Annotated in this window: 59 protein-coding genes (2 of these 59 cut by a window edge); 36 read left to right on the forward strand and 23 right to left on the reverse strand. The window is 64.1% G+C overall.

Features of this window, described 5'->3' with window-relative positions:
• The 12 genes from C7451_RS01745 to C7451_RS01795 form a co-directional block, all read left to right on the forward strand.
• A protein-coding gene (locus C7451_RS01745) for a heme o synthase (RefSeq protein ID WP_167398403.1) crosses the window boundary here: on the forward strand, positions 1 to 77 show its 3' end. Its footprint begins 814 nt before the window's first position; only the last 77 of its 891 coding nucleotides appear in the window; its start codon lies beyond the left edge, outside the window; its stop codon occupies positions 75 to 77.
• Positions 74 to 232 (forward strand): hypothetical protein, encoded by a 159-nt coding sequence (locus C7451_RS19890; protein WP_167398392.1) that lies wholly within the window; start codon positions 74 to 76, stop codon positions 230 to 232. Before C7451_RS01745 ends, C7451_RS19890 begins: the two co-directional genes overlap by 4 nt.
• The gene (locus C7451_RS01750; protein WP_110297238.1) at positions 229 to 804 is read left to right on the forward strand and encodes a cytochrome c oxidase assembly protein; all 576 of its coding nucleotides are present in this window, start codon (positions 229 to 231) and stop codon (positions 802 to 804) included. The genes C7451_RS19890 and C7451_RS01750 overlap by 4 nt, the downstream gene beginning before the upstream one ends.
• Positions 805 to 846: 42 nt before the next feature.
• The gene (locus tag C7451_RS01755) at positions 847 to 1,662 is read left to right on the forward strand and encodes a cytochrome c oxidase subunit 3 (protein WP_110297239.1); all 816 of its coding nucleotides are present in this window, start codon (positions 847 to 849) and stop codon (positions 1,660 to 1,662) included.
• Positions 1,663 to 1,692: 30 nt separating this feature from the next.
• Positions 1,693 to 2,091 carry a DUF983 domain-containing protein gene (locus C7451_RS01760; protein WP_110297240.1) on the forward strand — a complete coding sequence of 133 codons (399 nt, stop codon included), beginning with the start codon at positions 1,693 to 1,695 and terminating at the stop codon, positions 2,089 to 2,091.
• Entirely contained in the window at positions 2,088 to 2,675 is a 588-nt protein-coding gene (locus tag C7451_RS01765) for an SURF1 family protein (RefSeq protein ID WP_110297241.1), read from the forward strand. Before C7451_RS01760 ends, C7451_RS01765 begins: the two co-directional genes overlap by 4 nt.
• An 18-nt stretch (positions 2,676 to 2,693) precedes the next feature.
• Complete coding sequence (locus C7451_RS01770) at positions 2,694 to 3,200, forward strand: GNAT family N-acetyltransferase (RefSeq protein WP_060980150.1); 507 nt, start codon at positions 2,694 to 2,696, stop codon at positions 3,198 to 3,200.
• 66 nt (positions 3,201 to 3,266) lie between these two features.
• Complete coding sequence (gene thrC / locus C7451_RS01775; RefSeq protein WP_110297242.1) at positions 3,267 to 4,682, forward strand: threonine synthase; 1,416 nt, start codon at positions 3,267 to 3,269, stop codon at positions 4,680 to 4,682.
• 9 nt (positions 4,683 to 4,691) lie between these two features.
• On the forward strand, positions 4,692 to 5,588 hold the full coding sequence (locus tag C7451_RS01780) for a class I SAM-dependent methyltransferase (RefSeq protein ID WP_110297243.1): 897 nt from the start codon (positions 4,692 to 4,694) through the stop codon (positions 5,586 to 5,588).
• 167 nt (positions 5,589 to 5,755) lie between these two features.
• A complete protein-coding gene (locus C7451_RS01785) occupies positions 5,756 to 6,139 on the forward strand; it encodes a dihydroneopterin aldolase (RefSeq protein ID WP_110297244.1) in 384 nt (127 codons plus the stop codon).
• Entirely contained in the window at positions 6,136 to 6,918 is a 783-nt protein-coding gene (locus tag C7451_RS01790; protein WP_110297245.1) for an SDR family oxidoreductase, read from the forward strand. Before C7451_RS01785 ends, C7451_RS01790 begins: the two co-directional genes overlap by 4 nt.
• 26 nt (positions 6,919 to 6,944) lie before the next feature.
• Entirely contained in the window at positions 6,945 to 7,541 is a 597-nt protein-coding gene (locus C7451_RS01795; protein WP_110297246.1) for a fasciclin domain-containing protein, read from the forward strand.
• 132 nt (positions 7,542 to 7,673) lie between these two features.
• On the opposite strand, the gene C7451_RS01800 is transcribed toward C7451_RS01795, so the two are convergent.
• On the reverse strand, positions 7,674 to 8,351 hold the full coding sequence (locus tag C7451_RS01800; RefSeq protein WP_167398393.1) for a Crp/Fnr family transcriptional regulator: 678 nt from the start codon (positions 8,349 to 8,351) through the stop codon (positions 7,674 to 7,676).
• Positions 8,352 to 8,612: 261 nt separating this feature from the next.
• Between C7451_RS01800 and C7451_RS01805 the strand changes: the two genes are divergently transcribed.
• From C7451_RS01805 to C7451_RS01820, 4 genes are all read left to right on the forward strand, one after another.
• Positions 8,613 to 9,995: a multiheme c-type cytochrome gene (locus tag C7451_RS01805; RefSeq protein ID WP_110297248.1), complete on the forward strand. Its 1,383-nt coding sequence runs from the start codon at positions 8,613 to 8,615 to the stop codon at positions 9,993 to 9,995.
• Positions 9,996 to 10,093: 98 nt separating this feature from the next.
• Positions 10,094 to 12,073 (forward strand): heme-binding protein, encoded by a 1,980-nt coding sequence (locus C7451_RS01810; RefSeq protein WP_167398404.1) that lies wholly within the window; start codon positions 10,094 to 10,096, stop codon positions 12,071 to 12,073.
• A 345-nt stretch (positions 12,074 to 12,418) separates the two neighbouring features.
• On the forward strand, positions 12,419 to 14,242 hold the full coding sequence (locus tag C7451_RS01815; RefSeq protein WP_244181510.1) for a hypothetical protein: 1,824 nt from the start codon (positions 12,419 to 12,421) through the stop codon (positions 14,240 to 14,242).
• A gap of 16 nt (positions 14,243 to 14,258) precedes the next feature.
• On the forward strand, positions 14,259 to 18,527 hold the full coding sequence (locus tag C7451_RS01820) for an LVIVD repeat-containing protein (RefSeq protein WP_110297251.1): 4,269 nt from the start codon (positions 14,259 to 14,261) through the stop codon (positions 18,525 to 18,527).
• Between the two features lie 45 nt (positions 18,528 to 18,572).
• Here the strand turns inward: C7451_RS01820 and C7451_RS01825 are convergent, their stop codons facing one another.
• Positions 18,573 to 18,905: a hypothetical protein gene (locus tag C7451_RS01825; RefSeq protein WP_110297252.1), complete on the reverse strand. Its 333-nt coding sequence runs from the start codon at positions 18,903 to 18,905 to the stop codon at positions 18,573 to 18,575.
• Positions 18,902 to 19,087 carry a hypothetical protein gene (locus tag C7451_RS01830; RefSeq protein WP_110297253.1) on the reverse strand — a complete coding sequence of 62 codons (186 nt, stop codon included), beginning with the start codon at positions 19,085 to 19,087 and terminating at the stop codon, positions 18,902 to 18,904. The genes C7451_RS01825 and C7451_RS01830 overlap by 4 nt, the downstream gene beginning before the upstream one ends.
• Before the next feature lie 126 nt (positions 19,088 to 19,213).
• Between C7451_RS01830 and C7451_RS01835 the strand changes: the two genes are divergently transcribed.
• Genes C7451_RS01835 through C7451_RS01850 form a run of 4 tightly spaced genes read left to right on the forward strand, consistent with a single transcriptional unit; the run spans position 19,214 to position 21,320 of the window.
• Positions 19,214 to 19,912 (forward strand): S24 family peptidase, encoded by a 699-nt coding sequence (locus C7451_RS01835; protein WP_110297254.1) that lies wholly within the window; start codon positions 19,214 to 19,216, stop codon positions 19,910 to 19,912.
• A gap of 58 nt (positions 19,913 to 19,970) precedes the next feature.
• On the forward strand, positions 19,971 to 20,213 hold the full coding sequence (locus C7451_RS01840; protein WP_279629483.1) for a type II toxin-antitoxin system RelE family toxin: 243 nt from the start codon (positions 19,971 to 19,973) through the stop codon (positions 20,211 to 20,213).
• 9 nt (positions 20,214 to 20,222) lie between these two features.
• On the forward strand, positions 20,223 to 20,606 hold the full coding sequence (locus C7451_RS01845) for a helix-turn-helix domain-containing protein (RefSeq protein ID WP_110297256.1): 384 nt from the start codon (positions 20,223 to 20,225) through the stop codon (positions 20,604 to 20,606).
• Between the two features lie 36 nt (positions 20,607 to 20,642).
• On the forward strand, positions 20,643 to 21,320 hold the full coding sequence (locus C7451_RS01850) for an MBL fold metallo-hydrolase (RefSeq protein WP_110297257.1): 678 nt from the start codon (positions 20,643 to 20,645) through the stop codon (positions 21,318 to 21,320).
• A 52-nt stretch (positions 21,321 to 21,372) separates the two neighbouring features.
• On the opposite strand, the gene C7451_RS01855 is transcribed toward C7451_RS01850, so the two are convergent.
• Complete coding sequence (locus C7451_RS01855) at positions 21,373 to 21,771, reverse strand: MAPEG family protein (RefSeq protein ID WP_110297258.1); 399 nt, start codon at positions 21,769 to 21,771, stop codon at positions 21,373 to 21,375.
• A 218-nt stretch (positions 21,772 to 21,989) separates the two neighbouring features.
• Here C7451_RS01855 and rpmF point away from each other — a divergent pair, with 218 nt between their 5' ends.
• The 5 genes from rpmF (at position 21,990) to C7451_RS01880 (ending at position 25,084) form a co-directional block, all read left to right on the forward strand.
• Positions 21,990 to 22,166 (forward strand): 50S ribosomal protein L32, encoded by a 177-nt coding sequence (gene rpmF, locus C7451_RS01860; protein ID WP_023837736.1) that lies wholly within the window; start codon positions 21,990 to 21,992, stop codon positions 22,164 to 22,166.
• A 49-nt stretch (positions 22,167 to 22,215) separates the two neighbouring features.
• Positions 22,216 to 23,301, forward strand: coding sequence for a phosphate acyltransferase PlsX (plsX, locus tag C7451_RS01865; protein ID WP_110297259.1), 1,086 nt, complete (start codon positions 22,216 to 22,218; stop codon positions 23,299 to 23,301).
• On the forward strand, positions 23,298 to 24,290 hold the full coding sequence (locus C7451_RS01870) for a beta-ketoacyl-ACP synthase III (protein WP_110297260.1): 993 nt from the start codon (positions 23,298 to 23,300) through the stop codon (positions 24,288 to 24,290). The genes plsX and C7451_RS01870 overlap by 4 nt, the downstream gene beginning before the upstream one ends.
• Before the next feature lie 118 nt (positions 24,291 to 24,408).
• Positions 24,409 to 24,708, forward strand: a complete 300-nt coding sequence (locus tag C7451_RS01875; protein WP_110297261.1) for an integration host factor subunit alpha — start codon at positions 24,409 to 24,411, stop codon at positions 24,706 to 24,708.
• The gene (locus C7451_RS01880) at positions 24,701 to 25,084 is read left to right on the forward strand and encodes a MerR family transcriptional regulator (RefSeq protein ID WP_244181484.1); all 384 of its coding nucleotides are present in this window, start codon (positions 24,701 to 24,703) and stop codon (positions 25,082 to 25,084) included. Before C7451_RS01875 ends, C7451_RS01880 begins: the two co-directional genes overlap by 8 nt.
• Before the next feature lie 9 nt (positions 25,085 to 25,093).
• On the opposite strand, the gene C7451_RS01885 is transcribed toward C7451_RS01880, so the two are convergent.
• From C7451_RS01885 to C7451_RS01895, 3 genes are read right to left on the reverse strand one after another with little or no spacing between them, the layout of a single operon-like run.
• Positions 25,094 to 25,624, reverse strand: coding sequence for a GNAT family N-acetyltransferase (locus C7451_RS01885; protein WP_110297262.1), 531 nt, complete (start codon positions 25,622 to 25,624; stop codon positions 25,094 to 25,096).
• 4 nt (positions 25,625 to 25,628) lie between these two features.
• Positions 25,629 to 26,174, reverse strand: a complete 546-nt coding sequence (locus C7451_RS01890; protein ID WP_110297263.1) for a SixA phosphatase family protein — start codon at positions 26,172 to 26,174, stop codon at positions 25,629 to 25,631.
• Complete coding sequence (locus C7451_RS01895; protein ID WP_110297264.1) at positions 26,171 to 29,026, reverse strand: ATP-dependent DNA helicase; 2,856 nt, start codon at positions 29,024 to 29,026, stop codon at positions 26,171 to 26,173. The genes C7451_RS01890 and C7451_RS01895 overlap by 4 nt, the downstream gene beginning before the upstream one ends.
• A gap of 66 nt (positions 29,027 to 29,092) precedes the next feature.
• Between C7451_RS01895 and C7451_RS01900 the strand changes: the two genes are divergently transcribed.
• From C7451_RS01900 to C7451_RS01910, 3 genes are read left to right on the forward strand one after another with little or no spacing between them, the layout of a single operon-like run.
• Positions 29,093 to 30,661, forward strand: a complete 1,569-nt coding sequence (locus C7451_RS01900) for a lysine--tRNA ligase (protein WP_244181514.1) — start codon at positions 29,093 to 29,095, stop codon at positions 30,659 to 30,661.
• Entirely contained in the window at positions 30,658 to 31,638 is a 981-nt protein-coding gene (locus tag C7451_RS01905) for a magnesium and cobalt transport protein CorA (RefSeq protein ID WP_110297266.1), read from the forward strand. Before C7451_RS01900 ends, C7451_RS01905 begins: the two co-directional genes overlap by 4 nt.
• Before the next feature lie 60 nt (positions 31,639 to 31,698).
• Positions 31,699 to 32,268 (forward strand): type 1 glutamine amidotransferase domain-containing protein, encoded by a 570-nt coding sequence (locus C7451_RS01910; protein WP_110297267.1) that lies wholly within the window; start codon positions 31,699 to 31,701, stop codon positions 32,266 to 32,268.
• 9 nt (positions 32,269 to 32,277) lie between these two features.
• Here the strand turns inward: C7451_RS01910 and C7451_RS01915 are convergent, their stop codons facing one another.
• The 3 genes from C7451_RS01915 to C7451_RS20160 all read right to left on the reverse strand — a co-directional run bounded on the left by C7451_RS01915 (position 32,278) and on the right by C7451_RS20160 (position 35,196).
• Positions 32,278 to 33,219: a fatty acid desaturase family protein gene (locus tag C7451_RS01915; RefSeq protein ID WP_110297268.1), complete on the reverse strand. Its 942-nt coding sequence runs from the start codon at positions 33,217 to 33,219 to the stop codon at positions 32,278 to 32,280.
• Between the two features lie 136 nt (positions 33,220 to 33,355).
• Complete coding sequence (locus C7451_RS01920; protein ID WP_110297269.1) at positions 33,356 to 34,951, reverse strand: sensor histidine kinase; 1,596 nt, start codon at positions 34,949 to 34,951, stop codon at positions 33,356 to 33,358.
• Positions 34,951 to 35,196 carry a NepR family anti-sigma factor gene (locus C7451_RS20160; protein ID WP_110297270.1) on the reverse strand — a complete coding sequence of 82 codons (246 nt, stop codon included), beginning with the start codon at positions 35,194 to 35,196 and terminating at the stop codon, positions 34,951 to 34,953. The genes C7451_RS01920 and C7451_RS20160 overlap by 1 nt, the downstream gene beginning before the upstream one ends.
• Positions 35,197 to 35,446: 250 nt before the next feature.
• Between C7451_RS20160 and C7451_RS01930 the strand changes: the two genes are divergently transcribed.
• The gene (locus C7451_RS01930) at positions 35,447 to 36,259 is read left to right on the forward strand and encodes a response regulator (RefSeq protein ID WP_110297271.1); all 813 of its coding nucleotides are present in this window, start codon (positions 35,447 to 35,449) and stop codon (positions 36,257 to 36,259) included.
• A gap of 270 nt (positions 36,260 to 36,529) precedes the next feature.
• A complete protein-coding gene (locus C7451_RS01935; protein WP_167398394.1) occupies positions 36,530 to 38,446 on the forward strand; it encodes an alpha/beta hydrolase family protein in 1,917 nt (638 codons plus the stop codon).
• 60 nt (positions 38,447 to 38,506) lie between these two features.
• Here the strand turns inward: C7451_RS01935 and rpsD are convergent, their stop codons facing one another.
• The gene (gene rpsD, locus C7451_RS01940) at positions 38,507 to 39,121 is read right to left on the reverse strand and encodes a 30S ribosomal protein S4 (RefSeq protein ID WP_023836510.1); all 615 of its coding nucleotides are present in this window, start codon (positions 39,119 to 39,121) and stop codon (positions 38,507 to 38,509) included.
• Positions 39,122 to 39,346: 225 nt separating this feature from the next.
• Here rpsD and C7451_RS01945 point away from each other — a divergent pair, with 225 nt between their 5' ends.
• Positions 39,347 to 39,658: a chorismate mutase gene (locus tag C7451_RS01945; RefSeq protein ID WP_110297427.1), complete on the forward strand. Its 312-nt coding sequence runs from the start codon at positions 39,347 to 39,349 to the stop codon at positions 39,656 to 39,658.
• 169 nt (positions 39,659 to 39,827) lie between these two features.
• On the opposite strand, the gene C7451_RS01950 is transcribed toward C7451_RS01945, so the two are convergent.
• The 8 genes from C7451_RS01950 to C7451_RS01985 form a co-directional block, all read right to left on the reverse strand.
• Positions 39,828 to 40,580: an RNA methyltransferase gene (locus C7451_RS01950; RefSeq protein ID WP_110297273.1), complete on the reverse strand. Its 753-nt coding sequence runs from the start codon at positions 40,578 to 40,580 to the stop codon at positions 39,828 to 39,830.
• On the reverse strand, positions 40,564 to 41,025 hold the full coding sequence (gene nrdR, locus C7451_RS01955) for a transcriptional regulator NrdR (RefSeq protein WP_110297274.1): 462 nt from the start codon (positions 41,023 to 41,025) through the stop codon (positions 40,564 to 40,566). The genes C7451_RS01950 and nrdR overlap by 17 nt, the downstream gene beginning before the upstream one ends.
• A 16-nt stretch (positions 41,026 to 41,041) precedes the next feature.
• Positions 41,042 to 41,266, reverse strand: coding sequence for a hypothetical protein (locus tag C7451_RS01960; protein ID WP_110297275.1), 225 nt, complete (start codon positions 41,264 to 41,266; stop codon positions 41,042 to 41,044).
• 3 nt (positions 41,267 to 41,269) lie between these two features.
• Positions 41,270 to 42,580 (reverse strand): serine hydroxymethyltransferase, encoded by a 1,311-nt coding sequence (glyA, locus tag C7451_RS01965; protein WP_110297428.1) that lies wholly within the window; start codon positions 42,578 to 42,580, stop codon positions 41,270 to 41,272.
• Positions 42,581 to 42,631: 51 nt separating this feature from the next.
• Positions 42,632 to 43,078, reverse strand: coding sequence for a ribose 5-phosphate isomerase B (gene rpiB, locus C7451_RS01970; protein ID WP_110297276.1), 447 nt, complete (start codon positions 43,076 to 43,078; stop codon positions 42,632 to 42,634).
• Positions 43,079 to 43,387: 309 nt separating this feature from the next.
• Entirely contained in the window at positions 43,388 to 44,851 is a 1,464-nt protein-coding gene (locus C7451_RS01975; protein ID WP_110297277.1) for a S41 family peptidase, read from the reverse strand.
• Between the two features lie 56 nt (positions 44,852 to 44,907).
• On the reverse strand, positions 44,908 to 45,462 hold the full coding sequence (locus tag C7451_RS01980) for an isoprenylcysteine carboxyl methyltransferase family protein (protein ID WP_110297278.1): 555 nt from the start codon (positions 45,460 to 45,462) through the stop codon (positions 44,908 to 44,910).
• Complete coding sequence (locus C7451_RS01985; protein ID WP_110297279.1) at positions 45,462 to 46,499, reverse strand: type III polyketide synthase; 1,038 nt, start codon at positions 46,497 to 46,499, stop codon at positions 45,462 to 45,464. Before C7451_RS01985 ends, C7451_RS01980 begins: the two co-directional genes overlap by 1 nt.
• Positions 46,500 to 46,687: 188 nt before the next feature.
• On the opposite strand from C7451_RS01985, the gene trxB reads away from it, so the two are divergent.
• From trxB to C7451_RS02000, 3 genes are all read left to right on the forward strand, one after another.
• The gene (gene trxB, locus C7451_RS01990; protein ID WP_110297280.1) at positions 46,688 to 47,653 is read left to right on the forward strand and encodes a thioredoxin-disulfide reductase; all 966 of its coding nucleotides are present in this window, start codon (positions 46,688 to 46,690) and stop codon (positions 47,651 to 47,653) included.
• Positions 47,654 to 47,677: 24 nt separating this feature from the next.
• Positions 47,678 to 48,766, forward strand: a complete 1,089-nt coding sequence (locus C7451_RS01995; RefSeq protein WP_244181486.1) for an AraC family transcriptional regulator — start codon at positions 47,678 to 47,680, stop codon at positions 48,764 to 48,766.
• 82 nt (positions 48,767 to 48,848) lie between these two features.
• On the forward strand, positions 48,849 to 49,562 hold the full coding sequence (locus C7451_RS02000) for a CPBP family intramembrane glutamic endopeptidase, BDIM_20840 family (RefSeq protein ID WP_110297281.1): 714 nt from the start codon (positions 48,849 to 48,851) through the stop codon (positions 49,560 to 49,562).
• Between the two features lie 177 nt (positions 49,563 to 49,739).
• Here the strand turns inward: C7451_RS02000 and C7451_RS02005 are convergent, their stop codons facing one another.
• The 4 genes from C7451_RS02005 to C7451_RS02020 are packed head-to-tail and all read right to left on the reverse strand — an operon-like array spanning position 49,740 to position 52,634.
• Positions 49,740 to 50,567, reverse strand: a complete 828-nt coding sequence (locus C7451_RS02005; RefSeq protein WP_110297430.1) for a hydrolase 1, exosortase A system-associated — start codon at positions 50,565 to 50,567, stop codon at positions 49,740 to 49,742.
• The gene (locus C7451_RS02010) at positions 50,567 to 51,259 is read right to left on the reverse strand and encodes an alpha/beta hydrolase family protein (RefSeq protein ID WP_110297282.1); all 693 of its coding nucleotides are present in this window, start codon (positions 51,257 to 51,259) and stop codon (positions 50,567 to 50,569) included. The genes C7451_RS02005 and C7451_RS02010 overlap by 1 nt, the downstream gene beginning before the upstream one ends.
• Positions 51,256 to 51,540 carry an acyl carrier protein gene (locus tag C7451_RS02015; RefSeq protein WP_110297283.1) on the reverse strand — a complete coding sequence of 95 codons (285 nt, stop codon included), beginning with the start codon at positions 51,538 to 51,540 and terminating at the stop codon, positions 51,256 to 51,258. Before C7451_RS02015 ends, C7451_RS02010 begins: the two co-directional genes overlap by 4 nt.
• A 59-nt stretch (positions 51,541 to 51,599) precedes the next feature.
• Positions 51,600 to 52,634: a GNAT family N-acetyltransferase gene (locus tag C7451_RS02020; protein ID WP_167398395.1), complete on the reverse strand. Its 1,035-nt coding sequence runs from the start codon at positions 52,632 to 52,634 to the stop codon at positions 51,600 to 51,602.
• 45 nt (positions 52,635 to 52,679) lie between these two features.
• On the opposite strand from C7451_RS02020, the gene C7451_RS02025 reads away from it, so the two are divergent.
• Both C7451_RS02025 and C7451_RS02030 read left to right on the forward strand, forming a co-directional pair.
• On the forward strand, positions 52,680 to 54,215 hold the full coding sequence (locus tag C7451_RS02025) for an acyl-CoA ligase (AMP-forming), exosortase A system-associated (RefSeq protein ID WP_110297285.1): 1,536 nt from the start codon (positions 52,680 to 52,682) through the stop codon (positions 54,213 to 54,215).
• Positions 54,212 to 54,664, forward strand: partial view of a pyridoxal-dependent decarboxylase, exosortase A system-associated gene (locus tag C7451_RS02030; RefSeq protein WP_110297286.1) — the start only. It continues 774 nt past the right edge of the window; 453 of the gene's 1,227 nt are visible here — the first part of the coding sequence; it begins with the start codon at positions 54,212 to 54,214; its stop codon lies beyond the right edge, outside the window. Before C7451_RS02025 ends, C7451_RS02030 begins: the two co-directional genes overlap by 4 nt.

Below are 54,664 nucleotides of genomic sequence, written 5' to 3' on the forward strand. Positions count from 1 at the left end.
ATTCGATCGTCTATCTGTTCCTGATCTTTGCCGCCGTCGTCGTCGATCGGGCGGTGGTTCCGGTGATCGGCGCATGACCGAAAGGCCCGCTCCCGACTTCAACGATCCGCAAGTGCTGGCGCAGCTTCGGGCGCGCCAGCGCAGCCGCGCCCTGTTCATGGCAGGGATCCTCATTGCGCTGTGCGTGCTGTTCTATGTCATCACCATCGTGAAGATCGGGGTGTGGGGATGAGCGCAGCGACCATCAGTCCCGAAATCGCCCGCCGCAACCGGCGCGCTGGTGTCATTGCGCTGTGCCTTGCCCTTGGCATGCTCGGCCTCGGCTATGCCGCCGTTCCGCTCTACCGCATCTTCTGCGAGGCGACCGGCTTTGGCGGCACCACGATGAAGGTCAGCGAAGCTGCGGCGGACCGCGTCGCAGTGACCGACAAGTCCATCGTCGTGCGATTCGATTCGAACGTTTCCTCGGCGCTGCCCTGGCGCTTCAAGCCGGAAAACCCGACCGAGAAGATCACCATCGGTGCGCGCGACATGGCCGCTTTCACGGCGACCAACCTGTCGAGCAAGCCTGTCACCGGGACCGCGACGTTCAATGTCACGCCGACCCAGGCCGGGCGCTATTTCGCCAAGGTGCAGTGCTTCTGCTTTACCGAGCAGACACTGGAGCCGGGCCAGACGGTGCGGATGCCGGTGATCTATTATGTGGATCCTGCGATCCTGACCGATCCGGATACCAAGGATATCGAAGAGATTACCCTCAGCTACACCTTTTACCCGCTGGACCGGGCGAATAAGGGCAGTTAAGGGCTTAGTTCAAGACGTTAAGGGACGACGGGGACCAGAGAGATGGCCGGAACAAAGAACCACGATTATCACATTCTTCCCCCCAGCATCTGGCCGTTTGCCGGATCGATGGCGGCACTCGTCATGGCGGTTGGCGCCATTCTGTGGATGCACAGCATGGATCCCTCCGGCATCGTTTTCTACGCAGGTACTGCCGGCGTGGTCGGCACGATGTATGGCTGGTGGGCACAGGTGGTGAAGGAAGCCCATGCGGGCGACCACACCCCGGTGGTGCAGTTGCACCTGCGCTACGGCATGATCCTGTTCATTGCTTCCGAAGTCATGTTCTTCGTCGGCTGGTTCTGGGCCTGGTTCGATTTCTCGCTCTTCCCCTCGACCGCAGACGTGATCGGCGGAACCTGGCCCCCCAAGGGTGTCGAAGTGCTCAACGCCTTCGAACTGCCGCTCCTCAACACCCTGATCCTGCTCTGCTCGGGCACCACGGTAACCTGGGCGCATCACTCGCTGATCAACGGCGATCGCGATGGCCTGATCAAGGGCCTGTGGCTCACGATCATCCTGGGTGTCGTGTTCAGCTGCGTGCAGGCCTATGAATATTCGGTCGCGCCGTTCCCGTTCAAGGACCTGAACTATGGTTCGTCCTTCTACATGGCGACCGGCTTCCACGGCTTCCACGTGCTGGTCGGCACGATCTTCCTGATCGTGTGCCTGGTGCGCGCCTATAAGGGCCATTTCACCCCCAAGCAGCATTTCGGTTTCGAAGCGGCTGCCTGGTACTGGCACTTTGTCGATGTGGTGTGGCTGTTCCTCTTCCTGGTCATCTATGTCTGGGGTGGCTGGGGCGCCGCAACGCACTGATGGTTGTCATCATCACGGCTGACGGTCATCATGGATGAGCCGCGGTCATCAAAAGGGCAGTCTGGTCTTGTCCAGGCTGCCCTTTTTGGCGAATGCCCGGCATGCGGTGCGCGCACATTGTTTGCCGGATGGGTACGCTTTGCGCCGCGCTGCCGCGCCTGCGGGCACGATTTTGCGGCGTATAATGTCGGCGATGGCCCAGCCGCATTTCTGATCCTCGTCATCGGCGCCTTGGTCTCCGCCTTTGCCGTGGTTCTGCAGGTCCAGGCGAGCCCGCCTTTCTGGGTGCATATCCTGCTCTGGGTGCCGCTTACCTTCGCGTTCGTGATCCTGAGCTTGCGCGTCTCGAAAGCGGCCATGCTGATCCATGAGGCCCGCGCCGAAGTGCGCGAAGGACGCCTGGACGGCGATGAGAAAGGCTCCAGATGAAGAAAATGCCGTTCTGGCCGACGCTGATCGTCGGCATCGCGATTGCGATCATGATCGGGCTCGGTGTCTGGCAGCTGCAGCGCATGGCCTGGAAGGAGGCGCTGCTGGCGGAATACAAGGCGGCTGGCGATCAACCCCCACTCGCATGGCCCAGCGTGCCGGATCCTGAAGCGCTGCCGCTCTATCGCAATTCCAGCGTCAACTGCCTCGAAGTCACTGGCTGGCGATCGGCCAGCGGGCGCAGCGCGACAGGCGCTTCGGGCTGGGTGCACATCGCATCGTGTCGCACCGGTGCGGAAGGTCCGGGAGCACAAGTGGTGGCAGGATGGTCGCAGCGGCCCGATGATCCCGCATGGACCGGCGGCAAGGTCACCGGCGTGATCGCGCCCGACAGTGCAGCGTTGATCCGGCTGGTCGCCGCGCCGCCCGTCACGGGCTTGCAGGCCGTGCAGAGACCTTCGCCGGAAGATATTCCGAACAACCACTGGGCCTATGCGGTACAATGGTTTTTATTCGCGGCCATTGCTGCCGTTATATATGGTCTGGCAGTCGCAAGGCGGACGCGATCCCCTTCGTCCGTGTGATGCCTTGAAGGAGAGACCATGCAGGGCGGACATTATTACGGCTTTCACCGGGTCACCCATTCGGACCTGCCGCTGATCGAGCAATGGCTGAAGACTCCCGAGGTCGAACAATGGTGGGGCGATCCCAAGCACGAGCTCGCGCTGATCATGGAGGATATGGACAATCCCGACATGGTGCAGCTGATCGGTATGCTCGATGGCCATCCGATCGCCTATATCCAGCATTTCGAAGTGCACGCCTGGCCGCAAAAGCACCTCCAGGACCTGCCGCAAGGCGCGCGCGCGGTCGATTGCTTCATCGGGGTGCCGTCGCTGATCGGCAAGGGGCACGGGGCAAAGCTGCTGGCGATGCTGGCGAAGCAACTCAATGCGCAAGGGGTGCGCGTGCTGTGCATCGACCCTGATCCGGAAAACCAGCGCGCCCGCAACGCCTATGTCAACGCCGGGTTTGTCGAGCACGGCCTGATCGAAACGCCCGAGGGCCCGGCGGTGCTGATGTTCTACGAAAGCCCCGAAGAGGATTGATCCGCGCGTTCGGCGTTCAACGCGCCGGTTGCATGGGAGGGGCAGGACCGCTAACGGGTCCACCCCATGGACTATATCAGCACCAGGGGGGAAGCCGCGGCGCTCGATTTCGAGGGCGTGACGCTGGCAGGTTTGGCAAGCGATGGCGGGCTGTACGTTCCGCGTTCCTGGCCGAAATTCACGCAAGCCGAGATCGCGGGGATGGCGGGCCTGTCCTATGTTGAGCTGGCCGTGCGGATCATGTCCCCTTTCGTGGCGGGCAGCCTGAGCGATGACGAGCTGCGCGGCCTGTGCGAGGCAGCCTATGGGCGCTTCTCGCACAAAGCTATAACCCCGCTGGCGCAGATCGACGAGAGCAACTGGCTGCTCGAGCTGTTTCACGGTCCCACGCTGGCGTTCAAGGACGTTGCGCTGCAGCTGCTCGGCCATCTGTTCGAGCGCTTCCTGTCGAACCGCGACGCGCATCTCACGATCGTCGGCGCGACCTCGGGCGATACGGGCTCTGCAGCGATCGATGCGGTGGCAGGGCGCGAGAAGGTCGACATCTTCATGCTCCACCCAGATGGCCGCGTCTCCGACGTGCAGCGGCGGCAGATGACCACTGTGCTGGCACCGAACGTGCACAATATCGCGATCGATGGCAGCTTCGACGATGCCCAGGCGATGGTAAAGCGCATGTTCGGCGACCCTGATTTTGCCGGACGGTTCACGCTGTCGGCGGTCAATTCGATCAACTGGGCGCGGCTGATGGCGCAGATCGTCTATTATTTCGCCGCCGCGCTGCAACTCGGCGCGCCGTACCGCCCGGTCGCCTTTTCGGTGCCGACGGGCAATTTCGGCGACGTGTTCGCCGGCTATGTCGCGGCGCAGATGGGTCTGCCGGTCGCGCGGCTGATCGTTGCGACCAATGTCAACGACATCCTCCACCGCGCGATCAGCGCGGGCGATTATTCCGCCGGCAGCGTCACGCCGACCGCCGCCCCTTCGATGGACATCCAGGTCAGCTCGAATTTCGAGCGGCTGCTGTTCGATCTGGAAGGGCGTGATGGTGCGCTGACGGCGGCGCGGATGAGAGGCTTCGAGGCAAGCAAGGCGATGCAGCTCTCTCCCGAGATGCGCGCCGGTGCCGAGTCGCTGTTCTCTAGCGCGCGGATCGACCCCGAGGAAATGGGCATCGCCATGCGCCGCGCCTGGGACGATGCCGGACAGATGATCGACCCGCATACCGCGATCGGCCTTGGCGCCGCACAGCGCCTGCAGGAGGCGGGTAAGCTCGACCGTTCGGTGCCCTGCGTGACGCTCGCGACCGCGCATCCCAGCAAGTTCCGCGATGCCGTGGAACGCGCCACCGGTCTGCGTCCACGCCTGCCTGCGCGGGTCGGCGATCTGTTCGAGCGTGCCGAGAAATTCGACAAGCTGCCTGGCGACTACACCACGGTGCGCGACTATATCGCCGAGCGCGCGGTCCCGGCGAAGGGCTGACGCGCGCGCATGGCCGAGCTTGACCCGCAACCGCTGCTGATGATCGGCGAACCGCGCGCCGATTACACGCTGATCGACAGTGGTGGCGGGCGCAAGTTCGAGACTTACGGGCCGTACCGGTTCATCCGCCCCGAGCCGCAGGCGATGTGGCCGACCAGCCTTGCCGATTGGGACGCCGATGGCGCGTTCATCCCCGGATCGGACGAGGACGGCGGCGGGCGCTGGCAGCTGGAAGCCAATGTGCCGCGCGAAGGCTGGCCGCTTGCCTGGGAAGAGGTGCGGCTGACGGCACTCAACACCCCGTTCCGGCATCTCGGCTTCTTCCCGGACATGGACCCGGTATGGCGCTGGCTGCGCGGGCATATCGCCGCGCATCGGGGCGAGGAGCGGGCAAGGGCGCTCAACCTGTTCGGCTATACCGGGGTGGGCACGCTGGCGATGGCCGCCGCCGGGGCCGAACTGACCCATGTCGATGCCTCGAAGAAATCTGTCGCGGCGGCGCGCGCCAATGCCGCGCTGTCGGGCATGGAAGATCTGCCGGTGCGCTGGCTGGTCGATGATTGCGTCAAATTCGCCGCGCGCGAGGTGCGCCGCGGCAGGCGCTATGACGCGATCCTGCTCGATCCGCCCAAGTTCGGCCGCGGGCCCGAAGGCGAGGTGTGGAAGCTCGAGGAGCATCTGCCTGCGCTGATCGCCGATTGCCGCAAGCTGCTCGATGAGCGCTCGTCGTGCCTGTTCTTGACGGTCTATGCCGTGCGCATGTCGGCGCTGGCGCTGGGCGAGCTGCTGGCTGCGCATTTCGCCGACCTGCCGGGCAGGATCGAGATCGGCGAACTGGCGGTGCGCGAGCAATCGGGCGGGCGATTGCTGCCGACGGCCATTTTCGCGCGCTGGTCGAACGGGTGAAACACTTGCGCTTTGGCAAGCAATTTGCCAACGCGCGGGAAAGGTGGAATTCCCTTCGTCATTCCCGCGAATGCGGGAATCCCGCTTCTGCTGCGACGGTAAGAGATAAGCGGGACCCCCGCGTTCGCTGGGGTGACGATGAAGATATACTAGAACAGGCCCAGCATTTGACCGACACCCAACCCGATAGCCTGATCCTCGAGGTCGCCGATTTCGACGTCAACGTCCTGACCGGCATCTATTCGGAAGAGACCAAGCTGCCCCAGCCGTTGCGCTTCACCATAGCGGCGGAGATGCTGGCAGAGGACCATTATGCGCCCGATACGCCGCTGAGCGCCTCCAAGAATTACATGGACCTGAAGCATGCGGCCTCCACCGCGCTGCCCGAAGGTGTGCATTTCACGCTGATCGAGGCGGTGGCCGACCATGTTATCGAGACGCTGTTCCTGCAGGATCCGCGCATCCGCCGGCTCAAGGTCAAGATCATCAAGCTGGCGATCGCCGAAGCTGGCGAATCGATCGGCATCACGCTGACCCGGACCCGCCGATGAGCGGCAACCCGGCCCCGCTCGCCCTGATTACCGGCGGGTTCCGCCGGGTGGGTGCCGCGATCGCGATCGAACTCGCCCGCGCGGGCTATGCGCTGGCGCTGCATGGGCGCAGTGATCTGACGCCCGAACCTGCGTTGGCCGATGTGCTGGCCGCCCAGAGGACCAACTGGCACGGCTTTGCGGCCGATCTGGCGGATGCAGATGCACCTCAGGCCCTGGTTGATTCGGTGACCGCACATTTCGGTCGTGCGCCGGACCTGCTGGTCAACAACGCCTCCTTGTTCGACTATGACGACTGGCAGACAATGTCGGCCGACATGCTGCACCAGCATTTTGCGGTGAATCTCTTTGCCCCGATGCTGCTCACGCGCGCCATCGTCGCCGGGGCAGGCGCGGGCGCGACGCCGGCGATCGTCCAGATCATCGACCAGCGGGTGCGCAACCCCAATGGCGATCAACTGAGCTATACCTTGTCCAAGCAGGCACTGGCCGAATCGATCCGCACGCTGGCACGGGCCTTCGGGGCAAGGGCACGGGTGAACGGTGTGGCACCGGGCCTGACGCTGGCGACCAGCGACTATGACGGGGCGCAAATGGCACGGCTTGCGGCGCGGATGCCTCTCAACAGATTGTCGGACCCGGGAGACATTGCGCGCGCGGTGCGTTATCTCGCCCAGGAGCCTGCGATCACCGGCCAGTTGCTTTTCGTGGATGGCGGTGCCCATATGCTCAGCCTGGAGCGGGACTTTGTCTTCATGGACAAGCAGGATCAAGCCTGACCGCTCGCCGACTGTTGGAGACACCCATGCGTTTGACTGCCACCGCTTCTGTTTTTGCGCTCAGCCTGATGCTGGCCGCCTGTGGCAGCCATGACGGCGGTGGAGATCCGGTGAAGCGCATCGATCCGGCCTCGCTCGAGGTCAAGGATCAGGAAGCGCAAGAGCCCGACGCCATATTGCGGGTTGACGAGGTGGTGCTTCGCAACCCTGATCTGTCGACGCTCGCGCGGGCGATCAAGGCGGCGGAACTGGGCGCGGCGCTGGCTGCAGACAAGCCGATGACCGTGTTCGCTCCCGATAACAGCGCGTTCGACAAGCTTGGCGTCGATGCGCTCGCGGATCTGCTGCTGCCCGAAAACAAGGCGAGGCTGGCGGCTGTGCTCAGCTATCACATCATTCCCGGCCGTCTGACCGCGGCCGAACTGCGCAAGCAGATTGGCGACAAGGGCGGCAGCATCGAGCTCACGACGTTGCAGGGCGAGAAGATCAACGCCTCGATCGAACTTGACCAGGTGAGATTGTCCGACGCCGGCGGTGATGTCGGCTCGATCCAGCAGGCCGACCTCGCGGCAAGCAACGGCATGGTCCATGTCATCGGTCAGGTGCTCGAACCGCAGCAATAGGGGCCAGCTTCTACTCCCAATCCCCGTCATTCCCGCGAAAGCGGGAATCCTGGTCCTGTCGCAGCCTGGCGATATAGCGGGACCGCCGCCTTGACGGGGGCCACGAACAATCCTTTCGATTTCGAAGTCAGCTCAACCCCCGGCCAGGGCGGTGTTGGCCGCGCGCAGCTTGCGATCGAGCGCATGGTTGATCTGGCGCTCGATCACGGTGCGGGCATCGGGGTGGAGTTCGAGATACTGGCGCAGCTTCGGCGCCGAAACGCACCAGAAACGGCTGTCGCTAGCAAGCCGTACGGTCCCGGTTGCCGGTTCGCCGCTCAAGGCGGTGGCATCGCCGATCAGGTCGCCGCTGGTCACTCCGCCGACATGCGCACCGTGCAGGGTGATTTCCGCCTCGCCGTCGTGCAGATAGAACAGATGGCTGATTGCTTCTCCCTCGTTGATCAGCACTTCGCCCTTGCGACCCGTGATCCAGTTGCCCTGATCCATCAGATGCCGCGCGCCGGCGCGGGTCATGTCGCCCATGAAGCTGGCGCGCAGAGCCTCCTCCTCGGCAGAGAAGCGCGAGTTGCGCTCGGCCATCAGATAGCGGGACAGCATCGACGCGCTGATCACCAGCAGGACGAAGAACCACAGCGCCAGACCGAGATCATTGGCAAAGCCGAGGGCATAGCTGAGGCCCGCGAGCGAGGAGAGGACAATGCCGAGTCGCATCCAGGGCATGGGCGGAGCGATCAGGGAAATGGCAAGGATCATGAACGCCAGATGCCCCAGCCAAGCACCGTTCGCGAATCCCAACCCCAGCGACATCCGATCCCTCCCCAATGCACGACGCAACATGGCAAAAGCGCCGCCTTGCAGCAAGCGGCACGGCAGTCCGCCGCCTGGATCGGGCTGGCGCTTTTTCCGCATGGTTAGAAAGGATTGCCTTGAAACTGGGGGGAGAAGCGGCGATAAGAGTTAGCAAGACAAGACTAAGGGGTCGCATCGTTAGTCTATCGGGGGCCGGTTCCGTGCGGAGCCGGGGGTAAAGCGACGATGCACAATTCAGGGCTTTTGGCCGTTCACAGCTTGGGTGGAATCCGTGCCGCATTTGCGGGTGCGGCATGTCTCGCCCTGGCCATCGGCGCTTTCTTCATTGCCAATTTCGCTGCGGCCGATCGGCTCGAAGCGCAAGCCGGCGCGGCTGCGCGCGGAACGCACATGGGTGTCGGGAGCTGTGCTGGATCGACCTGCCATGGCCGCAACGAGGCCGATGGCGAGGTGGTGCGGCAGGACGAATTGTGGCGCTGGCAGGAAGAGTCGACCCCCGGCGGCGCGCATGCCCGCGCCTTTCGCGTGCTTGGCGAGCCGCGCAGTCTGGCGATCGGCAAGAAGCTGGGTATTGGCGATCCGCGATCGGCAGCGATGTGCCTGGGTTGTCATTCCACTCCGGCTGCAGCCAGGGGGCCGCGCTATCAGGTCAGTGACGGGGTCAGCTGCGAAGCCTGTCACGGTGCCGCTTCGGGATGGCTGTCCAGCCATTACGCTACCGGTACCAGCCATGCGCGCAATGTCTCGCAAGGGTTGATCCCGCTGGAAAATGCGCAGGCGCGCGCTGGTGTCTGCCTCGACTGCCATCTCGGCAATGACGCGCCCGGCCAGTTCGTCAACCATCGCATCATGGCTGCAGGCCATCCGCGCATCTCGTTCGAGCTCGACCTGTTCTCGACGCTGACCCAGCATCATGACGAGGACGTCGATTATCGCCAGCGCAAGGGCAGGACCAACAACATGCGCATGTGGGCGGTGGGTCAGGCGATCGCGCTGGAGCGCTCGCTCAGCCTCTTCGGCAAGCCCGGTATCGGCCAGGAAGGCGCATTTCCCGAATTCTATTTCTTCGACTGTCACAGCTGCCATCGCCGCATCTACGATGAAGAAGATGCGCGTCCGGCCAAGCTTGCCAATCCTGGCCGTCCGATCCCGACTGGCATGCCGCCCTATAATGACGAGAACATGATCATGCTCTCGGCCGCGGTGCGCGTCGCGGCCCCTGGCATGGCCCAGCAATATGAGGCGCAGACCCGTGCATTCCATGCTGCGATGGCGCAAGGGCGGGGGCCAGCGGTGGAGGCGGCCAATCGCCTGCGCCAGACGGCGATGGCGCTGGCCGATCAGTTCAGCCGCACAGATTTTACCCGCGCGCAGACCTTTTCGATCATGGAAACAATCGCCAGCGAAGCGATCGCCCCTCGCTTTACCGATTACGAAGGCAGCGTGCAGGCGGTGATGGCCGTGGACACGCTGCTCAGCGGCCTCGTCACCCAGGGTCAGGTTTCGGGAGGGGCCGCAACCTCGCTCAGGGCACAGATCAACCAGGCTTACGCCGCGGTGGCCGAGCCCAATGCCTATCAGCCACTGGAATTCCGCCGCGCGCTTGGCGGCGCGGTGCGGACCATCCGGTCGCTGCAATAATACCGGCCGGGCAGGGAGATGACCAAGGTGGGACGTTTTGGTGAGGTCAGTTCTGGAATTTCCGGCCGGGTCGCATCGGTGCGGAGTGCGCGCGCATGATGCGGATGGGCAAGGTTACGGCATCGCTCGCGGCGATGGCGCTGGTTCTCACGTCTTGCGGCGGCGGCAATAGCAGCGGCACCACGCCCGCGCCCAGCCCCACGCCGACCCCCAACCCCGCGCCGCCGCCGGCAGGGGGCAATTTCACCGCACCTGCGCAGGAAGCGCTGACCGTGGGCGAGGTGCAGCAGGTGATCGCACAAGCGGTCAGCGAAGCGCAACGCCGCAACCTGCCGTCGGTGATCGCGGTGGTCGACCGTGTCGGCAATGTCCTCGGCGTGTTCCGGATGAACGGCGCGCGGACCATGGCGCGGACCAGTGCGATGACCGAGGCCGGGTTGAACAGCCCCACCATCGACGCGCAGGGCCTGGATGTGCCGGCCGAAATGGCGGCCATCTCGAAGGCGGTTACCGGCGCTTACCTCTCGAGCAGCGGCAATGCGTTTTCCAGCCGCACGGCCAGCCAGATCGTCCAGCAGCATTTTCCGCCAGCGCCATCGACGCGCGGACTTGAAAGCGGGCCGCTGTTCGGAGTGCAGTTCAGCCAGCTGCCGTGTTCGGACCTCAACGCGCGCTTCCAGACAGCAGGCGGTGCCAATGCGCTGATCGGCCCCAAGCGGTCACCGCTGGGGCTGGCGGCGGATCCCGGTGGTCTGCCGCTCTACAAGAACGGCGTGGTGGTGGGCGCGATCGGCGTGATGGGCGATGGCGACTACGGCTTCGATCCCAACATTCTTGACCGCGATATCGACCCGGAAGAAGCAATCGCCTTTGCCGGAACCCAGGGCTTTGTCGCGCCCGAGGCAATCCGCGCCGACCGGATCACCGTCGATGGCACCAGCTTGCGGTTCAGCGATATCCTTGCCAGCGACATCGGTACGCTCTCGACCAATTTCGCGGCGATCAACGGCAGCGCGGGCAGCATCATCGCGGTGCGCGGCTATGCCAATGCGACGATCATTGCCGGCACGCCTTATGGCACCGAAGCCTCGGGCATCCGTGCCGCGCGCGCCGCCGAATTCGCCAATAGCGATGCGTTCATCCTGACCGACGGATCGGGCAACAACCGCTATCCGATCCGTGCCGGGACCGATGCAACATCGGTCAGCCAGCCGCTGAGCGCGGCCGAGGTGCGGGCGATCCTGGAAGAGGCGTTTACCGTGCTGACCCGCGCGCGTGCGCAGATCCGCCGTCCGCTCGACAGCCGCATGCAGGCGACCATCTCGGTCGTCGATACCCATGGTCAGATCCTCGGTATCGTCCGTTCGCCCGATGCGCCGATCTTCGGCACCGACGTTTCGCTGCAAAAGGCGCGCACCGCGGCCTTTTTCTCGAACGCGGTGGCAGCCTCCAACCTGATGTCGGCCGGCGGCGGCGTCGCGCCGTTCGTCCAGGCGGTGCGGACCTTCCTCAACGATCCGCAGGCGCTGACCGGCAAGGTCGCGTTTTCGGACCGCGCTGGCGGCAACCTCTCGCGCCCCTATTTCCCCGATGGCGAGCTGGGCCGTCCGCCGGGGCCGTTCTCGCGCCCGATCGAGGACTTCAATCCGTTCGCAGTCGGTCTGCAGGTACAGCTGGTCGCGGCGAACATCATCCAGCATGCGCAGTTCGTGTCGGGCGCATCGCCCACCGATACCGCGCAGCGCTGCACCGCCTTGCCCGATACCGTCCAGGGCCAGAACCGCCTGCAGAACGGCATCCAGATATTTCCCGGATCGGTGCCGATCTATCGCGGCAACACGCTGGTCGGCGGTATCGGCGTTTCGGGTGACGGGATCGATCAGGACGACATGGTCAGCTTTCTTGGCCTGAACAATGGCGGTGCGCGCGTGGGCAGCGTGGGCAATGCGCCCAAGGACATCCGGGCCGACATGGTAGTGGTGAATGTGGGCAATGCGCAGGTTCGGCTGCGCTATGTCAGCTGCCCGTTCGCGCCGTTCCTCGATACCAACACCCAGAACGTCTGCGAGGGTCTGTAAATGACCGCGCCGCTTGTTGCCCTTATCCCGATCGTGGCATTCGCCGGGGGTGGCGACATGGTCGGCGATCCTGTGGTCGATCCGGTGCTCCGCCAATGGCCGGACACCGCTGTTGCAGCGCTCGCTGCGGCGGACCTGGGTCGCAATCTCTCGCTGGAGCATATCCAGCCGCAATTCACCGCTCCACCGGCTGCGAAAGTCGCCCGTGCGCTGCGGCCTATCGCCCCCGCACCCTATCGGCTCGGCTCGCCTCTGGGCGAAGATCATGCGCTGTTCTTCATGGCTGCGGGCGAGGGCGAACTGCTGCTTACCGCCGATCAGGAAGCGCCGCCGGCACCGGGGGCCATGCCGCCTTCGCCCGAAGCGGGTGATGGCGACACGATCGAGGCGGACGAGGCACTGATCGATGATCGGCGCCGCCCCGGTGTCGAGAAGCAGCTGCCGGATCGCGTGACCCAGGACAATCCGGGGGCCGTGCGCGCGCCTGCGCCAGAGGCCTTTCCGACTGACGAATTCCCGGTGCCGGATCGCTGGCGCATCGTTACCTCGCTCTGCCCGACCAGGGGCGGTGACCAGTCGATCTATGGCCTTTATCCCAACCTCTCGAGCGTCTGCCGTTCCAAGCTCGACCCCTATCACCAGAATATCCTGAAGGGCGACCGGCCGCTGGCCAAGGGCAAGCGCCCCGGTTTCCTCAAGGAGGATGACTGGTTCTTCATCGCCAATGTCGTTTCCGATACCGTGATCGAGCCGCGCAGTTTTCCGACCCCGGTGGGCGTGCAGACGACATCGCGGCCAGATAGCCTGGATGTTTTCGGCCGGGCGGATTCGCTGGTTCTGGCCCAGACGGTGATTGCCGGTTTCTCGCTGCTCAAGGGCGAGACCGCGTACAAGCCGCCCGCGATCGAATATCGCCTGGTGCTGGCAGCGCAGGTCAACCATGTCGATGTCAACGAACGCCGCATCCTGTTCGTCGAACCTTCCCGGCCGACCCAGCGCACTGACCATTTCGTGGGCGTGCAGGAAGCCTTTATCGACTATCACCTCGGCCAGTTCGATACCTCGCGCTATGACTTCATCTCGCTGCGCGCGGGCATCCAGCCGATGCAGGCCGATTTCCGCGGCTTCCTGTTCCAGGACAATCAGCTCGGCATCCGCCTGTTCGGCAATCGCGACAACAACCGCATCCAGTTCAATCTCGGCGCCTTCTGGCGGCTGGAAAAGGACACGAATTCGGGCCTCAACAGCGTGGTCGACACGCCACGCGACGACTGGGTGTTCTTCGCCAATCTCTACCGTCAGGACTTTCCGCTGGTCGGCCTGACCAGCCAGGTTTCGGTCACCTACAACATGAACCGTGAGGGCGGGCGCGAGCTCAAGATCGACGATAACGGCTTCCCGGTGCGCCCGGCCTTGCTCGGCGACCTGCGCAGCCGCGAATATGATGTCGTGTATCTGGGCTATGCGGTCGATGGCCGGATCGGGCGGATCAACATCACCGGCCAGGCCTATGGCGCGTTCGGCGAGGATCGCAACAGCTTCTTCACCAGCCGCAAGGCCGATATCCGCAGCTATTTCGGCGCAGCGGAACTGAGCTACGACAATGACTGGGCGCGCTTCCGCCTGCAGGGGCTTTTCGCCAGCGGCGACGGCGATCCGTATAACGATACCGAGGCCGGGTTCGACGCGATCTTCGAGAACCCGATCTTTGCCGGCGCCGATACCAGCTACTGGATCCGTCAGGTCATCCCGTTCGCGGGCGGCGGGCGCGCGGTCGGCGTCAACACGCGCAACGGCATTTTGAACAACCTGCGTTCCTCGAAGGAACAGGGCCAGTCGAACTTCAACAACCCGGGCACGGTCCTGCTGGGCGCGGGCGCAGATTTCGATCTCAGCACGACGACCCGGCTGTCGGCGAACGTCAACCATCTGTGGTTCCACAAGACCGACACGCTGGAGGCGCTGCGCCAGGAAGGCACGGTGCCCTCGTCAATCGGCTGGGATGTCTCGGCGGCGGCGATCTGGCGGCCCAATGCCAACCAGAACCTGGTGTTCCGCCTCTCGGGCGCGATCTTCGATCCCTCGCGCGGCTTCCGCGACCTGTTCACCCAATCGGGCAAGTCAGACCTCTTTTATTCGGTGCTTTTCAATGCGATCCTGGCGTACTGACCGGCGGCGCGGCGTCATGCCCGCCCTGAACTGGAAGCTGCTGCTGGCGAGCCTGCTGCTTGTCACCTTTGCAGCCTTTCCCGCCGATCAGCTGCTCGCCTCGGGCAAGGAAAAGCCGCAAAAGGTCAAATACACGTTCACGCCGCCCGCGCCCGCCAATCAGGAATGGGCCGAGGCCGATGCCAAGAGCGTGGGCTGCCAGAGCTGCCACACCGCCAGCGACCACAAGACGATGCACGCCTCGCCCGCCGTGGTACTGGGCTGTACCGACTGCCATGGCGGCGATGCCACGGTGATGGGCGACAATGCCTGGGGTCGCGAAAGTCTGCCCTATCAAGACGCGCTGCTGAAAAGCCATGTCCTGCCCAAATATCCGGTGGCGTGGAAATGGCCGAATTCGGCCAATCCGCAGCGCTCCTATGCGCTGCTCGCCAAGGAAGCGCCCGAGTTCATCCGCTTCGTCAATCCGTCCGATTATCGCGTGGTGCGCGAATCCTGTGGCGCCTGCCATATCGAGATCATCGAGGCATCGGAGCGCTCGCTGATGGCGACGGGTGCGATGCTATGGGGCGGCGCGGCCTATAATAACGGCATCGTGCCGTTCAAGAACTACATCTTCGGGGAAAGCTTCACCCGCGACGGCCAGCCGGCGATGATCAAGTCTGCCGCGACCGAGCCGGGGGCGGCGCATGGCACGGTGACCGAGGCGGAAAAGGCGCGCGGCGCTCTGCCGGTCATGTATCCGCTGCCGACCTGGCACATCATTCCGCCGGGTGACATCTTCCGCGTGTTCGAGCGCGGCGGACGCAATATCAACCCGACCTTCCCGGAAATCGGCCTGCCCAATATCGGCGGCATCATCCAGCGCCTGGAAGAGCCGGGGCGCCCGGATCTCAAGCAGTCGAACCGTGGTCCCGGCACCGGTCTGCGCGTGGCGATCCCGGTGCTCAACATCCACAAGACCCGCCTGAACGATCCTTTCCTGTGGCAGATGGGCACCAACGACCAGCCGGGCGACTATCGCTCCTCGGGCTGCGCCGCGTGCCATGTCGTCTATGCCAATGACCGCGAGCCGCGGCACAGCCTGGTCTATGCCAAATATGGCCGCGACGGCCAGACGATCACCGACGACCCGACGATCGCCAGCCTGACGGAAGGCCAGAAGCGGCCCGGTCGCTACGGCACCTATGATGCGGCCGAGCATCACGAGGAGCATGGCGGCGAGCACAAGTCTGGCCATGGCGGCGATCATGGCACTGTCCTGGCCGAGGGCGCGGGCGAGCATGGCTCGTCGCATGGCGGCGGCGATGGCCATGGCGCGGAAAAGGCGGCGTTCAAGGAAAAGGGCCATCCGCTCAAGCATGCCTTTACCCGCGCGATCCCGACCGCGCAGTGCATGAACTGCCACATGCACCAGCCGAACATCTTCCTGAACAGCTATCTCGGCTACACGATGTGGGATTATGAATCCGACGCGCCTCTGCTGTGGCCGGGGCCGGAGAACCGTGCGCCCAGGCCCGATGGCATGTCGGAAGAGGATTATCAGCGCATCTACAAGCGCCAGCATTACCCCACCGCCAAGGAAGTGCGCGCGACGCTCGACCGCAACCCCGAAGGCGCATCGCCGCGTGGCTTGTGGTCGGACCTCGATTTCGTGCGCAACGTCTATAACCTCAACACCGAGGCCAGGGACACCCAGTTCGCCGACTATCACGGCCATGGCTGGAACTTCCGCGCGATCCTGAAGCGCGACCGCAAGGGCAATCTGCTCGACGCGGAAGGAAACATGGCGACCTGGGGCACCGATACCGCGAACATGGTCTCCCCCGACGATCCGGAGAAATTCCGCAAGGCAGGCGAGGGCAAGTTCGTGCCCGTGGGCACCAATCCGGGCAAGGCCGTGCACATGATGGACATCCATGCCGAACTCGGCATGCAGTGCGTCGATTGCCATTTCAGCCAGGACGGGCACGGCAACGGCCTGATCTATGGCGAGGTCGCCAACGCGGTCGAGATCGGCTGCAAGGACTGCCACGGCACGGCTGACGCTTATCCCACGCTGTTCACTTCGAACCTCGCTGCGCGGCCCAAGGGCAACAATCTGGCGCTGATCCGCAATCCCGATGGCCAGCGTCGCTTCGAATGGATGAAGGATGCGACCGGACGGCGGGTGCTGATCCAGCGTTCGGTTCTCGACCCCGAACTGTCGTGGAAGGTCAGCCTGGTCAAGGATGCGGTCAATCCCGACAGCCCCGATTTCAACCCCAAGGCCGCGCGCTCCAAGCTGATGGCGAAGGACGGTGCGGAGACGGGCAAATACGGTTTTGGTCTGGCGGTCTCGAAGGAGAACCGCGCGCACGATACCGACAAGATGGCCTGCTTCACCTGCCACCTGAGCTGGACGACATCGTGCGGCGGCTGCCACCTGCCGATCGAGGCCAACTGGAAGGCCAAGGTCCACAAGTACGAGGAAGACGAGACGCGCAACTATGCGACCTACAACCCGCAGGTCGCGCGGGACGAGATGTTCCAGATCGGCCGCCACCAGACGAGCAAAGGCAATATCATCGCCCCGATCCGTTCGACCTCGGCGCTGATCCTGTCCTCGACCAATATCAACCGCGAGCGCATCTATGTGCAGCAGCCGCCGATCTCGGCACCGGGCTTCTCGTCACAGGCGTTTGCGCCGCACTTCCCGCACACCGTCCGCAAGACCGAAACCAAGCAGTGCAGCGACTGCCATCTGAGCGAGGCAAACGACAATAATGCGGTGATGGCGCAGCTGCTGCTGCTCGGCACCAATTTCGTCAACTTCGTGGGCCTCAACAGCTGGTTCGGGCTGGAGGGCGGGTTCGAGGCGGTGCGGGTGACCGAATGGGACGAGCCGCAGGCGGTGATCGGTTCCTATCTGCACCGCTATGCCTATCCGGATTATTACAAGCTGCATGTCGAACAGAACGGCCGCGAGCTGAAGAACTGGACGCGCGGGCCGATCTTCGACGACAAGTTCTCGGGCGAGACCTATGCCCGCGAGGAATTTGCCAATGTCGTCCAGGGCACTGACGGCGCGGTCAACTGCCTGCAGAATCGCGGCGAGTACATGTTCGTCGCGGAAGGCAGGGGCGGTTTCCGCGCCTATGACATCGCCTCGATCGGCAACAAGGGCTTTTCCGAGCGGATCATCCGCGCGCCCTTCTCGTCGCTGGGCCATGACACGCATGTGAAGACGACCAATGCGACCTGCATGGCGATCGCGACGACCCAGCCGATCGCGCCCAGCCGCAACACGCCGGAAATGCGCGAGGCCAATCAGGAACAGCCGTTCCATGCGGTCTATCATTATGCCTTTGTCACCGACAGCGTCGAAGGGCTGATCGCGGTCAATATCGACACGCTGGCCGATGGCGAGTTCCGCAACAATTTCTTCAAGCGCACGCTGACCTGGAACCCGGACAATGTGCTGAAGGGGGCGCGGCACATCACGCTGGCGGGCGATTATGCCTATATCACCGCCGATGCCGGGCTGGTCGTTGTGCGGCTGTCCGACCCGATCCCGCCCAATCCGCCGCGTGATTATGATTACAGCAAGCTCAACCCGAAGCTGATGGCGGTGCTGCCGCTCAACGATGCGCGGGCAAGCGCGGTGCAGTTCCGCTATCTGTGGGTCACAGATGCGGACGGCATCAAGCTGTTCGACATCACCCGGCTGGAAGCGCCGGTGGCTGTTCCCTCGGGCACGGTAAGGCTGGCCAATGCGCGCAAGCTCTACCTTGCCCGCACTTTCGCCTATGTCGCGGCCAAGCAGGACGGCCTGGTGATCCTCGATGTCACCAACCCCGAGGCGCCGCGCGAGTATATCCGCTACAATGCCGGAGGGCAGCTCACCGATGCCGAGGACGTGATCGTCGGATCGACCAATGCGACGCTGTTCGCCTATGTCGCCGATGGTCGTAACGGCATGAAAGTGCTGCAGCTGACCTCGCCGTCGAGCCAGCCCAATTTCTACGGCTTCTCGCCCGATCCGCGGCCGGACCTGATCGCATGGGCCAGGACCCCCTCGGCGGCGCTGGCGGTGGCCAAGGGGCTCGACCGCGACCGGGGTGTCGATGAATCGGGCGGCCAGATGGCGATCTTCGGGCGCCTGGGCTCGCGGCCGTTCAATCGCTCGGAAATGGAGAAGCTTTTCCTCAACAGCGCCGGCCGCCCTTACAAGGTCAGCGATACCGTGACCATGGCCGACTGGCTGGGCCCGCGCCCGGCGATGCTGGCGGCAAAGGGGCAGTAGAGGCGCTTCAGGAATTCCGGGGACAGGAGAGGGAAGAGGCGGACGTCAGTCCGCCTCGACCGTCAGCGCCTCGATGGTCAGCGTCATTGCGGGCATGCCCTCGTCGCGGCGGTGGATCTCGCTGACGGTGATGTCGGCGACCAGATGGCCGGCGATATGGAATTCATGTTCCGGCAGGATGCGTGCCAGCCATTCGCCGGTGCGCAGCCCCTCATCGCCGGACAGCGAGACGCGCATGACATGGCGCATGCCGGTAAAGGTCGCGCTGGCCCAATTCGTGCCGCGATGTTCGTCCAGCTCGGCCGCGCCGCGCGCCAGGGTGAGCACCGCGCGGATCAGCGCCGTGGCGGGGTCGTGGCGAATCTTCTGGTGGATCATGCCTGCTCCTGTCGGTAGATGTTCATGAAATGTTCTATTCGGTTCCGCAAGGCCTCGCGCGGCTCGCGGCCCCGGCGCAGGTCATCGACCAGCCGCGGATCGCGCGCCGACAGGCGACCGAAGCGGGTGCGCGGCATCCCCGTTTCGCGCAGGAATTTCTCGACCAGGCGCAGCAGCGGCATCGCATTTTCCTCCGGTTCAAATGGCGGGGGCGCCCCGCGGGATAATCGTAGGAATATTCCTATAAGCGATTCGCGGAGTGTAGGAAATATCCTTGAGAAAATCCTGCGCAATGCTATATGTCCATTATGGAACAGGATGTTCGCCAGACGCTGGAAAGGCTGATCGCGGCGCGGGGCGTGAGCTTTGCCGGGGTATCGCAGCTGCTCGGCAAGAACCCGGCCTATATCCAGCAGTTCATCCGGCGCGGCACGCCCAAAAGGCTCGACGAGCGCGACCGGCGCATCCTCGCGCAGTTCTTCGGCGTCAGCGAAGCTCAGCTCGGCGCACCCGCCGATGATGTGCAGGCAAGGCCGGGCAGGGCAGGGCGCGTACCTGTCCGTGTCAGCCAGCCGCACCGCACGCTGCCCGCACGTATGCGCCTGATCCCGCGCCTCGCGGTCGGCGCATCCGCAGGCCCAGGCGCGCTGGCGGAGGATGAGGCACCGGTCGCCGAGATTGCCTTCGATGAAGCGTGGCTGCGTCGGCTGGGTGCCGGGTCGGACGCGGTGACGATGATCCGCGTCGAGGGCGATTCCATGGCCCCGACGCTCAGCGATGGCGACGATATCCTCGTCGCGATGCAGGATGGGGCCAATGCGCGCCGCCGCGACGGCATCCATGTGCTGCGCATGGACGATGCGCTGATCGTCAAGCGGCTGGCGTTCCAGCCCGATGGGCGGCTGTCGGTGACCTCGGACAACGCGCTCTATCCCAGCTATCCCGATGTCGCTCCGGAGAGCGTGCATATCGTGGGCCGCGTGATCTGGGCCGGGCGGCGGGTTTAAACGATTGGTTATTGGATTTTTGCACGTTTTGTTATAACGCGGCGGCGTTCGCCAGATCATCTACGCCCGTGATGCCCTCAAGACGCTGCGCTCGATCGATAGGGCGACTGCAAAGCGCATCCAGGCGAAGGTCGCGCAATATGCCGCGGACCCAGCAAGCCTGGCCAATCAGGTCAAGCGGTTGCAGGGTGAGGAGCGGCTCTGGAGTTTGCGGGTTGGCGATTGGCGAGTGATCTTCAACCAGGATATGGTCGTGGTGCACGTGGTCCGGGTCGCCTCGCGTGGCAGTGCTTATGATTGAGGTTGGATAATGGGATACGAACCGCAGCATTTCACGGCACCCGATGGCACCAGGATGGTCGTGCTCACTGCCGCCGAGTTCGAACGCCTGCGCGAACTTGCAGAAGATGCGGAGGACGTGATCGCCGCGACATTGCAGCTTGAGCGTATCCGTCAGGGCGAGGGCGGCATGCCCGGCGAAGTGCTGGAATTCATCCTCAACGACGAACTGTCACCGATTGCCGCATGGCGCAAATATCGGGGAGTGTCGCAGGCTGATCTGGCAGCGCAGGTCGGATGCAGCCAAGTCTGGCTGAGCAAGATCGAGACCGGCTCAGCGCGCGGTGCTGCCAAGTTGCGCCGGGCCATCGCGACGGCGCTTGAGGCGCCGCTCTGGTCGATCGAAGACGACTGACTTGCGCCCTCCCACCATCCTTGCCACATACTCCCCATGACCGACGCATCCGCCAATTCCGCCCAGCCGCCGCTTCGTGCCGCGATCATTCCGGTGACGCCGTTGCAGCAGAACTGCACCCTGATGTGGTGCACTCAGACGATGAAGGGCGCTCTAGTCGATCCGGGCGGGGATCTGCCCAAGCTCAAGGCCGCTGTGGCGCAGGCAGGCGTCACGCTGGAAAAGCTGCTGGTGACGCATGGCCATATCGACCATTGCGGCGAGACCGGTACGCTCGCCAAGGAGCTTGGCCTGCCGATCGAGGGGCCGCACGAGGAAGACCGGTTCTGGATCTCGCGGCTCGACGATGATGGCCGCAATTACGGGATTGCAGGTTCCGTGTTCGAACCCGATCGCTGGCTGAAGGACGGCGATACTGTCACCGTCGGCAATCTGGTGCTCGACGTGATCCATTGTCCCGGCCACACGCCGGGGCACATCGTGTTCCACCATGCGCCGTCGAAGCTAGCGATCGTCGGCGATGTGCTGTTCCAAGGCTCGATCGGCCGAACCGACTTTCCGCGCGGCAACCACAAGGATCTGATCGATTCGATTACGCAGAAGCTCTGGCCGCTGGGCAACGATACCGTGTTCGTGCCAGGCCATGGCCCGACGAGCAATTTCGGCTTCGAACGCCAGCGCAACGGCTTTGTCGCGGACCACGTACTGGCTTGAGGCTCCCTTCCCTGGTCAGGGAGGGGAGCTTTTTGAGCAGGAAGCGAGAAGGTTAGCTCACCGGCATCACGCTCGCAACATAGATCGCATAGCCCGACAAGCCCAGCAGCGTCAGCATCGAGGTCAGCGTGCCGATCATCCGGCCCAGCTTGAATGCGCCGCCATCCATGCCCAGGCCATGCGCCAGGCGGCCGATCATGTAGACGACGCCCACCGCCCACAGCCAGGTCGCGGCATGGCCCGAACATTCCAGCGCGCCGATCAGGATCAGCACGAAGGGTGTGTATTCGACGAAATTGGCCTGCGCACGCATGCGGCGGATGACGAACTCGTTGCCGCCATCGCCCACGGAAACCTTCTGGCTGGTGCGTACCTGGCCTATGCGGATGGCGAGCCACAGGTTGATCAATCCGGCGGCGGCGGCCATGGTCAGTGTCAGCGGCAAGTTCATGTGAGTGTCCCCTCTGGTGCAGGCCACCTGTGCGGTGACCATTTCCGCAGCGGGGTAGCGTGACAAAGCTTGCAACGCACGAGATTTTCGCTATAGCCCCGCCTTCGCACGCGAATGGGCCTTGTCGCTCCTCCGGCAAGCCGCGCCAGTGGCTTCCTGATCGGATGGCATGGCAATATCGCATTGATAGACAAGCAATTTAAGGTTAGCAGGCTGCCATGGCTGTTCCTAAGAGAAAAACTTCGCCCTCCAAGCGCGGCATGCGCCGGAGCCACGATTCGCTGACGATCGATGCGTTCAGCGAATGCTCCAACTGTGGTGAACTGAAGCGCCCGCACCATGTCTGCGGCGCATGCGGCCATTATAACGGCCGTGAGGTGCTCGAAGTCGCCTGATCCTTATCAGACGGTCTTTGCACTTTTTCAGGGGGATTAACCGGTGCCGATGAAGCCGCGGATCGCGATCGATGCGATGGGCGGTGATGAAGGCGTGCGGGTGATGCTGGGCGGGGCGGCCGAGGCGCGCCACCGCCACGAGCGCTTCACTTTTCTGCTGGTCGGCGACGAGAAGCAGATCAAGGCGGGCCTGGACAATCACCCCAATCTGCGCGCTGCGTCCGAGATCCTGCACACCGAAGAGGTGGTGAAGGGTGAGGACAAGCCGAGCCAGGCGCTGCGCAAATCCAAGAACAGTTCCATGGGTCTCGCCATCCAGGCGGTGAAGTCTGGCGATTGCAGCGCGGCTGTAAGCGCCGGAAACACCGGCGCGCTGATGGCGATGGCCAAGCTCGCGCTGCGCACCATGCCGGGCATTGACCGGCCCGCGCTCGCCGCCTTGCTGCCGACGCTCGAGGACACCGACATGGTGATGCTCGATCTGGGCGCGAACACGGAGTGCGATGCGCGCAACCTGGTCCAGTTCGCGATCATGGGCGCGGTCTATTCGCAGATCATCTTCGGCTTCGAACGCCCGCGCACCGGCCTGCTCAATATCGGCACCGAGGAGTCGAAAGGCACCGAGGCGCTTCGCGATGCCGCCGCCGCGCTGCGTGCCGCAACGCACCTGCCGATGCATTTCCAGGGCTTTACCGAAGCGGACAAGATCTCGCGCGGCGATGTCGATGTGGTCGTGACCGACGGCTTTTCGGGCAATATCGCGCTGAAGGCGCTGGAAGGCACGGCCCGGTTCGTCACCGATCTGCTCAAGCGCAGCTTCCAGTCTTCGCTGCGTTCCAAGATCGGCTTCCTGATCTCGCGCCCCGCGACCGAATTGCTCAAGCATCATCTCGACCCGAACAATCACAATGGCGCGGTGTTCCTGGGCCTCAATGGCGTGGTGGTGAAAAGCCATGGTTCGGCCAGCATCAAGGGCGTGGCCAATGCGGTCGAGGTTGCCGCACGTCTGGTCGAGGACAATATCACGCAGCGCATCGGCGATGTGCTCAAGGATTTCGATACCAGCGCGATTGCCAGCAACGGCGTCGCTGCCAGCGGATCGGGCAGCCAAGGATCGGACGGTTTTCCCAAATGACTTTTCAGGCTCCTGCGACGCGCAGTGTCATTCTGGGCACAGGATCGGCACTGCCCGCCAAGCGGGTTTCCAACGCCGAGCTGGCCGAAACCGTCGACACTTCGGACGAATGGATCACCGAACGGACCGGTATCAAGTTCCGCCATATCGCCTCTCCCGACGAGACGACATCCTCGCTCGCGATCCATGCCTCGCGTGCTGCGCTAGCGGCGGCTGGGCTTGAGGGCGAGGATATCGACCTGATCGTTCTGGCCACGGCCACGCCCGATCATACCTTCCCCGCGACCGCGACCAAGGTACAGGCGGCAATTGGCATGACCGGCGGCATTGCCTTTGACGTCGCAGCGGTGTGTTCGGGCTTTCTTTATGCGCTGAGCGTCGCCGACAGCATGCTGCGCACCGGAATGGCGAAGCGCGCGCTGGTGATCGGGGCGGAAACCTTCAGCCGCATTCTCGACTGGGAAGATCGCGGCACCTGCGTGCTGTTCGGCGATGGCGCGGGTGCGGTCGTGCTGGGGCTGGAGCAGGCGGCAGAAGGCGATATCGCTGCGCGCGGTATACTCACCACCGAACTGCACTCCGATGGCCGGCATCACGATCTGCTGTATGTCGATGGCGGGCCCTCGACCACCGGAACGGTCGGCAAGGTACGGATGAAGGGACGCGAGGTGTTCCGTCATGCCGTGGTCAACCTGGCCGAAGTCATGGAGCAGGTGCTGCACCGGCTGGGCCTGACCAGTGCCGATATCGACTGGGTGGTGCCGCACCAGGCCAATGCCCGCATCCTCGACGCCACGGCGCGCAAGCTTGGTCTTCCGCCGGAAAAGGTGGTCATCACCGTCGATCAGCACGCCAACACCTCTGCCGCCTCGGTTCCGCTCGCGCTCGACACAGCGGTCCGGGACGGAAGGATTTGCCGGGGCGATCTGCTGGTGCTCGAAGCGATGGGTGGAGGGCTTACATGGGGCGCGGCTGTAATTCGCTATTAACCTCACGCAATTTTGTCGTCCAAAACCCTCTATTCGCACTGTTTTTACATAGCACCAGTTTGCGTTTATAACGTGCATCAGCTAGTCTTTGCGCCTTAGCGGGTTAGGAGACGGGGCAATGCGTTCGGTTGGGACTTTGACCAGGGCCGATCTGGCCGACACGATCAACCATCAGCTGGGACTATCGCGCGCCGATGCCGCACAGATGGTCGAATCGGTTCTCAATCACATGACCGATGCCTTGGAGCGCGGCGAGAATGTGAAGATTTCGGGCTTCGGAACCTTCCTGCTGCGCGACAAGGGCGAGCGTGTTGGCCGCAATCCCAAGACCGGGGTCGAGGTGCCGATCACGCCGCGCCGCGTGCTCACGTTCCGCGCAAGCCAGATCATGAAGGAAAGGATCATGGCGAGTGACTGATCCGGTTTCGATCTCCAGCAGCAAGGCCGAAGGCGCGATGCGTACCATCGGCGAGGTTTCGGCCGAGCTGGGGGTAAAGCCGCATATCCTGCGCTATTGGGAAGCCCAGTTCGATATGGTCAAGCCGCTGAAGCGTGCCGGAGGGCGTCGCTATTACCGGGCTGAAGATGTCGAGACCCTGCGCACGATCGACCGGCTGCTCAACAAGGAGGGCTTTACCGTGCGCGGCGCGCGCCAGTATCTGGCGGGCAAGGTCGTTAAAGCGCCACCCGCGCCGGCACCAGTTGCCGCGCCCGCGCCGGATGTTCCCGCGATCGATCTCAAGGCATTGCGCGCGATCCGCGACCGGCTGGCCAAGGCGCTCGAAGCAGCCTGATCCGCCGCATCACAACGGCTTGCGCATGATCCAGTCGGTAAACGGCACATTGCCGGTCATGAATTGCTGCTGCCCGACACGTTCGAAGCCGAATCGCTCGTAGAAGCGCTGCGCATCGGGATTGTTGGTATAGACGCAAAGATACAGGCAACTGGCCATGCGTGCGCGGGCTTCCTCGATCACCGCTTCCATCAGCCTGCGGCCGAGCCCCGCGCCCTGCCAGCCTGACAACGCATAGATGCGCTTGAGTTCCACGGAACCTGCCTGGGGCTCGATATCGAGTTCGGGTGGGCTCATCATCGCATAACCGACCGGCGCGCCCAGCGGCGTCTCGATCAGCCAGAAGGCATATTCGGGCTTGTCGAGCCAGGCGGCATAGCGGGCCGCACCATGCTCGAAGCTGCAATGGTCGATCAGCGCCTGGCCGGGATGGTCATGCGCAAAGGCGGTGAGAAAGGTGGCCGAGCCGATCAGCGCCAGCTTGGCGGCATCGTCCGGCCCTGCGCGGCGCAGGATCGTATCGGGCAGCGCTTTCGCCATGGTGTCAGTCGTCGTCCTGCGGCCCCAGTTCGGGGTCCAGATCGCGCGGACGCGTCACCTCGATCAGCTTTGCGGTGCGGTTGTCGAGCTTGGCCCAGCTGTCGATGCTCAAGTCCATGATCGCCAGCGCGGCGGTCGGGAATTTCTCCTCGACCACATCGCGCAGGGGGCTGCTGCCATCATCGGGGACCAGATCGAACACAAGGTCCTCGAGCCCAGGATTGTGCCCGACCATCAGCACATGGTTCGCGCTGTCATTCACCCCGCGCAGCACATCAATGAGCGTCACCGACGAGGCAAGATAGATTCGCCGGTCCCAGTCGGGATGCAGCGTCTGACCATAGGCGGTTTCAAAATGGTCGATCGTCTCGGTGACGCGTACGGCAGGAGAGGCGACGACCGCGTCGAACACCATCTTCTTCTCGGCGGCATAATAACCCATGGCCTTGGCGCCCTTGAGGCCCCGCGCGTTGAGCGGGCGGTCGAAATCGCGCAAGGAGCGGTCCAGCCAGTCCGATTTGGCGTGCCGCAGCAAGGTCAGCCTCTTCATCGCATCTCTCCCCCCGGTCCCGTCACGGGATCGATTCGCGCGCCCTGTAACGGTTGCGCAGAAACGCCAGATTGCACCGCTTGTAAAGCTTCTGAAAGCGTCACTCGTCGCACCGGCGTGCCGGGTGGAAAGGCGCTGAGCAGGCGCGAGGGAAAGGCGGAGGAGAGCATCACGAAACGCCCGCGATCGTCGGCTCTGCGGATCAGTCGTCCGAACGCCTGGGCAAGACGTGCGCGGATGATCATGTCGTCATATTGCGTGCCGCCGCCCGCGAGCTTGCGCGCGCGGTGCAATATGTCGGGCTTGGGCCAGGGCACGCCTTCCATGATGACGAGCCGCAGCGAATCGCCGGGCACGTCCACCCCGTCGCGCAAGCTGTCGGTGCCGAGCAGCGAGGCGCGCGGATCGTCGCGGAAGATGTCGACCAAAGTCCCGGTCTCCATCGGGTCGACATGCTGCGCGTAGAGCGGCAGGCCCGATTGGGCGAGCCTGTCGGCGATGCGGCCATGCACCGCACGCAGCCGCTTGATCGCGGTGAACAGTCCAAGCGCGCCACCACCTGCGGCCTCGATCAGCCGACCATAGGCGCCGGCCAGCCCGGCGATATCGCCGCGCTTCACATCGGTGACGATCAGCACCTCGGCCTGGTTGGCATAATCGAACGGGCTGCGCGCCTCGAACAGCTCGGGCGGCTTTTCAAGATGCACCGCGCCGGTGCGCATCATCGCCGGGGTCCAGTCCTCGCCGGCCTTGAGCGTCGCCGAAGTGACCAGCACGCCATGCGCCGGCTTGATCACGGCTTCGGCGAGCGGTTTGCCGGGATCGAGCCAACGCCGGTGCAGCCCCATATCGTATTCGCGCCCCTCTACCCGGTCGAGCGCCAGCCAGTCGACGAAATCGGGGTCCGCAGGTCCGCCGATCCGCCCGAGCAGCGACGCCCAGGCGGCCAGCAGATCGATCCGCCAGCCGAGCGAGGCGATCGCGCCTTCGATCCGCGCCCGCGCCGGGCCGTCAAGCCAGTCGGGTGGGTCCTCGATCAGGATTTCGAGCCTGCGGCCCAGCGCCACCAGCGGCTGGTGCAAGGCATGGATCGCGCGCGCGGCCTCCATCGCGGCGGCGATCAGCGGGCCGTCGAGCTCGGCAAGTTCGGTCTCGAGGCCATAGCCTGCATCCTCCGCGCCGCTCTCGTCGCGGGCATAGACGGTGCCCCGGATCGCGGCGAGCAGCTGTTCGATCTCGCCCGAGGGAGTCCCCTCGCGGATGCGCGCCAGCCAGCCTTCGCCGGGCAGCGCTTCCGCTGCGATCCGCGCCGCCTCGATCGCGCGCCCGCCGAGCTCGTCATAGGAGGCGACATCGGAGAGGCGCGCGGCAAGCCCGCGCCTGCGTCCGCGCGACTTGCCTTCCGGCCCCATCACCCAGCGGCGCATCTCGACCGTTTCCTGCCCGGTGAGCGCGACCGCGAACATCGAGTCGGCGGCATCGTGCAGATGATGGCCCTCGTCGAAGATGATCCGCGTCGGGCGGCCCTGCTGTTCGCGCGCGCGGGCGGCGTTGACCATCACCAGCGCGTGGTTGGCGATGACCAGATCGGCATTCTGGCTCGACCGTGCGGCATGCTCGATGAAGCATTTGCGGTAATGCGGGCAGCCGGCATAGACGCACTCGCCGCGCCGGTCGGTGAGCGCGGTGACGCCCGCGCGGCGGAACAATGTGGTCAGCCAGCCAGGCAGGTCGCCGCCGATCATGTCGCCATCGCGGCTATAGGCCGCCCAGCGCGCGACCAGTTGTGCAAGCACGGCGGCGCGGTTCTGGAACCCGCCCTGCAGCGCGTCCTCAAGGTTGAGCAGGCAGAGATAATTCTCGCGCCCCTTGCGGATGACCACACGCTTGCGGAACTCGGCTTCGCCGGCATAGATGCGCTCGGTCTCGCGCGACAATTGGCGCTGCAGCGCCTTGGTATAGGTGGAAATCCACACCGTGCCGCCTGCCGCATGCGACCAGAGCGAGGCAGGCGCGAGATAGCCCAGGGTCTTGCCGATGCCGGTGCCCGCTTCGGCCAGCAGCATGTGCGGTTCGGCGCGCTTTTCGCGCGGGGCGAAGATGTGGCTGGCGGTGCGCGCGAACTGGCGCTGGCCCTCGCGCCGTTCGGCCCCTTCGCCAGTCAGCGCTTCAAGCTGCGCCTCGGCGTCGTTCTCCGCCAGCGTGACCTGGCGCGGTTGCGGGCGAGGGGGCTGTTCCTCCCATTCGGGCAGGCGCGAGAACAGCCAGCGCTCGGCTTTTTCCGGTTGCTTGAGGTGTCTGGATGCTACTCCCGCCCAGGGCCAGCGCAGCCGGCTCAGCGCCTGCAATCCGGTCCACGCGCCCTCGCGCTGCGGCCAGTCGGAGCGTTCGAGCGTGGCGATCAGCGCCTCGGCGGCGGCGTGCAGCAGGGCGGGAATGGCGGATTCGGGGAGTTGCCCTTCTGCCCTTTCCCCTTCGGGGGAGAGGGAAGAGCCGCGAAGCGGCGAAGGGAGAGGGGACTGCAAATCCAGTGTTGGCGACGGCCCCCCTCCCCAACCCTCCCTCCTAAAGGGGAGAGGGAGCTGTAATGCCTTGGCCAGCCCCATCGGCGTCGGCACCATGAACTGCGCGGGGTGCACGAAGGCGAACAGCTCGAGCAGATCCAACCCGGAAAGCTCAGGGTATCCGAGCCGCTGCGCCACCAGAGGCGCGTTGAGCATGATCAGCGGCGTCTCGGCCGCGCGGGCGATCGCCTCGCCCTTGGAGATGCGCACCGCAGGCTCGCCCGGATGAGCGAACCAGATCGCGCTATGGCTTGCATGCAGGGCTGGAAAGTTTAGGGAAGCGATCATTATCCGCCCTTATGGCGACATCGGAACGAAAAGGAAACAAGCGTGAGCGCCTATCGCGAAGCTGCAATGCGATCCAAGGCATGGCCGTTCGAAGAGGCGCGCAAGCTGCTGAAACGCTACCCGAACGGCAAGCCCGAGCGCCAAGGACCGATGCTGTTCGAGACCGGCTATGGCCCCTCTGGCCTGCCGCATATCGGCACGTTCCAGGAGGTGTTCCGCACGACCCTGGTGCGCCGCGCCTATGAGGTGCTGACCGACGGCGCGCCGACGCGCCTGGTAGCGTTCAGCGACGATATGGACGGCTTGCGCAAGGTACCCGACAATGTGCCCAATCCGGACATGTTGCGCAGCCATCTCGGCAAGCCGCTGACGCAGATCCCCGATCCGTTCGGCAAGTTCGAAAGCTTTGCACACCACAACAACGCGATGCTGCGCGCGTTCCTCGACCAGTTCGGCTTCGATTACGAGTTCGTCTCCTCGACCGAGCGTTACCGGAGCGGCGTGTTCGACGAGGCGCTGCGTGGGGTGCTGCGCAACTATCAGGCGATCCTCGACATCATGCTGCCGACGCTGCGCGCCGAACGCGCTGCGACCTATTCCCCGATCATGCCGATCAGCGCCAAATCGGGCGTGGTGCTGCAGGTTCCGGTCGAGGTGGTCGATGCCGAGGCGGGAATCGTTCGCTTTGTCGACGATGGTGAGACGATCGAGCAATCGGTGCTCTCGGGCGGCGCGAAGCTGCAATGGAAGGTCGACTGGGCGATGCGGTGGGTCGCGCTCGGCGTCGATTACGAGATGTACGGCAAGGACCTGACCGATAGCGGCGTGCAATCGGGCAAGATCGCGCGCGTGCTCGGCGGCCAGAAGCCCGAGGGCATGATCTACGAGATGTTCCTCGACGAAAAGGGCGAGAAGATCTCCAAGTCCAAGGGCAACGGCCTGTCGATCGAGGAATGGCTGCGTTACGGCAGCGAGAACAGCCTGGCCTTTTACATCTTCCGCGAGCCCAAGGCGGCCAAGCAGCTGCATCTGGGCGTCATTCCGCGCGCAGTGGACGAATATTTCCAGTTCCGCGACAACTGGCACGGCCAGGATGCCGACAAGCGGCTGGGCAACCCCGCGCACCATATTCATGCCGGCGACGTGCCCGCGGGCAGCCCGCCGGTGAGCTTCGGGCTGCTGCTCAATGTCGTCAGCCTGCCGGGCATGGACGACAAGGATCTGGTCTGGGGCTTCGTGCAGAAATATGCGCCGGGGGTCTCGCCCGAGACGCATCCCGAGCTTGATGGGCTGATCGAGAATGCGGTCAATTATGGTCGTGACTTCATCGCCCCGACGCTCAAGCGCCGCTGGCCCGAGGGGGCCGAGATCGACGCGCTAACCCGGCTCGACAACGAGCTGGCCGAGCTGCCCGAAAACGCCAGCGCCGAGGATATCCAGAACATCGTCTATGCCATTGGCAAGGACGAGGCCTATGGCTTCGGCAATCTGCGCGACTGGTTCAAGGCCTTGTACGAGACGCTGCTGGGCAGCGAGCAGGGACCGCGCATGGGCAGCTTCATCGCGCTCTACGGCATCGCCAATACCCGCAAGCTCATCGCCGAAGCGCTGGGGCGGCCGGTCGAGGCTGCATGACGGTCATCGCCGCGCGGCTCTATCGCGATGGCGAGCGGGTGCGCGATCTGGACCTCGCGCAGCCGCTGCCGGCGCTTGACGATCCGGCGGACCTGCTATGGATCGGGCTGCACGAGCCGACCGAGGCCGAACTGTTGCCGATCCAGTCACAGCTCGGTTTGCACCCGCTGGCGGTGGAAGATGCGCTCGACCGGCGGCATCTGCCCAAGATCGAGCCTTATGGCGAGCATCTGTTCGCGGTCGCGCGCACCGTGCATCTCGACGAGAGCGACAGCAACACTGCGATCACCTACGGCAACACCGCGATCTTCATGGGGCGGCAGTTCATCGTCACCGTGCGGCACGGATCACTGCGCGATCACAGTCCGGTGCGCCACAAGCTGGAGGCGACGCCCCGGCTGCTCAAGCGCGGATCGGATTTCGTGCTGCACGCGATCCTCGACTTTATCGTCGACGGCTATCTCGAGGTGATCGATACGCTCGAGGACAAGGTGCTGGGCATCGAAGACCGCTCGCTCGATGCGTTCCTCGATCGCGAGGAGACCGCGCAACTGTTTTCGCTGCGGCGCGACCTGTTCCGGTTGCAGCGCGTGCTGAGCCCGATGCAAGATGTTGCCAACCGCTGCATGCATCTCGAACTGCCGCAGATCGATACCGACATCCACCCCTATTTCCGTGACCTGCACGACCATGTCCGTCGTGCGGATTATCGCGTCGCGGGCCTGCGCGACACGCTGACCTCAGTGATCGAGACGAGCGGGCTGCTCGAGCAGCAGCGCCAGGGCGTCATCACCCGCCAACTCGCCGCCTGGGCCGCGATCCTGGCGGTGCCGACCGCGATTGCCGGGATTTACGGGATGAATTTCAAGTACATGCCCGAGCTGGAATGGCGGCACGGCTATTTTCTGGTGGTCGGTGCAATGGTGACAATCTGTGTCGGGCTCTATGTCCGCTTCAAATGGGCCAAGTGGCTATAGGGAACGCCTGAGGCGCGGGGCCGTAGGGGTAATGAACCCCATCAATACGGAGAATATCCCATGAGCCTTCCCGATCTTTCCGATCGCAAGATCTGCATCCTCGCCACCCATGGTTTCGAGGAATCCGAACTCATCCAGCCGCGCGACGACCTCAAGGGCGCGGGCGCGGACGTCACCATCGTCTCGCCGGAAGGCGGCGAGATCAGGGGCTGGAAGGGCGACGACTGGGGCCAGAGCGTCAGCGTCGACGCGCCGCTTTCGGGCGCGCGGGTCGAACATTATGACGCGCTGGTGCTGCCGGGTGGCCAGATCAACCCTGATCTGCTGCGGGTAAACGATGAGGCGCTCGCGCTGATCAAGGCTTTTGCCGATGCCGGCAAACCCATCGCTGCCGTATGCCACGCGCCCTGGCTGCTTGTCGAGGCCGGCCTTGCCAAGGGCAGGACGATGACCTGCTACAAGTCGATCGTCACCGACCTCAAGAATGCCGGCGCGAATTTCGTCGACCAGGAAGTGGCGATCGACGGGCGGTTCATCACCAGCCGCTGCCCGGACGATCTGCCCGCCTTCGGCAGGGCAATCGCTGAAATGGTCAGCGAAAAGACGGGCGCCCGCACCGAATATGTGTGACGCTTGATATCATGCGGCAGGCTTCACCACCTGCCGCATGACGGCCGGATAGCCGGCCGCGATGGTCATCCGCCCGGCATGGCCGGCCTCTATCAGCATGCGATGCGCGCGCGGCAGATTGTAGCAGGGCACACCCATGAACAGGTGGTGCTCGCTATGGAAGTTGACCCAATAGGGCGCGACCGTCGCTCGCTCCAGCCAGTTCGCGTAGGTCGTGCGCGCATGGGTGAAAGGGTCTTCGCTGCCGGTCGTCGTGCAGGCATGTTCCGCGATATTGCGGATGCGAAGATACAGCTGGAAGGTCGTAGCCATGGCGATCAGCCAGATCAGATAGGGCAGCACGCCCAGCCCGGTCGCCAACGATAGCCCGATCAGCACGACCTGCGCTGCAAGAAAACGCAGCGTCACCTTGCCGATGAACAGGTTCTGCTCCTTCGCGCCCGGGCTCAGCCCCTTCAATGCCATGGCCAGTTGCGCGCCACGCTGCTTCAGGAAAGTCTGGCCGGTCAGGTCGCGGAACACCTTGCGCATCAGGCTGGCACGCGTGGTGGGGAAGGGGGCGGACAGCGAGAGGTCCGGGTCTTCGGGCTGCTGCGTGTAGCGATGGTGCGTCAGGTGATAGGTGCGATAGGCGTGCAGGTCCGTACCCATCGGGACGCCCGTGACCCACTGACCGACCCAGTTGTTCACCGCGCGGTTGGGGTGGAGCAGGCCGTGCGCGCCTTCGTGCATCAGGATCGCCAGACCCAGCTGCCGCCCGCCTATCAGCACGATCGCAAGACCCCATGCCCACCAGGTTGCGAGATAGGCCGCGCCCCAGGCGAGCGCGATGATGGTGATCCACGCATGCGCGACCAGGGCAAGGCCCTTCCAGCGCGAAACGGCGGTCAGTTCGCGGAACACCTCGCGTCCGAAAATCTGCGACGGGTTGGCGGCCTTCATCAGCGCCATGTCTCTCTCCTGATGCACTACACACGCTTTACGTTAGCGTCAGTCTAGCATTGCAGCCGCCAGCCGCCAACCCGGTCATATCACCAGGTGTCCAGACCGGGTCAGGGGGACCAATTCCGCTAACAGGACAGCCTAGTCAGCCCTTGGCGGGAACGAATACAGGTACCGCGATGGCAATGCATTCGAAGGCCGTGTCGCGCTCGAGCGGGGCGCGAAGCTGACGGGCAAGACCGGTCATCACCCGATCTATGCCGTCGGCAAGCATCGCTTCCAGTTCGGGGTTCGGACCCAGCGCGGGCGAGGCGACCCTCAGCACGATCTTGGTCGGGTCGTCGCTCTTGCGCACTGCCGAAATCCGGATCGGCGCATCCGGGCGCGTCAGATGAATGAGCTCGAGCACCTCGGTCAGCAGGAATGCAATCGGCACGCCCACGTCCTGGCTGACATGAACATTGTCGATATCGATCATGATGTCGGGACCGTCGCCACCATGAACATTGTCGGCATGCTCGAAACTGCCGGCCAGCTCGCCGACCAGTGCGCGAAGATTGATACCCTCGCTCCGTTCGTTGCCGGCAAAATGGTTGCGATGAACGACGGCGAGCGCATCCACGCGGCGCTGAATCTTGCCGTACGCCAGCTTGGCAGGATCGGAGTCGGCAGTCCGCGCGTGCAGGTTGATCAGGCTGGCGATGATCTGCAGGTTGTTCTTGACCCGATGGTGGACCTCGCGGGTCAGCATCACCTGCTGCTTCAATCCCTCGTCCAGCGCTTCGCGGTCGACCGAGACCTTGTGGGCAAGAGCCACGAACCCCTGGTCGAGCTCCTCGATCTCGCTGGCGTTGAACGCCGTCTTTTCCATGGGCGCCATCTGCTCGCCGATCTCGTACAGGCGCACCTTGCGCTGCAATTGGGTGAGCGGGCGGATCAGCATCACATTGACGACCAGCCAACCGATGATGGCGGCTGCCAGCAAGGTGATGAACGGAATGGTCTGCGCCAGAAATTCTGGCGGAGACTGTTTGGGCCGAACATAGCGCAGATCGAGATGCAGGCCTGCAACGACCGTCTGTGCCGTCATCAGCGCATTCAGCCGGCGCTGCCAGTTTTCCGGGATTTCGGTCAGCGGCAGGACTGCGGTCTGGCTTCGAAGGTCGAATTGCGACAGCGGGACGTCGTCGACCGGATCTGACAGCGTGAACAGACTGTCGGCCGAATAGAAGGCAACGGCGCGAGCCACCGATACGCGGCCACGGGTCGCAAAGATGGCGCCATTGGCCGGCACTGCCAGGGTCGCCGCCGGAGCAGCAGCATTGGCGCCGACTTCGCGCAAGGCACGCGGCACCGAACCGATCTGGCAGGATGGCGGCCCGCTATTGGCAGCATAAAGCAGCGCGGCGAAGCGGGTTTGCTGGTTGCCCAGCTGCTCGCGCAGGTTGAGGCAGATCTTGGCCGGGTCTTCACCCAGCGCGATCTGCGAAGAGGCCGCGCCGAGGATGGCAAGGTCATTTTCTATCGCGGCATTCAGCCGGAGCGCTGCATCGTCGACATTTTTCTGCAGCAGCCGATTACGCTCGTCATTGGCTGTATCTGCCAGGCTGCGGTTGGCGATCACCGATCCAAGCGCAAGCGGCAGCAGGGCGATCGCCAGAATGAGGAACAGTCTGGTGCCGATCGACAGGCGCGCCATGGGCGCAAGAAAGGGAATGTGCGCCCGGTCTGTCCTGCGCATTATTTCAACTGCTTGAGCAAATCCAGAAAGTCGTCTGGAATCTCCTCTTCCAGCGTCCGCTGGTACACAGACTTCAGGGCATCACCGATAAGGTGGGATTTGCCATCGTCACCGACGGACGCGCCCGCTTCCTCGGCATCGCCGGCCGCCATGCTGTCATCAACAAGATGCGGTTTGGTCTCCGGCGTGCCTTTCGCAGGCTTGTCGCCGCCGGACTGATCGTCATTGTTACGATGCACGAGCATCCCATCCCGCCTGTTGAAATTCCGTCCCGAAATGGGCTTAGCAAGCCGTCCCAACCCTGCCAAGCCCGCAAAATAGTGCGGGATTGTGCATAAACGTCTCAGGGAAGGAAACAAACTGCGGCGCGGATTGTTCCTTACGCGAGGTTCGGTTTGTCTGCTTTCACATCCGGCATCGCTTCGCGCCCCGTGTTTTGACACGGGGGGCCGAAGGTCATAGACACGGCACCAGCCGAAAAAGGAGTTTCACTGCATGTCCCTGGGCCAGACGCTCGCTCCCCATCTTCCCCTGTTGCGGCGCTATAGCCGGGCGCTCGCAGGCGACCAGCATCATGGCGATGCCTATGTAAAGGCAACGCTGCAGGCCATCATCGCCGCACCTGATCAGTTTCCCAGCGACGTCGACGCACGGCTCGGTCTGTACCGGGTGTTCCAGGTGATCTGGGGCTCGACCCATGATGACCGCGAGGAAGCCGACAGTTTCGATGCCTATCCCGATGCCGATGATGATTCGCGCCGCCTGCTGGCCGAACAGCGTCTGCGTCGCATTCCGCCGCTGTCGCGACAGGCGCTTCTGCTGACCGCGATGGAAGGCTTCTCGAATTCCGATACTGCCTATCTGATGGGCCTTGACGACCGCACCGTCTCGAGCCTGGTCAGCGAGGCGCTGAGCGAGATCGACAGCCAGATCAAGGCCAAGGTGCTGATCATCGAGGACGAGCCGATCATCGCGATGGATATCGAGACGATCGTGCGCGATCTGGGCCATGACGTGACGGGCATTGCGGTCACGCGCGACGAGGCCGTGGAACAGGCCCGCCGCGACAAGCCCGGCCTTGTGCTGGCCGACATCCAGCTGGCCGATGACAGCTCGGGTATCGACGCGGTCGCCGACATCCTGCGCGAGATCGACGTGCCCGTGATTTTCATCACCGCCTTCCCCGAACGCCTGCTCACCGGCGAGCGTCCGGAACCTGCCTTCCTGATCACCAAGCCCTTCCACCGGAACACGGTGCGCGCGGCGATCAGCCAGGCTTTGTTCTTCTTCGATCCTGAAACGGTGTGACTAAAAAATGCCTTCATTATGAAGGAAAATAGATCGAGCGAAAAGGCGGGCCTCGGGTCCGCCTTTTTTGTTTAGATCGACACATTTTGCTTGCCCGCTGATGATGATTTTGTCAGCTTTGATAAATATCACTATTTCTCGAACGGGGTGGGGATGCAGTTTTATTTCAGAGTTGCGGGACTTGCTGCGGGATTGCTTGCGGCGGTTGCGCCAGTGGGGGGCATTGCACAGGATCAACCAGCCGAGAGGACTACTTCTAGGGCCGACGATATGGCCGCAGCTTTCGGGTCGCGCGAGATGGTCCAGGACGCCAGCCTGTCGCCCGATGGCAGCAAACTTGCCTTTATCAAGCCGATCACCGGGCAAGGATCTATGCTGATGGTCGTTGATCTTCTGCCCGCCCCCGAAACACCTAGGGCGGTGCTGAAGCTGGATGGAGAACCCAACCGGCTCGGCTCATGCAAGTGGGTCGGCAACACGCGTCTGATGTGCGATGTTTTCGCCTCGATGGACCTGCTCGGTGACGCAACCTACGTGTCGCGGATGGTCTCTGTCGATGCGGCAGGCGGCGAGCCCAAGGTCCTGGAACTGCGCAAAACCGGTACCGGCCAGCAATTGGGCCTTGCTCTTTACGGCGGGGATGTCATCGACTGGAACCCGGCCGAGGATGGCCATGTTCTGGTCATGCGCGAATATCTGCCGCAGACCACGATCAGTGCCGCCGGGACCAGCACTCTTATTTCGCAATCGAAGATTGGTATCGGCGTCGATCTGGTCGATACCCGCACGTTGCAATCGAAGTCGGTGGAACAGCCCAAACAGGACGCCCGCCGCTATATTTCCGACGGCTATGGCAATGTCCGGATCAAGGCCCACCGCATTCTGGAAGGCAGATATGACTCGGGGCGCTACAATTACTACTATCGCAAGCCCGATAGCCGCGACTGGTTGCCGATGGTGGTCACCGATCCAACGGAAACGACCTTTCGGGCGGTCGCCGTCGATGCGAAGACCAATCTGGCTTACGGCTTGAAGCGCAAGGATGGCCGCATGGCCGCTTATAGCTACAGCCTTGATGGCAGCGGCACGGAAACGTTGGTCTATGCACATCCTGAGGTCGATATTGCGGGCTTTGTTCGCATCGGCCGCCGCAGTCGGGTCATCGGTGTGCGCTATGTCACTGATACGACCCAGGTCCATTATCTCGACGCTGACATCGAGAAGATGCGAGCAGCGCTGTCCCGCGCCATCCCGAATCTGCCGCTGGTGAATATCATCGATTCGACCGAGGATGAACGCAAGATGCTGATCTGGGCGGGCAGCGACACCCATCCAGGGCGCTTTTTTCTGTTCGATCGGGATGCCAAGACCCTCGCTCAGCTCCTGGCTGTGCGCCCCGATGTGGAAGGCTTGGCGCTGAGCGCGATGAAGCCGATTACCTATCCTGCGCGTGATGGTACGATGGTGCCCGGCTATCTGACACTCCCACCTGGCAAAGCAGACATGAAGGGCCTGCCTGCTATTGTCATGCCGCACGGTGGACCGGAATCGCGCGACACATGGCGTTTCGACTGGATGGTGCAGTTCTTTGCGCAGTCAGGCTATGCCGTGATCCAGCCCAATTTTCGCGGCTCGGCGGGTTATGGCGAACAATGGTTCCAGGAGAACGGATTCAAGAGCTGGAAAACTGCCATCGGCGATGTCAATGACGCCGGGCACTGGATGGTGAGCAATGGGGCCGATCCCAAGAAATTAGCGATCTTCGGATGGTCCTATGGCGGCTATGCGGCGCTGCAATCCAACGTTATGGAGCCCGACCTTTTCAAGGCCGTCATCGCCGTCGCACCGGTGACCGATCTGGACAGGCTCAAGGCAGATCGCCGTAACTGGTCCGATTTCGCGCAGGTCGCTGAATACGTCGGCGATGGTCCGCATATCGAGCAAGGTTCGCCTGCGCGCAATGCAGACAGGTTCAAGGCAAAGGTGCTGATGTTTCACGGCGATATCGATCGCAACGTCGATGTCGGGCATGCCAGGCTAATGGACGACAAGTTGAAGGCTGCAGGCAAGCAGTCCGAATTGCAGGTTTTCAAGAACCGCGATCATTATCTTGAGGACAGCGCGCTTCGGGCAGGGATGCTGCGCACCAGCATTGCCTTTCTGGAAAAGGCATTTGCAGCCCAGTGACACAAAAAAGGCGGGCTTTGCGGCCCGCCTTTTTCGTATCTCTGTCGGTATTGAACCGGATCAGCGCGAATAGAATTCGACGACCAGATTGGGTTCCATCTTCACCGGATAGGGCACTTCGTCCAGCGTCGGAATGCGGGTAAAGGTGACCTTGTCGGTGCCATCGGGGGCGACATAATCGGGGATGTCGCGCTCGGCCAGGCCCTGGGCTTCGATGACCAGCGCCATTTCCTGCGCCTTCTTGCCCAGCGACACGACGTCACCCGGCTTCACCTTGCGCGAGGCGATGTTGCACTTCACGCCGTTGACGCGGATATGGCCGTGGCTGACGATCTGGCGCGCAGCGAAGATGGTCGGCGCGAACTTGGCGCGATAGACGACCATGTCGAGGCGCTGTTCCAGCAGACCGATCAGGTTCTGGCTGGTGTCGCCCTTCATGCGGCTGGCTTCGGTATAGTTCTTCTTGAACTGCTTTTCGGTGATTTCGCCGTAATAGCCCTTCAGCTTCTGCTTGGCGCGGAGCTGCAGGCCGAAGTCGGACATCTTGCCCTTGCGGCGCTGACCGTGCTGGCCGGGGCCGTATTCGCGCTTGTTGACGGGCGACTTGGGGCGGCCCCAGATGTTCTCGCCCATGCGGCGATCGAGCTTGTACTTTGCACTGTTGCGTTTGGACACGCGTCATTCTCCAATTTGCTGTCTGAGTCTCAGACGAACCACAGCCTGATGCTGTGGCTTCCAGTCCCGGAATCGCGCCATGGTGCCGAATGTGCGCCATGCGGCCGCTGCTTCACCGGGGTGCAGGGCCAATTGCGAAGCGCGGCCTATGGCGAAGAGGCACGCGAGAGTCAAGGGCGCGCGGCTGGCTCGACAGCGCAGGCGGGCACGGCTATCGCATGGCCCATGTCAGACACGATCAAATCGCCCGAAGACTGCCAGACCATGACCGAAGTGCGCGCCGGCGTCGATGCGCTCGACCGCGAGCTGGTGGAACTGCTCGCCACACGCTTCGGCTATATGCGCGCCGCCGCCCGGATCAAGCCCGAACGCGCCATGGTTCGCGACGAGGCGCGCAAGGCGCAGGTCATCGCGCAAGCCAAGGAAGCAGCGTTCGAGCTTGGCGTGCCGGTCGGGCTGGTCGCGGACTTCTGGGAACGGCTGGTCGAAGCCTCGATCGCCTATGAAGGCGAGCATTGGGAATTGCTGCGGCGCTGACCTGATGGGGTGCAGCAACGCCTCTTCCTTGATGGGAGAGGCAGCGAGGCTTGGCGACGAAGGAGCCTAGCCGAAGCGGTGAGGGTGATGGTGCGGTCTGGCGCCGAGCTATCATCCGGCCCGGTCACCCCCACCCATACCCTCCCCCATCAAGGGGGTGGGCTTATGCTCAACTCACCGGCTTGCGGGGCGGCTTGGCGAGCGTGCTCAGCACGCCGCGGAAGGTGCGTACCTCGTTGCTGTTCCATTGCGGCTTGGTGACGAGGTTGCGCAGGGTCCGGCGGCTCACGGCAGCGCGGCTTTCGGGGAAGAAATAGTTCTTCTCCTCGAGCACGCCGCACAGCTGGTCGAACATGCCGTCCAACTCCTCCATCGGCGCGGGCGGATCGAGATCGACCTGCGGCGGGGATGCAAGGCCCTGGCCGCCGGTCTTGGACCATTCATAGGCGACCAGAATCACAGCCTGGGCCAGGTTGAGCGATCCGAATTCCGGGTTGATCGGCACGGTCAGAATATCGTGCGCAATGGCGACGTCATCGGTTTCCAGCCCCGAACGTTCGGGGCCGAACAGGATGGCGCTGCGGCCTGGAGCGGTCACCATCGCGCGCGCGGCTGCCTCGGGCGTGACGACGGGCTTGGTGACGCCGCGCTTGCGCACCGTGGTGGCATAGACATGATGGCAGTCTGCGACGGCCTCTGCGACCGTCTCGAACACCTGCGCGCGTTCGAGCACGACATCCGCACCCGAGGCTGCCGGACCTGCCGATGGATTGGGCCAGCCATCGCGCGGCGCGACGAGGCGCATATCGGTGAGCCCGAAATTGAGCATCGCCCGCGCCGCCTTGCCGATATTCTCGCCAAGCTGCGGACGGACGAGGATGAAGACGGGCGGCGCAACCAGCGTATCAGGCACCGCCGACATCCTTCACCGTGCTTGCAAATTCCTCGAAATCCTTCGCCTCGCTGAAATCGCGATAGACGGAAGCGAAGCGGATATAGGCAACGCTGTCCAGCATCCGCAGCCCATCCATCACCATCCCGCCAATCTCGCGCGAGGGGATTTCATTCTCGCCCGAAGTCTCGATCTGGCGCTGGATGCCCGAGACGAGCTGGTCGATCCGCTCCTGGTCGATGCCCCGCTTGCGGCAGGCGACCGCGACAGATTTCTCGATCTTGGCGCGGTTGAACGGCTCGCGGCGGTTCTCGCTCTTGATCACCATGATGTCGCGCAGTTGGATGCGTTCGAACGTGGTGAACCGCGCGCCGCAGCTTTCGCACTGGCGGCGGCGGCGGATGGCTGCCCCGTCTTCGGTGGGGCGGCTATCCTTGACCTGGCTGTTTTCGTGCGCGCAGAACGGGCATCTCATGTTGAAGCGTCAGCCTTCAGGGGCGCAGGCGCTTGTAGAGCATGAAGCCAGCACCTGCGAGCAGGCCGACCGGCCAGCTGACGACGGGCAGCACCGCGCCTGCCACCGCGCCGATTGCGCCCGCGGTCAGCACCGGCTTGGTCGAAGGATGGGCCATTCCTTGCTTGGCCATGCCCACGATCTCTTCGCGCGCGTCGGCGATCAGATCGCCCGAATTGTTCGGATCGTCGGGATTCTGCATGGTTCAGAGCTCCGGATAGATGGGGAAGCGGTCGCACAGCGCCTCGACGCGCTGGCGCACGGCGGCTTCGACCTCGGGGTCGCCATGTTCGCCCTTGGCGCGCAAGCCGTCGAGCACATCGGCGATCATGTCACCGATCTCGCGGAATTCGGCGACGCCAAAGCCGCGCGTGGTGCCTGCGGGCGAGCCGACGCGGATGCCGCTGGTCTTGGTCGGCGGCAGCGGATCGAACGGAATGCCGTTCTTGTTGCAGGTAATCCCGGCACGCTCGAGCGCCTCGTCGGCGTCCTTGCCGGTAACGCCCAGCGGACGCAGGTCGATCAGCGCCAGGTGCGTGTCGGTGCCGCCGGCGACCAGATCTGCGCCACGTTCCTTGAGGCGGCTGGCCAGCGCCTTGGCATTCTCGATCACCGCGCGCGAATAGCTCTTGAACTCGGGGGTAAGCGCCTCACCAAAGGCCACGGCCTTGGCGGCGATGACGTGCATCAGCGGGCCACCCTGCAGCCCGGGGAACACGGCGGAGTTCAGCTTCTTCGCCAGCGCCTCGTCATCGGTCAGGATCATACCGCCGCGTGGGCCGCGCAGCGTCTTGTGCGTGGTCGTCGTCGCGACATGCGCGTGCGGGAAGGGCGAGGGATGGACGCCGGCTGCGACCAACCCTGCGAAATGCGCCATGTCGACATGCAGATAGGCGCCGACCTCATCGGCAATCTCGCGGAACTTGGCGAAATCGATGTGACGAGGATAGGCCGAGCCGCCCGCGAAGATCAGCTTCGGCTTGTGCTCCAGCGCCAGGCGGCGAACCTCGTCATAGTCGATCAGGTGCGTGTCGGGGGTGACGCCATATTGCACGGCGTTGAACCACTTGCCCGACATCGCCGCGCGCGCTCCGTGCGTGAGGTGACCGCCCGCGTCGAGCGACATGCCCAGGATCGTATCACCCGGCTTGATCAGCGCCAGCAGCACCGCGCCATTGGCCTGCGCGCCCGAATGCGGCTGCACATTGGCAAATCCCACACCGAACAGCTTGCAGGCGCGTTCGATCGCCAGGCTCTCGACATCGTCCGATGGCGCGCAGCCCTGATAATAGCGCTTGCCGGGATAGCCTTCGGCATATTTGTTGGTGAAGACCGAACCCTGGGCCTCCAGCACCGCCTTGGAGACGATGTTTTCCGAAGCGATCAGCTCGATCTGCTTCTTCTCGCGGCGCACTTCCTTGGCGATCGCGGCAGCGACGGCAGGGTCGGTCACGGCCAGTCCTTCGCTGAAAAAGCCGGAGGATCGGATTTCATTGAGCGCGGTGTTGGTCGACATTTCAGGCTCCATCAGGGAATTGATCTGGCGGTGGACGTGATCGTCTGTGTATCAGGCCGGGGTCAGCTTGGCCACGCGGCGTTCGTGGCGGCCGCCTTCGAACGGCGTTGCAAGAAAGGCGGACAGGCAGTCCTTGGCGGCATCGATGCCGATCAGACGCGCGCCCATGGCGATGACATTGGCGTTGTTGTGCTGGCGCGACAGGCGCGCGGACAGGCTGTCCGAGATGAGCGCGCAGCGGCAGCCGGGATTGCGGTTGACCGCAATCGAAATGCCGATGCCCGATCCGCACAAGGCCACGCCGAATTCCGCCGCGCCCGACGCGACATGATCGGCCAGCTTGAAGCCGTAATCGGGATAATCGACGCTGTCGGTGGTGTCGGGGCCGAGATCGGTCACGTCATGGCCCTGGTCGCGCAGCCAGTCGGCAAGTTCTGCCTTGAGTGCGACGGCGGCATGGTCCGATGCCAGGGCGATCTTGACGGGCGGGGTGGTCATCGTTCGCTGCGATCTCTTCTGATGGGCTGGCGGGTCGAATCCCGCGTCGCGCGCTATCTAGGCGAGCGACGCGTGCGATGCCACCAGTGATTGTGGGTCGGCGACAGTTTTGTGACTCGGGGCCTGATCCTCTCACTCACGCCTCTCCCTCGATGGGAGAGACCGCGAGACTCTGCAGCTGGCTGCCGAGCCGCAGCGGTAAGGGTGGTCGCTGGGCGGAGTGCGAACAGGGCGCGGAGGCGTCAGCTTGCCCCATCACCCCCACCCAAACCCTCCCCCATCGAGGGGGAGGGCTTTTGCGTGGAGCGATCAAAACAGTCCCGGCACCTCGCGCTGTGCCGGGCTGGGTGCATCGGGCACCAGAAGCTGCCGGTCGATGGCGATCATGCCGCGCTGCGTCTGGCCCGCGATATTGCCCGCCGGGCCGCTCAGGGTGATCGCGGTGCAGCTGCGTCCGGCAAGGAAATCGAGCGCGCCGCGGATCGAGGCTTCCTGCGGATCGCCCAGGGGCCTTGTAAGGTCGTCCGCCGCCTGGCAGGTGACATCGAGCGTGCTGGCAAGGCCGTTGAAATAATCGCCCCGGCCGCGAGAGTTGACCGAGCTGAATGCGACCACGCGGATACGGTCGTCGCAGGCGCTGCGATCCAGCGCAATCTGGCCTACAGGTTTGCCGAACGTGTTCGCCCCTATCAGCGCGAGGTTGCGGCCAAGATAGGGCGCCATCGAATTGATCACCAGTTCGCTGGCAGAGGCGGTGGCGCTGGTACCGATAAAGGCTATCTTTACCGGGCTCACCGATTCTGCGCGCGGGGTGAAGAACACGTTCTCGTCGCGCGAGGATTTCGAAGCCCGATAGCGCACCCCGGAGTAGAGATCGCTGGACGTCCGGTTGCCGCCGAGCAGGTCGCCCATCAGCTCCGCCGTCGAGATGAGCCCGCCGCCATTATAGCGAAAATCGATGATGAACTCGGTGATTCCCGCCGCGCGAAAGCTGGAAAAGGCATTGCGCAGCGGCGTGTCCGCTGACGAGATGAAGGTCCGCAGGTTGATATAGCCGATCTGGCGGTTGCCGTCCTGGATGATCCGCGAGCCGTAGCGGCTCGACACCGCGGGCAGATCGAACACTGCCTTGGTCAAGCTGACCTCCCGCGAGCTGCCATTGCGGGAAATGCGCAGCACGCGGGTAAGGCCAGCGGTATTCGGGCCGAGCGCATTGGTGATCCCGGCAGAGCCTTCTGCGGCGATGATGTCGCTGACAGTGCGCAGGCTTGCGCTGCTGGTGCCGATGGCGGTGATCTCGTCGCCCCGGTCGATGCCTGCCGCAAGCCCGGGCGCGCCTTCAAAGGCCTCACTGATCAGAACGCGGCGTGCGGGGCCGTCAATGGCCAGCCGAATGCCGATCCCGGCGCTCTCGCCGCTCGCCAGAAACGCATTTTCCTCGGCGATCGAGGTGATGAAGGTGAAGAACCTGTCCTTGCCCTGCTGTCGCGCGGTGGCGGTGAGCGCATCGATATAACCCTGCACCGTGGTGAAGCTGGCAGGATTGGCGCTGGTCACCACCAGCTCTGGGAAGAGATACCACTCGTCGATCACGTCGCGGGCAAAGGCCTGGCGGCTGGCCAGCGAACAGGTTGGGCTGGGGGTCGGCGCGGGCGCGGGAGCGGGGGCGCTTGCAACCGGTGCGGGTGCGGGGCTCGATCCGCTTCCTCCGCCCCCGCCACAACCGGTGATAAGCAGCGCGGAACTGGCCAGCAGGCCTATCGAATGACGCATGGAGCCAAGAATCCGAAGCGGGAATGATGGGCCGCAGTGTAAGCAGGCAGCGGCGTTCAGGCGACAGGTTTTTGCAGCGATCGCATCTGCAACGCCGCATTTTCGGTACGGATGCGGACGAACAGGATCGCGGCGTTGAGCCCGGTCCAGACGACTGCAATCCACACATGCCCGAAGATCAGCGGGATGGTCAGAATCTCGAGCGTCACGACCCAGTAATTGGGGTGGCGCACCAAGCGATAGGGGCCGCCGGAGATGCGGGGGAAATCGGGCGCTGATATGATCCGCGTCGTCCAATATGGTCCCAATGTGGCGAGCACCCACAATCTGGCCGCCTGCAGCAGCGCAAAGGCGATCAGCAGCGGCCAGGCCATCGGGGCATCAGGTGCCGTACCGAGCCACAGCGCCGCCAGAAACGTGGCATGGATGGCCACCATTGCGGGATAATGGCCGCGTCCATGCTCCACTGCGCCGCGCGCCAGCAGCGCCTTCGTGTTTCTTTGCGCGTATACCAGCTCCAGCAGGCGCTGCGCGGTAAGAAATGCAAGTACCGCCCAGGCGGCGGGCCAGCTGGGCGTCCAGACCAGAGGCGCAAGGGCAGGGGAAGCCATCACCGGTGGATGATACCCATTGCGCCGGTAAAGCCCGGACCGAGTGCAGTCGTCAGCAGCGGGCCGCTATCGCCCCGCGCCAGAATTCGCTGCAGCACGAAATGCACGGTGGGCGAGGACATGTTGCCATGATCGGCCAGCACTGCACGCGTCGCCGCCAATCCGCCGCGCAGATGATCGAAATATGCTTCCAGCGCATCGATGACCTTGCGCCCGCCGGGATGGCAGGCAGGTTCGGCGAGCGCCGACTTGTCCAGCCCCTCGCGCGTCAGAAAACCATCGAGCACCGGCGCGAAATGCTCGCGCACGAAGCTCGGCAGGTCGCGCGACAATATGAGGCCGAGGCCCAGTTCATCGACATCCCATCCCATCATCGCGCGGCTGCCCGGCCAGGTATGCTGCGCGAAAGCCCCAAGCGCCGGGCCATCGCCTGCCGCCGAAAGCACCACCGCGCTCGCGCCATCGGCGAACAGGGTGGAGGCGATGATCGCCTTCTTGGTAAGGTCGCCGAAGCGGAAGGCGAGCGAGCACAGTTCGACCGTCAGCAGCAGCACCCGGCGGGTCGGATCGGCGCGGACCAGATCGCCCGCCACCTGCAGCCCCAGCACGCCGCCCGCACAGCCATAGCCGAAGAGCGGCACGGTCAGCGCATCGGCGCGAAAGCCCATGGGCGCGATCATCTGGCTCGCCATCGAAGGCGTGGCGATGCCGGTGGAGGAAACGCAGACGATGGCGTCGATCTGCTCCGGTTCCAGCCTTGCTTCGGCCAGCGCCTGTTCTGCAGCGCGCTCGAGGAGGCTCTGCCCCTCGGCGAGATACACGGCATTGCGCTGCGGGAAATCGGCGCGACCCAGATAGAATTCGGGCGGCTGCGCGATTGCGCGGCTTTCGACCCCGGTACTGTCGTAGATCGCCGCGATTCGCGGGCTCAGCCCCTTTTCGGTCGCCTGCCCCACAAACTCGCGGACCTGCGGCTGGCTGATCTGATGGTCGGGAACGACGGTGGCGATGGACTGGATGCGGGGAAGCATTGGCATAAGGTGGTCACAGTGCGCGGCGCTTGGCAAGCGATTCTGCCGCGCGCGGAATCGCGCTTGGCAGGCTGGGGGCAAATCTGCTTAAGCGGGGCCAAGCAAATGTTGCGTGAAGGGTGAGCGCGGGCGTCTTGCAGCCCGGCATGGCCCGGTCCACATCCGCAGCCGCACATCAGGAAAGCCGTTTCACAATGACCGAGACCATCAAGACCCGCATGCTGATCCTGGGCTCCGGCCCGGCAGGCCTTTCCGCCGCCATTTATGGCGCGCGCGCGGGCCTCAAGCCCATCGTCGTGCAGGGCCTGCAGCCGGGCGGGCAGCTCACCATCACCACCGATGTCGAGAATTATCCCGGTTTCCGCGATGTCATCCAGGGCCCGTGGCTGATGCAGGAAATGCAGGCCCAGGCCGAGCATGTCGGCACGCAGATGATCTATGACACCATCGTCTCGGTTGATCTCGCGCGCCGCCCGTTCCGCCTGACCGGCGATGGCGGCCAGGTGTACGAGGCGGAAACGCTGGTGATCGCCACCGGCGCGCAGGCCAAATGGCTCGGCGTTCCGGGCGAGCAGGAACTCGGCGGCAAGGGCGTCTCGGCCTGTGCCACGTGTGATGGCTTCTTCTATCGCGGCAAGAAGGTCGCGGTGATCGGCGGCGGCAATACCGCGGTCGAGGAAGCGCTCTACCTCACCAACCATTCGGACAATGTAACGCTGATCCACCGCCGCGATTCGCTGCGCGCGGAAAAGATCCTGCAGGAACGGCTGTTCGCCAACCCGAAGATCACCGTGCTTTGGAACAAGGGTGTCGAGCGCTTCGTCGGCGGCGGCGAGCCGCATGGCCTGGTCGGCATCGATCTGAAGGATACGGTCACCGGAGAAACCTCGCACCTCGCGGCCGATGGCGGCTTCGTCGCCATCGGCCACGCGCCCGCGACCGAATTGTTCAAGGGCCATCTCCCTCTAGACAGGGATGGCTATATCGAGGTCAAGCCCGGCACGCCGTACACCAGCATCCCCGGCGTGTTCGCGTGCGGCGACGTGATGGACAAGGTCTATCGCCAGGCGGTGACGGCGGCCGGCACAGGCTGCATGGCGGCGCTGGATGTCGAGCGGTTTCTGGCGGAAGCGGATTTCGAGGCGATTGCGGCGGAATAAGGGGGCGGGCGCGCACTCCCGGCGATGATCGTCGAGCAACTCGACGCCGCCCTTCGCGCCGGGGCAGCGTCCATCTGCCTGCTGCTCGCCTGGCTGATGCTAGCGTACCGGCGGCAGCTCGGTCAGCCATCGCTGCTGTTCGCTCCGCTCGCAATCTGTCTTGCCAGTTTCGTCCTCGGCAATACGCCGCTGTCGTTCGCTGTGCCGTTCGGGGTGCCGGGCGACATTGCCCATGGCCTGAGCGGCTTTGCCGTCATCTTCCTGTGGTGGTTCTCGCTCTCCTGCTTTGACCGCCGGTTTCGGCTGAAAGGCGGGGTGCTGTTGACGGGCATCGCCTGGGCGCTGATCGCAGCGGCGGATCGTGGGCTATTCGGGGCATGGCTTGATCAGCTCGGGCTTTCGCGCGTGCTGGTGGTGATGGGTTTTGGAATCGTCGGACACCTCGTCTGGCGGCTGCTGGCCGAGCGTCAGGACGACCTGATCCAGCGCCGCCACGAAGCGCGCGTGCTGGTCGCGGCGCTGCTCGGCGGTATGCTGTTCATCGACCTCGCCGCTGACGCCTTGTTCGGCTTCGCCTGGCGCCCGCTCGCCTTTTCGATGACGCAGAACGCGATGATCCTTGCCTTCGGACTATGGCTCGCGGGCAAGCTGCTGACCATCCGGACTGATGTGCTGACCTTTGGCGCGGGTGCCACGAATGCAAGCGCGGCCCCGCCTGCCAATACCGGTCAAAATGCAGCGCTACTTAGCCGATTGCGCGACCTGATCGAGGTGGAGCGCGTGCATCTCGACCCCGAACTCGGCTTTGCCCGGTTCGTCGAACTGATGGGCGCGCCCGAGCGCACCGTCCGGACGCTGGTCAATCAGCAGCTGGGCCATGACCATTTCCGCGCTTTCCTGAACCATTATCGGGTCATCGAGGCGTGCCGTTTGCTCGAAACGCGCGGGCACGACGATAAACTGATCGCCATCGCGCTCGACAGCGGCTTTGCCTCGCTCGCGAGCTTCAACCGTGCCTTTCGCGCGATAATGAGCTGCACTCCGAGCGACTATCGCGGCCGCGCCGCGCTTCTCGCCGAAGCTGCGCCAAATCCCGCGAAATCCGGGATCTGAGCAACGATCTGCCGTCTTTTGAGGAGCCTTGCGATCCGCCCAAGGCTAATCCCGGCACGCAATTTCAGCGAAAGGCAAAGGCGTGAACGGATTGATCGGACTGGCAGCCACCCTGACGATACTGCTCATGCTCGGTACGGCTATGGGCTTGGCGGATCGCCGGAATTTCTCGCCCCGCTGGCTGCTGATCGCCGCGCTGCTGATCGCGGTCAATGACGCCTGCCTCACGCGGTTCTACGGATGGCTGCCCGATCTGATCGGCGGGGAATGGAACTGGCAGGGCAAGCTCATGGCGCTCGCAGCCACGCTCGTTCTCGCCGGCCTGCCCGCGCTCGGCTGGCACCGGATGGGCCTGACCCTGGCGCAGACTCCCGGCAGCCTGAAGGCCGCGCTGCCCATCGCCGCCGCCTATTGCGCGTTCTTTGTTGCGATTGCGCTGGTGTTCGGCGGAGACAAGGCCGATGCGGAAGCGATCGGCTTCCAGCTGACCATGCCAGGACTCGAGGAAGAACCCTTCTATCGCGGCCTGCTGCTGTTTGCGCTCGACCAGGCGTTTCAGGGCCGCAAGCGCCTGCTCGGGGTCGACTGGGGCTGGGGCGCGCTGCTGTCCTGCTGGCTGTTCGGCATGGCGCATGCGTTCGGCTATTCCGATGGCAGCTTCTCGTTCGAGCCTGCGATCATGGCGCTTACCGCCATCCCCTCGCTGATCGCCGTATGGCTGCGCCTCCGCACGGGGAGTCTGGTGCTGCCGGTGGCGCTGCACAATTTCGGCAACGCGTTCTCGTTTCTGGTTTGAGAGGGAGAGGCGGCCTGGCCCTGGTTGCCCTCAAAAGCCCCTCTCGTTGAGCTTCGCTCGTCTGCGACCCAGGGGAGGGGTTGGGGTGGGGAGCAACGGTCGCGCTGAATGGCTGTGCCAGCGATGGCAGAGATGCAATCGCCCCCAACTCTACCCATCCCCTGAAGGGGATGGGCTTTAAGTGCGCAATTCCGCCAATATCCGCTCCTTGAGCCACGCCTTGTCGGCCGCGCTCGCGAAGCTGTGCGAGCCGCTGTTGAGGCGATGGAGCGACAGGTGCGGGTTGGCGTGCGCCTTGGCGAAGGCGTCGCTGGCCCAATGTTCGAGGAACCACATTGCGGTGCGATCGTGCTCGGCAACCAGCAGTGTAGCGGGGCGGTCGAGCGTGGCGAGCGCCTCGCCGAGGCGGGCAACCAGGCCGGTGACTTCGGTCTTGGCCGTCGCCTGTTTCAGGCCGCGGACAAGTTTCCCGATATTCACCCCGCCGCTCGCCAGCCGCCACAGTTCGCGCGGGTCCTTGAGCTTGGCGAGATAGCGGCTGCGGATCGCGCTCGCGGTTATCGTGCTCGCGGCGGCGTCTTCGTCGGCTTCGTCCACCGTGTCGCTCTCGATCGTCCACATATTGGCGAGGATCAGCGCATTGACGTCCGCCGCCGGGCCGAACAAGGCGAGCGCGCTGGCCGCATCGCAATTGCCGAACGCGAGCAGCCGGGTAAGCTGCGGGCACCGCTCGCGAAACGCGCGCGCGGCGGCGGCGATGTCCTCCGAGCTGGATTCGAACCCGGCGTTCTCGCCCGTGCTGTCGCCGATGCCGCGCCGGTCATAGCGCAGCACCGGATGACCCGCTGCCGCAACCGAGGCCGCAAGCGCCGCCATCCCGGCATGCGCGCCCGAGCGGATTTCATTGCCACCGCTGACGATCAGCAGCCCGGTGCTGCCATCCGCGCCATCGAGTGTGGCGGCGAGCGTCTCGCCCGCGCACGCAAAGGTGAAATGCTGCCTCATCAGATCACCCATCGGGCCAGATCGGCGGCGATCGACGCGGCCATCGCAGGGTCGTGCGCAGGCTCGGCGCGCAGCCAGAGCGGCGCGCCCGCGATCCGCGCTTCGGCGTCGAGCGGATCGTCGGCAAAGCGCGCGAGCCGTACCGCGCTGCCCTCGGACGGCGCGGCGGAATCGAGTTCGCGGATCATGCTGGGCGAAAGGTTGTTGCCCGCCAGTTCGATGCCTTGGTTCCGCGCCGCTTCCATGAGCGTCTCGCTGCTGCTGCTGATCCCCGCCTCGCGGTCGCTGGCAATGCGTGCGCGCAGCATTGTGCGGAGCAACTGCCCGCCCTTGACCGGCGCGAGCCGCCAGCGCGGCAGATCGCCCAGCGCGCCATCGAGCAATGCGCCGCCGCGGATCGCCGCGACATGGCTTATCGGCCCCAGCTGCTCGGCACAGGCGATCAGCGCGGCCTGCCACAGGCTGATGCTCGCACGGTCGAGCGGAACGAGGCTTTCGTTGCAGCCGGGAAGATCGGGCAGCAGGCTGGCGATGCCGTGGTCCGCCAGCGCCCGCGCGGCTTCCACCAGCAGGTGGCGCACCCGGTTGGCCTCATCGAACAGCGGTGGCAGGATCAGCAGCGCCGGACCGCCTTCAGGCCCATGGCAAAGGCACAGTTCGTCGTTGCCGTCGAACCGGTAGGCGCGGATCACGCCGAGGCCTTGGCCCGCGCGAAATCGACCAGATTGCCGAAATTCTCGAACAGCTCGCCATCGACCTCGTCATCCTCGATCAGGATGCCGAGGCGGTCCTCCATCTCGGTGAGCAGGCCGGCCACGGCCATCGAATCGAGTTCGGGCAGCGCGCCGAACAGCTCGGTATCACGGTCGAACCCGGCGACCTGATCTTCGGACAGGCCCAGAATGTCGCGCAGCACCTGACGCACCACGGTTTCGATCGCGTCGCTCGCGCCGCTGGTCTCGATCTCGCTCACATATCCCTCACTGGCTTGTGCGGCCGCTTTCGGTCCCCCCGGACCGCGTGCAGGCGGCCTTAGTCCTTTGAAAAACGGGCGGCAAGCCCCGCAACGCGGCTCTTCGCCAGATAGGGCCACGCCTTGGGCGATCTGGGCCAGATGAGTTCCAACCGATAGCGCGGGCGGATGTCCTCCATCCAGTCGCGCTTGTACGCGTCGCTTCCGGTGCCGAAATCGACGAGATCGACACCATCCACATCGATCACATGCTGGAACAGCGCATGGGTCAGCAGCGTGCCGGGCGAGGCCTGGATATGCCGTTCGTCGTGCGCCAGCTTGTGGATATAGGCGGTGCCGTTTTCCACCGTCCAGAACTGCGCGGCGACCGCCTGGCCGTCGATGCTGGCCATGCCCATGCGCAGCCGTCCGGCCTCGGATTCACGCTGAGCAAGCCAGCGCAGGAAATCGGGATTGCCTTCTTCGGGCTTCCAGCTGCGCGCATAGATGGTTTCGTAATCGGCCCAGTCCTGCGCATCGAAGCGGGTCTCGACCCGAAGATCGACCACGCCCTTGTTGCCCTTGCGCTTGACGGTGGAGCGCAACTGGCCGGGCCGATCCTGCCAGTAATCGGCAAAGCTGCGGCCCTTCAAGTGCAGCACATGGTTCTCGTCGCAGGGTTCACGGCGCACGGTCCAGCCGGTCGCAGCAAAGGCTTGCTCGATCAGGCTTGCCGATCCGCATTCATCGGGAACGGGCGACAGGAGCAGGCGGTGCGTCGTCTTGCTCAGCTTGCGTGCGACCGCGAGCATCAGCGCCTGTTTGCGCTGGTCATGCGGTGTGCCGCCAAAAACGGGTCGCCAGATGAAGCTGTACCAGTTGGCCATAGATGCAAGACCAGATCGACCGCGATCGACCAGATGCAGCTTCACGGCATCGCCCAGCTCCGCGGCATAGGCAATATGCGGCGCATGTTCGGCTAGGCAATGGCGGTGCAGTCCGTCGAACCAGAGCGCGCGGTCGAACATCCCTGAGCGGGCCGGATCGTCGAGCGCAGAAAGCCGGTGCAGAAGCGCAGCCTTCCGGTTATCATGATATTCATCATTCAACGTCATGAACCCCATGATGCCGCGTCTTCCTTATGAGCCAAATCGTTCGTGATGTCTCTCGATCCCCGTCCGCAGCCGCTTGATCATCTTGTCCTGCGCGGCGATGGGCCTGCAAGCGCGCTGATCCTGCGTGAGGGCAGCCTTAGCTACGACACGTTAAACTTGCGTATCGGATTGCTTGCCCACTGGTTAACCACGCTGGGGCTGCAGCACGGCGATCGGGTCGCGACCTGGCTGCCCAAGAACGAGACCACCTGCCTGATGCCGCTGGCCGCAGCACGCGCGGGGATGGTGCATGTGCCGATCAACCCGGTGCTCAAGCGCGCCCAAGTGGCGCATATTCTGGCGGATAGCGGCGCGAAGCTGCTGATCACGGGCCGCACCCGGCAGTCGACGTTGATCGAGGGGGACGTCCCGCACGCATGCCGGACGCTCGATGATGACGAGGCGATGGCAGCGTGGAAGGCGGGAGAAGAGGCGCTTGAGACTTCCTCTCATGATCCCAGCGATTTGGCTGCGATACTTTACACATCGGGTTCCACTGGCAAGCCCAAGGGGGTGATGCTGAGCCATGCGAATATGTGGCTTGGTGCGATCAGTGTCGCGGGCTATCTGGGGCTGGATGCCAGCGACAGGACTTTGTGCGTGCTGCCTTTGAGCTTCGACTATGGGCAGAACCAGTTGCTGTCGACCTGGGCCGCAGGCGGCACCGCAATCCCGCTCGACTATCTGATGCCGCGCGATGTGGTGAAATCGTGCGTGCGCCATGGCATCACCACACTCGCTGCCGTCCCGCCGCTCTGGACGCAACTGGTCGAGATCGAATGGCCGGATGAGGCTGCCGCGAACATGAAGCGGCTGACCAACAGCGGCGGCGCGCTCAGCCCTGCGCTGGTGAAGCAGTTGCGCGGAATTTTTCCGCAGGCGCGCATCTTCGCGATGTATGGGCTCACCGAAGCCTTCCGCTCGACCTATCTCGACCCCGATCTGATCGATGCCAACCCGACCAGCATCGGCAAGGCCATCCCCTTTGCCGAGATTATGGTGGTCAATGACGCCGGAGAGGACGCTGCACCGGGCGTGGAGGGCGAGCTGGTCCATGCAGGGCCGCTCGTCGCGCAGGGTTACTGGCAGGATGCCGAACGCACGGCGGAGCGCTACAAGCCTGCACCGGCGTTCTCGACCTATGGCGGCATGGCGGTCTGGTCCGGCGACCGGGTGCGGCGCGACGAAGAGGGGCTGCTCTATTTTGTCGGGCGGCGCGATGCGATGATCAAGTCGTCGGGCAATCGCATCAGCCCGGCAGAGATCGAGGATGCCGCCACCTCGACCGGGCTTGCGGCGGAAGCCGTGGCGCTGGGCATTCCCGATCCGCAGCTGGGCCAGGCGATCCTGCTGCTGGTGCGCCCCGCTGCCGTGCCCCGGCCAGAGCAGCTGGTCGATGATCTGCTGATCGCGATGAAGCGCGATCTGCCCGCTTTCATGCTGCCGAAGATCGTCGAACTGCGCGCAAGCTTTCCCAAGAACCCCAATGGCAAGATCGACCGGGCGCTGCTGGTCGCCGAAGTCGAGGATCGTTACAAATGAAGCCCTTGGGCCCCATTCCTCCTGGATTTTCGAGTATCGGCGGCGAGCTGGCGGTGCAGGGCATTGCGGCCAGAGAACTGGTCGAACGGGCAGGCGACACTCCGTGTTTCGTCTATTCGTCGGACATGCTGCGCGCGCGCGTCGCCTCGTTGCGCGCGGCGATGCCCGATCGGCTGGCGATCCATTATGCGATGAAGGCCAACCCCTTCGCCCCGGTGCTGAAGCTGATGGCCTCTCTGGTCGATGGCATCGATATCGCTTCGGCGGGCGAACTGGCGCTGGCGCAAGCGGCGGGCATGGATGCAAGCAAGATCAGCTTTGCAGGACCCGGCAAGCGCGACCGCGATCTGGAAGCGGCCATTGCCGCAGGCGTCACGCTCAACCTCGAATCCGAAGGCGAATGCGAACGCGCGCTGGCGATCGGCCAGCGTATCGGCGTGCAGCCGCGA

It is taken from the genome of Blastomonas natatoria (assembly GCF_003201955.1).
GTDB lineage: Bacteria > Pseudomonadota > Alphaproteobacteria > Sphingomonadales > Sphingomonadaceae > Blastomonas > Blastomonas natatoria.

Excerpts from the sequence above, each read along its gene's own strand:
- C7451_RS19890 (WP_167398392.1), top strand. The coding sequence starts at position 74 with ATGACCGAAAGGCCCGCTCCCGACTTCAACGATCCGCAAGTGCTGGCG.
- C7451_RS01750 (WP_110297238.1), top strand. The coding sequence starts at position 229 with ATGAGCGCAGCGACCATCAGTCCCGAAATCGCCCGCCGCAACCGGCGC.
- C7451_RS01755 (WP_110297239.1), top strand. The coding sequence starts at position 847 with ATGGCCGGAACAAAGAACCACGATTATCACATTCTTCCCCCCAGCATC.
- C7451_RS01760 (WP_110297240.1), top strand. The coding sequence starts at position 1,693 with ATGGATGAGCCGCGGTCATCAAAAGGGCAGTCTGGTCTTGTCCAGGCT.
- C7451_RS01765 (WP_110297241.1), top strand. The coding sequence starts at position 2,088 with ATGAAGAAAATGCCGTTCTGGCCGACGCTGATCGTCGGCATCGCGATT.
- C7451_RS01770 (WP_060980150.1), top strand. The coding sequence starts at position 2,694 with ATGCAGGGCGGACATTATTACGGCTTTCACCGGGTCACCCATTCGGAC.
- thrC (WP_110297242.1), top strand. The coding sequence starts at position 3,267 with ATGGACTATATCAGCACCAGGGGGGAAGCCGCGGCGCTCGATTTCGAG.
- C7451_RS01780 (WP_110297243.1), top strand. The coding sequence starts at position 4,692 with ATGGCCGAGCTTGACCCGCAACCGCTGCTGATGATCGGCGAACCGCGC.
- C7451_RS01790 (WP_110297245.1), top strand. The coding sequence starts at position 6,136 with ATGAGCGGCAACCCGGCCCCGCTCGCCCTGATTACCGGCGGGTTCCGC.
- C7451_RS01795 (WP_110297246.1), top strand. The coding sequence starts at position 6,945 with ATGCGTTTGACTGCCACCGCTTCTGTTTTTGCGCTCAGCCTGATGCTG.
- C7451_RS01800 (WP_167398393.1), bottom strand. The coding sequence starts at position 8,351 with ATGTCGCTGGGGTTGGGATTCGCGAACGGTGCTTGGCTGGGGCATCTG.
- C7451_RS01810 (WP_167398404.1), top strand. The coding sequence starts at position 10,094 with ATGCGGATGGGCAAGGTTACGGCATCGCTCGCGGCGATGGCGCTGGTT.
- C7451_RS01815 (WP_244181510.1), top strand. The coding sequence starts at position 12,419 with ATGCCGCCTTCGCCCGAAGCGGGTGATGGCGACACGATCGAGGCGGAC.
- C7451_RS01820 (WP_110297251.1), top strand. The coding sequence starts at position 14,259 with ATGCCCGCCCTGAACTGGAAGCTGCTGCTGGCGAGCCTGCTGCTTGTC.
- C7451_RS01825 (WP_110297252.1), bottom strand. The coding sequence starts at position 18,905 with ATGATCCACCAGAAGATTCGCCACGACCCCGCCACGGCGCTGATCCGC.
- C7451_RS01830 (WP_110297253.1), bottom strand. The coding sequence starts at position 19,087 with ATGCCGCTGCTGCGCCTGGTCGAGAAATTCCTGCGCGAAACGGGGATG.
- C7451_RS01835 (WP_110297254.1), top strand. The coding sequence starts at position 19,214 with ATGGAACAGGATGTTCGCCAGACGCTGGAAAGGCTGATCGCGGCGCGG.
- C7451_RS01845 (WP_110297256.1), top strand. The coding sequence starts at position 20,223 with ATGGGATACGAACCGCAGCATTTCACGGCACCCGATGGCACCAGGATG.
- C7451_RS01850 (WP_110297257.1), top strand. The coding sequence starts at position 20,643 with ATGACCGACGCATCCGCCAATTCCGCCCAGCCGCCGCTTCGTGCCGCG.
- C7451_RS01855 (WP_110297258.1), bottom strand. The coding sequence starts at position 21,771 with ATGAACTTGCCGCTGACACTGACCATGGCCGCCGCCGCCGGATTGATC.
- rpmF (WP_023837736.1), top strand. The coding sequence starts at position 21,990 with ATGGCTGTTCCTAAGAGAAAAACTTCGCCCTCCAAGCGCGGCATGCGC.
- plsX (WP_110297259.1), top strand. The coding sequence starts at position 22,216 with ATGAAGCCGCGGATCGCGATCGATGCGATGGGCGGTGATGAAGGCGTG.
- C7451_RS01870 (WP_110297260.1), top strand. The coding sequence starts at position 23,298 with ATGACTTTTCAGGCTCCTGCGACGCGCAGTGTCATTCTGGGCACAGGA.
- C7451_RS01875 (WP_110297261.1), top strand. The coding sequence starts at position 24,409 with ATGCGTTCGGTTGGGACTTTGACCAGGGCCGATCTGGCCGACACGATC.
- C7451_RS01885 (WP_110297262.1), bottom strand. The coding sequence starts at position 25,624 with ATGGCGAAAGCGCTGCCCGATACGATCCTGCGCCGCGCAGGGCCGGAC.
- C7451_RS01890 (WP_110297263.1), bottom strand. The coding sequence starts at position 26,174 with ATGAAGAGGCTGACCTTGCTGCGGCACGCCAAATCGGACTGGCTGGAC.
- C7451_RS01895 (WP_110297264.1), bottom strand. The coding sequence starts at position 29,026 with ATGATCGCTTCCCTAAACTTTCCAGCCCTGCATGCAAGCCATAGCGCG.
- C7451_RS01900 (WP_244181514.1), top strand. The coding sequence starts at position 29,093 with ATGCGATCCAAGGCATGGCCGTTCGAAGAGGCGCGCAAGCTGCTGAAA.
- C7451_RS01905 (WP_110297266.1), top strand. The coding sequence starts at position 30,658 with ATGACGGTCATCGCCGCGCGGCTCTATCGCGATGGCGAGCGGGTGCGC.
- C7451_RS01910 (WP_110297267.1), top strand. The coding sequence starts at position 31,699 with ATGAGCCTTCCCGATCTTTCCGATCGCAAGATCTGCATCCTCGCCACC.
- C7451_RS01915 (WP_110297268.1), bottom strand. The coding sequence starts at position 33,219 with ATGGCGCTGATGAAGGCCGCCAACCCGTCGCAGATTTTCGGACGCGAG.
- C7451_RS01920 (WP_110297269.1), bottom strand. The coding sequence starts at position 34,951 with ATGCGCAGGACAGACCGGGCGCACATTCCCTTTCTTGCGCCCATGGCG.
- C7451_RS20160 (WP_110297270.1), bottom strand. The coding sequence starts at position 35,196 with ATGCTCGTGCATCGTAACAATGACGATCAGTCCGGCGGCGACAAGCCT.
- C7451_RS01930 (WP_110297271.1), top strand. The coding sequence starts at position 35,447 with ATGTCCCTGGGCCAGACGCTCGCTCCCCATCTTCCCCTGTTGCGGCGC.
- C7451_RS01935 (WP_167398394.1), top strand. The coding sequence starts at position 36,530 with ATGGCCGCAGCTTTCGGGTCGCGCGAGATGGTCCAGGACGCCAGCCTG.
- C7451_RS01945 (WP_110297427.1), top strand. The coding sequence starts at position 39,347 with ATGTCAGACACGATCAAATCGCCCGAAGACTGCCAGACCATGACCGAA.
- C7451_RS01950 (WP_110297273.1), bottom strand. The coding sequence starts at position 40,580 with ATGTCGGCGGTGCCTGATACGCTGGTTGCGCCGCCCGTCTTCATCCTC.
- nrdR (WP_110297274.1), bottom strand. The coding sequence starts at position 41,025 with ATGAGATGCCCGTTCTGCGCGCACGAAAACAGCCAGGTCAAGGATAGC.
- C7451_RS01960 (WP_110297275.1), bottom strand. The coding sequence starts at position 41,266 with ATGCAGAATCCCGACGATCCGAACAATTCGGGCGATCTGATCGCCGAC.
- glyA (WP_110297428.1), bottom strand. The coding sequence starts at position 42,580 with ATGTCGACCAACACCGCGCTCAATGAAATCCGATCCTCCGGCTTTTTC.
- rpiB (WP_110297276.1), bottom strand. The coding sequence starts at position 43,078 with ATGACCACCCCGCCCGTCAAGATCGCCCTGGCATCGGACCATGCCGCC.
- C7451_RS01975 (WP_110297277.1), bottom strand. The coding sequence starts at position 44,851 with ATGCGTCATTCGATAGGCCTGCTGGCCAGTTCCGCGCTGCTTATCACC.
- C7451_RS01980 (WP_110297278.1), bottom strand. The coding sequence starts at position 45,462 with ATGGCTTCCCCTGCCCTTGCGCCTCTGGTCTGGACGCCCAGCTGGCCC.
- C7451_RS01985 (WP_110297279.1), bottom strand. The coding sequence starts at position 46,499 with ATGCCAATGCTTCCCCGCATCCAGTCCATCGCCACCGTCGTTCCCGAC.
- trxB (WP_110297280.1), top strand. The coding sequence starts at position 46,688 with ATGACCGAGACCATCAAGACCCGCATGCTGATCCTGGGCTCCGGCCCG.
- C7451_RS01995 (WP_244181486.1), top strand. The coding sequence starts at position 47,678 with ATGATCGTCGAGCAACTCGACGCCGCCCTTCGCGCCGGGGCAGCGTCC.
- C7451_RS02005 (WP_110297430.1), bottom strand. The coding sequence starts at position 50,567 with ATGAGGCAGCATTTCACCTTTGCGTGCGCGGGCGAGACGCTCGCCGCC.
- C7451_RS02020 (WP_167398395.1), bottom strand. The coding sequence starts at position 52,634 with ATGACGTTGAATGATGAATATCATGATAACCGGAAGGCTGCGCTTCTG.
- C7451_RS02025 (WP_110297285.1), top strand. The coding sequence starts at position 52,680 with ATGTCTCTCGATCCCCGTCCGCAGCCGCTTGATCATCTTGTCCTGCGC.